Origin of the sequence: Bacillus sp. FSL M8-0256 (genome assembly GCF_038005765.1) — a bacterium.
GTDB classification, from domain to species: domain Bacteria; phylum Bacillota; class Bacilli; order Bacillales; family Bacillaceae; genus Bacillus; species Bacillus safensis.
Window position 1 is genome coordinate 57,672 of record NZ_JBBOTU010000001.1, and the last position, 57,671, is coordinate 115,342.

General features: G+C 43.9%; 45 protein-coding genes, 11 tRNA genes, 6 rRNA genes and 1 pseudogene (2 of these 63 cut by a window edge). All 63 read left to right on the forward strand.

The features are described from left to right. Positions 1–81, forward strand: partial view of a pur operon repressor gene (gene purR / locus NSQ76_RS00305; protein ID WP_024425638.1) — the end only. It extends 753 nt beyond the left edge of the window; the window shows 81 of its 834 coding nt (coding positions 754–834); the start codon falls outside the window, past its left edge; its stop codon occupies positions 79–81. Positions 82–119: 38 nt separating this feature from the next. Then, positions 120–497 (forward strand): 2-iminobutanoate/2-iminopropanoate deaminase, encoded by a 378-nt coding sequence (ridA, locus tag NSQ76_RS00310; RefSeq protein ID WP_135033209.1) that lies wholly within the window; start codon positions 120–122, stop codon positions 495–497. A gap of 224 nt (positions 498–721) precedes the next feature. Then, a complete protein-coding gene (spoVG, locus tag NSQ76_RS00315) occupies positions 722–1,018 on the forward strand; it encodes a septation regulator SpoVG (RefSeq protein WP_008357439.1) in 297 nt (98 codons plus the stop codon). A 198-nt stretch (positions 1,019–1,216) separates the two neighbouring features. Then, a complete protein-coding gene (gene glmU, locus NSQ76_RS00320) occupies positions 1,217–2,587 on the forward strand; it encodes a bifunctional UDP-N-acetylglucosamine diphosphorylase/glucosamine-1-phosphate N-acetyltransferase GlmU (protein WP_024425640.1) in 1,371 nt (456 codons plus the stop codon). 27 nt (positions 2,588–2,614) lie between these two features. After that, positions 2,615–3,568, forward strand: a complete 954-nt coding sequence (locus NSQ76_RS00325) for a ribose-phosphate diphosphokinase (RefSeq protein WP_024425641.1) — start codon at positions 2,615–2,617, stop codon at positions 3,566–3,568. Positions 3,569–3,706: 138 nt separating this feature from the next. After that, entirely contained in the window at positions 3,707–4,333 is a 627-nt protein-coding gene (locus NSQ76_RS00330) for a 50S ribosomal protein L25/general stress protein Ctc (protein WP_024425642.1), read from the forward strand. A 140-nt stretch (positions 4,334–4,473) separates the two neighbouring features. Beyond that, a complete protein-coding gene (pth, locus tag NSQ76_RS00335; protein WP_024425643.1) occupies positions 4,474–5,040 on the forward strand; it encodes an aminoacyl-tRNA hydrolase in 567 nt (188 codons plus the stop codon). A 55-nt stretch (positions 5,041–5,095) separates the two neighbouring features. Further along, positions 5,096–5,326 carry an anti-sigma-F factor Fin family protein gene (locus NSQ76_RS00340; RefSeq protein ID WP_003217967.1) on the forward strand — a complete coding sequence of 77 codons (231 nt, stop codon included), beginning with the start codon at positions 5,096–5,098 and terminating at the stop codon, positions 5,324–5,326. Between the two features lie 68 nt (positions 5,327–5,394). Then, positions 5,395–8,928, forward strand: coding sequence for a transcription-repair coupling factor (mfd, locus tag NSQ76_RS00345; RefSeq protein ID WP_025093518.1), 3,534 nt, complete (start codon positions 5,395–5,397; stop codon positions 8,926–8,928). A gap of 139 nt (positions 8,929–9,067) precedes the next feature. Beyond that, the gene (spoVT, locus tag NSQ76_RS00350; protein ID WP_024427194.1) at positions 9,068–9,604 is read left to right on the forward strand and encodes a stage V sporulation protein T; all 537 of its coding nucleotides are present in this window, start codon (positions 9,068–9,070) and stop codon (positions 9,602–9,604) included. Between the two features lie 190 nt (positions 9,605–9,794). Then, positions 9,795–11,399, forward strand: coding sequence for a putative polysaccharide biosynthesis protein (locus NSQ76_RS00355; protein ID WP_341051700.1), 1,605 nt, complete (start codon positions 9,795–9,797; stop codon positions 11,397–11,399). After that, positions 11,389–12,873, forward strand: a complete 1,485-nt coding sequence (gene mazG / locus NSQ76_RS00360) for a nucleoside triphosphate pyrophosphohydrolase (protein WP_135033212.1) — start codon at positions 11,389–11,391, stop codon at positions 12,871–12,873. The genes NSQ76_RS00355 and mazG overlap by 11 nt, the downstream gene beginning before the upstream one ends. Beyond that, the gene (locus NSQ76_RS00365; protein WP_008341839.1) at positions 12,870–13,130 is read left to right on the forward strand and encodes an RNA-binding S4 domain-containing protein; all 261 of its coding nucleotides are present in this window, start codon (positions 12,870–12,872) and stop codon (positions 13,128–13,130) included. The genes mazG and NSQ76_RS00365 overlap by 4 nt, the downstream gene beginning before the upstream one ends. A 73-nt stretch (positions 13,131–13,203) precedes the next feature. Further along, positions 13,204–13,512, forward strand: a complete 309-nt coding sequence (gene yabP, locus NSQ76_RS00370) for a sporulation protein YabP (RefSeq protein WP_024425646.1) — start codon at positions 13,204–13,206, stop codon at positions 13,510–13,512. Further along, a complete protein-coding gene (gene yabQ, locus NSQ76_RS00375; protein WP_024427191.1) occupies positions 13,509–14,147 on the forward strand; it encodes a spore cortex biosynthesis protein YabQ in 639 nt (212 codons plus the stop codon). The genes yabP and yabQ overlap by 4 nt, the downstream gene beginning before the upstream one ends. Positions 14,148–14,165: 18 nt before the next feature. Continuing rightward, on the forward strand, positions 14,166–14,540 hold the full coding sequence (locus NSQ76_RS00380; RefSeq protein ID WP_024427190.1) for an FtsB family cell division protein: 375 nt from the start codon (positions 14,166–14,168) through the stop codon (positions 14,538–14,540). Positions 14,541–14,622: 82 nt separating this feature from the next. Next, a complete protein-coding gene (locus NSQ76_RS00385) occupies positions 14,623–15,018 on the forward strand; it encodes a S1 domain-containing RNA-binding protein (RefSeq protein ID WP_008357409.1) in 396 nt (131 codons plus the stop codon). A gap of 177 nt (positions 15,019–15,195) precedes the next feature. After that, a tRNA-Met gene (locus NSQ76_RS00390) sits at positions 15,196–15,269 on the forward strand. Between the two features lie 25 nt (positions 15,270–15,294). After that, positions 15,295–15,366, forward strand: a tRNA-Glu gene (locus NSQ76_RS00395). A 203-nt stretch (positions 15,367–15,569) separates the two neighbouring features. Continuing rightward, complete coding sequence (gene spoIIE / locus NSQ76_RS00400; RefSeq protein WP_024425648.1) at positions 15,570–18,053, forward strand: stage II sporulation protein E; 2,484 nt, start codon at positions 15,570–15,572, stop codon at positions 18,051–18,053. A 76-nt stretch (positions 18,054–18,129) separates the two neighbouring features. Further along, positions 18,130–18,867 (forward strand): vWA domain-containing protein, encoded by a 738-nt coding sequence (locus tag NSQ76_RS00405; protein WP_135033213.1) that lies wholly within the window; start codon positions 18,130–18,132, stop codon positions 18,865–18,867. Then, positions 18,851–19,858 (forward strand): protein kinase domain-containing protein, encoded by a 1,008-nt coding sequence (locus NSQ76_RS00410; protein WP_080780839.1) that lies wholly within the window; start codon positions 18,851–18,853, stop codon positions 19,856–19,858. Before NSQ76_RS00405 ends, NSQ76_RS00410 begins: the two co-directional genes overlap by 17 nt. 96 nt (positions 19,859–19,954) lie before the next feature. After that, positions 19,955–21,377: pseudogene (gene tilS, locus NSQ76_RS00415) on the forward strand (tRNA lysidine(34) synthetase TilS). After that, positions 21,374–21,913: a hypoxanthine phosphoribosyltransferase gene (hpt, locus tag NSQ76_RS00420; protein WP_008357399.1), complete on the forward strand. Its 540-nt coding sequence runs from the start codon at positions 21,374–21,376 to the stop codon at positions 21,911–21,913. Before tilS ends, hpt begins: the two are co-directional and overlap by 4 nt. Positions 21,914–22,008: 95 nt before the next feature. Next, positions 22,009–23,910 (forward strand): ATP-dependent zinc metalloprotease FtsH, encoded by a 1,902-nt coding sequence (ftsH, locus tag NSQ76_RS00425; protein ID WP_024427186.1) that lies wholly within the window; start codon positions 22,009–22,011, stop codon positions 23,908–23,910. Positions 23,911–24,072: 162 nt separating this feature from the next. Continuing rightward, positions 24,073–24,849: a type III pantothenate kinase gene (locus tag NSQ76_RS00430; protein WP_197172555.1), complete on the forward strand. Its 777-nt coding sequence runs from the start codon at positions 24,073–24,075 to the stop codon at positions 24,847–24,849. Positions 24,850–24,863: 14 nt separating this feature from the next. Next, the gene (hslO, locus tag NSQ76_RS00435) at positions 24,864–25,739 is read left to right on the forward strand and encodes an Hsp33 family molecular chaperone HslO (RefSeq protein WP_044334307.1); all 876 of its coding nucleotides are present in this window, start codon (positions 24,864–24,866) and stop codon (positions 25,737–25,739) included. Between the two features lie 46 nt (positions 25,740–25,785). Beyond that, entirely contained in the window at positions 25,786–26,694 is a 909-nt protein-coding gene (locus NSQ76_RS00440; protein ID WP_024425654.1) for a peptidyl-prolyl cis-trans isomerase, read from the forward strand. Between the two features lie 77 nt (positions 26,695–26,771). Then, entirely contained in the window at positions 26,772–27,695 is a 924-nt protein-coding gene (cysK, locus tag NSQ76_RS00445; RefSeq protein ID WP_087978461.1) for a cysteine synthase A, read from the forward strand. Positions 27,696–27,819: 124 nt separating this feature from the next. Then, positions 27,820–29,238 carry an anthranilate synthase component I family protein gene (locus NSQ76_RS00450; RefSeq protein WP_341051717.1) on the forward strand — a complete coding sequence of 473 codons (1,419 nt, stop codon included), beginning with the start codon at positions 27,820–27,822 and terminating at the stop codon, positions 29,236–29,238. Between the two features lie 13 nt (positions 29,239–29,251). Beyond that, positions 29,252–29,845, forward strand: coding sequence for an aminodeoxychorismate/anthranilate synthase component II (gene pabA / locus NSQ76_RS00455; protein WP_024425656.1), 594 nt, complete (start codon positions 29,252–29,254; stop codon positions 29,843–29,845). Further along, positions 29,842–30,690, forward strand: a complete 849-nt coding sequence (pabC, locus tag NSQ76_RS00460; RefSeq protein ID WP_268415296.1) for an aminodeoxychorismate lyase — start codon at positions 29,842–29,844, stop codon at positions 30,688–30,690. Before pabA ends, pabC begins: the two co-directional genes overlap by 4 nt. Positions 30,691–30,699: 9 nt before the next feature. Further along, entirely contained in the window at positions 30,700–31,557 is an 858-nt protein-coding gene (gene folP / locus NSQ76_RS00465) for a dihydropteroate synthase (protein ID WP_034622855.1), read from the forward strand. Beyond that, positions 31,550–31,912, forward strand: coding sequence for a dihydroneopterin aldolase (gene folB / locus NSQ76_RS00470; RefSeq protein WP_080780838.1), 363 nt, complete (start codon positions 31,550–31,552; stop codon positions 31,910–31,912). The genes folP and folB overlap by 8 nt, the downstream gene beginning before the upstream one ends. After that, a complete protein-coding gene (gene folK, locus NSQ76_RS00475) occupies positions 31,909–32,412 on the forward strand; it encodes a 2-amino-4-hydroxy-6-hydroxymethyldihydropteridine diphosphokinase (protein ID WP_024425660.1) in 504 nt (167 codons plus the stop codon). Before folB ends, folK begins: the two co-directional genes overlap by 4 nt. Next, the gene (locus tag NSQ76_RS00480) at positions 32,364–32,597 is read left to right on the forward strand and encodes a helix-turn-helix domain-containing protein (protein WP_024425661.1); all 234 of its coding nucleotides are present in this window, start codon (positions 32,364–32,366) and stop codon (positions 32,595–32,597) included. The genes folK and NSQ76_RS00480 overlap by 49 nt, the downstream gene beginning before the upstream one ends. Then, on the forward strand, positions 32,590–33,591 hold the full coding sequence (gene dusB / locus NSQ76_RS00485) for a tRNA dihydrouridine synthase DusB (RefSeq protein ID WP_024425662.1): 1,002 nt from the start codon (positions 32,590–32,592) through the stop codon (positions 33,589–33,591). The genes NSQ76_RS00480 and dusB overlap by 8 nt, the downstream gene beginning before the upstream one ends. 90 nt (positions 33,592–33,681) lie before the next feature. Further along, on the forward strand, positions 33,682–35,181 hold the full coding sequence (gene lysS / locus NSQ76_RS00490; protein ID WP_024427180.1) for a lysine--tRNA ligase: 1,500 nt from the start codon (positions 33,682–33,684) through the stop codon (positions 35,179–35,181). 342 nt (positions 35,182–35,523) lie between these two features. After that, positions 35,524–37,072: ribosomal RNA gene (locus tag NSQ76_RS00495) — 16S ribosomal RNA — on the forward strand. A gap of 182 nt (positions 37,073–37,254) precedes the next feature. After that, a 23S ribosomal RNA gene (locus NSQ76_RS00500) occupies positions 37,255–40,185 on the forward strand. A 61-nt stretch (positions 40,186–40,246) separates the two neighbouring features. Then, positions 40,247–40,362: ribosomal RNA gene (gene rrf / locus NSQ76_RS00505) — 5S ribosomal RNA — on the forward strand. A gap of 797 nt (positions 40,363–41,159) precedes the next feature. Continuing rightward, positions 41,160–41,235: transfer RNA gene (locus NSQ76_RS00510), tRNA-Val, on the forward strand. Positions 41,236–41,268: 33 nt separating this feature from the next. Beyond that, positions 41,269–41,344, forward strand: a tRNA-Thr gene (locus NSQ76_RS00515). Between the two features lie 37 nt (positions 41,345–41,381). Then, positions 41,382–41,457 (forward strand) — tRNA-Lys (locus tag NSQ76_RS00520). A gap of 8 nt (positions 41,458–41,465) precedes the next feature. After that, positions 41,466–41,548, forward strand: a tRNA-Leu gene (locus NSQ76_RS00525). 30 nt (positions 41,549–41,578) lie between these two features. Beyond that, positions 41,579–41,650, forward strand: a tRNA-Gly gene (locus NSQ76_RS00530). Between the two features lie 12 nt (positions 41,651–41,662). Further along, positions 41,663–41,748: transfer RNA gene (locus NSQ76_RS00535), tRNA-Leu, on the forward strand. Between the two features lie 10 nt (positions 41,749–41,758). Continuing rightward, positions 41,759–41,835: transfer RNA gene (locus tag NSQ76_RS00540), tRNA-Arg, on the forward strand. A gap of 7 nt (positions 41,836–41,842) precedes the next feature. Beyond that, a tRNA-Pro gene (locus tag NSQ76_RS00545) sits at positions 41,843–41,919 on the forward strand. Positions 41,920–41,927: 8 nt separating this feature from the next. After that, positions 41,928–42,003, forward strand: a tRNA-Ala gene (locus NSQ76_RS00550). 124 nt (positions 42,004–42,127) lie between these two features. Next, positions 42,128–43,676, forward strand: a 16S ribosomal RNA gene (locus NSQ76_RS00555). Positions 43,677–43,858: 182 nt separating this feature from the next. Continuing rightward, a 23S ribosomal RNA gene (locus NSQ76_RS00560) occupies positions 43,859–46,789 on the forward strand. A gap of 61 nt (positions 46,790–46,850) precedes the next feature. Beyond that, positions 46,851–46,966: ribosomal RNA gene (gene rrf / locus NSQ76_RS00565) — 5S ribosomal RNA — on the forward strand. The 16S, 23S and 5S rRNA genes sit together here with 9 tRNA genes alongside, the layout of an rRNA operon. Before the next feature lie 177 nt (positions 46,967–47,143). Next, on the forward strand, positions 47,144–47,608 hold the full coding sequence (locus tag NSQ76_RS00570) for a CtsR family transcriptional regulator (protein WP_003217184.1): 465 nt from the start codon (positions 47,144–47,146) through the stop codon (positions 47,606–47,608). Positions 47,609–47,622: 14 nt separating this feature from the next. Then, the gene (locus tag NSQ76_RS00575) at positions 47,623–48,180 is read left to right on the forward strand and encodes a UvrB/UvrC motif-containing protein (RefSeq protein ID WP_024425862.1); all 558 of its coding nucleotides are present in this window, start codon (positions 47,623–47,625) and stop codon (positions 48,178–48,180) included. Positions 48,181–48,184: 4 nt separating this feature from the next. Then, positions 48,185–49,276, forward strand: coding sequence for a protein arginine kinase (locus NSQ76_RS00580; RefSeq protein WP_024425579.1), 1,092 nt, complete (start codon positions 48,185–48,187; stop codon positions 49,274–49,276). Next, entirely contained in the window at positions 49,273–51,708 is a 2,436-nt protein-coding gene (gene clpC, locus NSQ76_RS00585; RefSeq protein WP_007496263.1) for an ATP-dependent protease ATP-binding subunit ClpC, read from the forward strand. The genes NSQ76_RS00580 and clpC overlap by 4 nt, the downstream gene beginning before the upstream one ends. Before the next feature lie 93 nt (positions 51,709–51,801). Continuing rightward, positions 51,802–53,181 (forward strand): DNA repair protein RadA, encoded by a 1,380-nt coding sequence (gene radA, locus NSQ76_RS00590; RefSeq protein WP_034621518.1) that lies wholly within the window; start codon positions 51,802–51,804, stop codon positions 53,179–53,181. Positions 53,182–53,183: 2 nt separating this feature from the next. After that, positions 53,184–54,263, forward strand: coding sequence for a DNA integrity scanning diadenylate cyclase DisA (gene disA / locus NSQ76_RS00595; protein ID WP_024425581.1), 1,080 nt, complete (start codon positions 53,184–53,186; stop codon positions 54,261–54,263). A gap of 153 nt (positions 54,264–54,416) precedes the next feature. Next, positions 54,417–55,517, forward strand: coding sequence for a PIN/TRAM domain-containing protein (locus NSQ76_RS00600; RefSeq protein WP_024425582.1), 1,101 nt, complete (start codon positions 54,417–54,419; stop codon positions 55,515–55,517). A gap of 13 nt (positions 55,518–55,530) precedes the next feature. Continuing rightward, positions 55,531–56,220 (forward strand): 2-C-methyl-D-erythritol 4-phosphate cytidylyltransferase, encoded by a 690-nt coding sequence (gene ispD, locus NSQ76_RS00605; protein WP_024425583.1) that lies wholly within the window; start codon positions 55,531–55,533, stop codon positions 56,218–56,220. Positions 56,221–56,223: 3 nt separating this feature from the next. Continuing rightward, positions 56,224–56,700, forward strand: a complete 477-nt coding sequence (gene ispF / locus NSQ76_RS00610) for a 2-C-methyl-D-erythritol 2,4-cyclodiphosphate synthase (protein ID WP_003216928.1) — start codon at positions 56,224–56,226, stop codon at positions 56,698–56,700. Between the two features lie 94 nt (positions 56,701–56,794). Further along, positions 56,795–57,671 carry the 5' portion of a glutamate--tRNA ligase gene (gltX, locus tag NSQ76_RS00615; RefSeq protein WP_267542902.1) on the forward strand. It continues 575 nt past the right edge of the window, so 877 of the gene's 1,452 nt are visible here — the first part of the coding sequence; it begins with the start codon at positions 56,795–56,797; its stop codon lies beyond the right edge, outside the window.

Sequence of the window (57,671 nt, forward strand, 5' to 3'; positions counted from 1 at the left end):
CTTTCTACCATTGATATGAAGCAAAAAATCATTGAGATCAATGAAGGCAATTTCCACGAGTTTTTTCATTCGAAAGCGTAAGCTTTGATTAAACATGTATTTGAATGGGAGAGATTGATATGACAAAAGTTGTTCAAACCAAACATGCACCAGCAGCCATTGGACCTTACTCTCAAGGAATTATTGTCAATAACATGTTTTACAGCTCAGGGCAAATTCCATTAAGCCCAGCTGGAGATTTTGTAAATGGAGATATTAAAGAACAAACACATCAAGTATTCCGTAATCTTGAGGCTGTACTTGAAGCAGCAGGTGCTTCCTTTGAAACAGTCGTGAAAGCAACTGTTTTCATTAAAGATATGGAACAATTCGCTGAAGTGAATGAAGTGTACGGTGAGTATTTCCATACACATAAGCCAGCTCGTTCATGTGTGGAAGTGGCAAGACTTCCAAAGGATGCGCTTGTAGAAATAGAAGTAGTTGCATTAGTTAAATAAACAGGCACTCTCAATGAAAGCCGTTTGGTTTCATCATATGCAGGGAAAGACATCATCATGATGTCTTTTTTTATGCTGAGAATGTAAGCGTCGTCACGAATATGACAAATAATGTATAAATATCCCGATATTTCAAAAAAAGTTTAAAAAAAGAGCAGGAGAATCACCACGATCGTTGAATACCTAAGTAATGCTTTTATATTGGGAAAAGGTGGTGAACTACTGTGGAAGTTACTGACGTAAGATTACGCCGCGTGAATACCGATGGTCGCATGAGGGCGATTGCATCCATCACGCTGGACCACGAATTTGTTGTTCATGATATTCGTGTGATTGATGGAAACAATGGGTTGTTTGTAGCAATGCCTAGCAAACGCACGCCTGATGGAGAGTTTCGCGATATTGCACATCCAATTAATTCAAGCACTCGGGGTAAAATCCAAGATGCTGTATTAAATGAATATCATCGCTTAGGCGAAGAGGAAGAAACAATTGAATATGAAGAAGCTGGAGCTTCTTAATCATATGTGAACTTAAAAAGACGGCTTTAAGAGAAAATGAATGTTTTCTTTTAAATGCTGTCTTTTTTTCGTTCTTTCTCTTGTTTCTTAAGTCTTTCATCTGTTAGAAAATTATTGTACTTCCTTATGTATCCTTGAAATCAGTCTTTATTTAGGATATATTTTTCTATGGATAATAGGGATATTGGAGGCCAATCAATGGATAAGCGGTTCGCAGTGATTTTAGCAGCGGGAAAAGGAACGAGAATGAAGTCAAAGCTATATAAAGTACTTCATCCAGTTTGCGGAAAGCCAATGGTCGAGCATGTGGCAGATGAAGCGTTAAAGCTTTCTTTAGCCAAGCTGGTGACGATTGTCGGTCATGGTGCAGAGGACGTGAAAGAGCAGCTTGGAGACAGAAGTGAGTATGCACTTCAAGAAGAACAGCTGGGAACAGCCCATGCCGTCAAACAAGCAAAGTCGTTCCTCGCGCAGGAAAAGGGAACAACCATTGTCATTTGTGGTGATACGCCATTATTGACAGCGGAAACAATGGAAGCCATGTTAAGCGAGCATCAAAAACATCAAGCGAAAGTCACTATTTTAACAGCACATGCGGATGATCCGACAGGCTATGGCCGTATTATTCGTGACGAAACAGGTGCTGTCGTGAAAATTGTTGAGCATAAAGATGCGAACGATGCAGAGCGTCAAGTGAATGAAATTAATACAGGGACTTATTGCTTTTCAAATGAAGATCTCTTCCGTGTGATTGAGCAAGTGTCGAATGAAAATGCACAGGGTGAATACTACTTGCCAGACGTTATTGAAATTCTAAAAAATGAAGGGCAAACAGTTGCAGCTTATCAAACACCGCATTTTGAAGAAACACTTGGAGTTAACGATCGTATCGCTCTATCACAAGCAGAGCAATTCATGAAGCGACGTATTAATCATCAGCATATGAAGAATGGTGTGACCTTGATTGATCCTGAGAACACGTATATTTCGCCAGATGCTGTCATCGGTGAAGATACAGTTATTTATCCTGGGACGGTCATCAAAGGGAATGTGAAAATCGGTGCAGACGCCACTATTGGGCCAAACACTGAAATTGTTGACAGCATCATCGGAGATCGAACAGTCATTAAGCAATCTGTCGTCTGCGATAGTGAGGTTGGAGTTGATGTGACAATTGGACCGTTTGCTCATATTCGCCCGTTGTCGAAAATTGGCGATGAAGTAAAAATCGGAAATTTTGTCGAAATCAAGAAAACAGTTTTCGGAGACCGCAGCAAGGCATCTCATCTAAGCTACATTGGAGACGCAGAGGTCGGAACTGATGTAAATCTTGGCTGTGGTTCCATTACAGTCAACTATGATGGGAAAAACAAATTCTTAACGAAGATTGAAGACGGCGCATTTATTGGCTGTAATTCAAATCTAGTTGCACCAGTCACTGTCGGAAAAGGGGCATATGTTGCAGCCGGTTCAACGGTTACAGAAGATGTACCGCAGGATGCATTGTCTATTGCTAGAGCAAGACAAGTCAATAAAGAAGATTATGTGAAAAATATTCATAAAAAATAATCCAAATACCCGGAGGTTTACCATACCATGTCTAATCGTTATGCTGATGCGAATTTAAAGATATTCTCTTTGAATTCAAACCCTGAACTTGCCAAAGAAATTGCCGATCGTATCGGAGTTGATGTAGGAAAGAGCTCTGTTAAACGCTTTAGTGACGGTGAAGTCCAAATCAATATTGAAGAAAGTATCCGCGGCTGTGATTGTTATGTCATTCAATCAACAAGTGCGCCAGTCAATGAGCATATTATGGAACTGCTCATTATGGTGGATGCGCTAAAACGCGCTTCTGCGAAAACTGTCAATATTGTGATCCCTTATTACGGATATGCACGTCAAGATCGTAAGGCAAAACCTCGTGAGCCAATCACTGCGAAGCTTTTTGCAAACTTACTTGAAACAGCAGGTGCTACACGTGTGATTGCACTTGATCTTCATGCACCGCAAATCCAAGGTTTCTTCGATATTCCAATCGATAACTTAATGGCTGTGCCAATCTTAACAAACTATTTCGAACAGAAGAACTTGAATGATATCGTTGTTGTGTCTCCTGACCACGGTGGTGTGACACGTGCGCGTAAAATGGCAGACCGCCTGAAAGCGCCGATCGCAATTATCGACAAACGCCGTCCAAAGCCAAACGTTGCTGAAGTCATGAACATTATTGGTAACATTGAAGGCAAAACGGCGATTCTGATCGATGATATCATTGATACAGCTGGTACTATTACACTTGCAGCAAATGCGCTAGTCGAAAATGGAGCAGCTGAAGTATATGCTTGCTGTACGCACCCAGTATTGTCTGGACCAGCAGTAGAACGTATCACAAACTCTAAAATTAAAGAATTGGTTGTGACAAACAGTATTCAATTAACTGATGACAAGAAAGTTGGAAAATTCATTCCGCTTTCGGTTGGGCCTTTGCTTGCAGAAGCCATTATCCGTGTACATGAAGAAGAATCTGTGAGCTACCTTTTCAGCTAATTTTCTGATTAAAAAAGGCCCTAGGCATCAAGCTTGGGGTCTTTTTGCTATCATCATTCACGGCAAATAGGTTTAAAATGATTCGGTTATGGGTAATTATGAGAGTAGTGACAAAAAAGAAATAGGATGGTGCTGAATATGGCAACTTTAAAAGCAAATAAAAGAACTGATTTCAAACGTTCCACACTGCAAAAAATCCGTCATTCAGGACACGTTCCTGGTGTCATATACGGAAAAAATACAGACAGCCTGGCTGTTTCATTAGACAGCATCGATTTATTAAAGACCTTACGTGATGAAGGGAAGAATACAATCATCACCTTAGACGTGGGTGGTGAAACGAAATCTGTGATGGTGACAGAATTACAAACAGATCCGTTGAAAAACGAGCTTGTCCATGCTGATTTCCAAGTCGTTGACTTACAGCGTGAAATTGAAGCAGATGTACCAATACAGCTGATTGGTGAGTCTAAAGGGGTAAAAGATGGCGGTGTGCTTCAGCAGCCACTATTTGAACTATCTGTGACAGCGAAACCAAAAGATATCCCGCAGAATATTGAAGCTGATATTACAAACTTAGAAGTCAATGATGTCTTAACAGTTGCTGATCTGCCTGTTCAGTCATCTTATCAAATCAATAACGATCCAGAAGAAGTCGTTGCCTCCATTCTGCCGCCTCAGCAATCAGAGGTTCCTGAGCCGGATAGCGAAGAAGAGCCGCAAGAGCCTGAGGCCATTAAAGAAAAGGATGACGATGGAGAATAACTGGTCATTTAAAGACGTAACCCTCCCGCGGTTGCGTCTTTTGTGCTAGAATGAAAAGAATTCATACGTTTTTACATGAGGCAATCTGATTGGCTCATTTTTTAGGCGTGTGCTGTGTGACAAAGGAGGTTATTGGTTTCATGATTGCATTCGTTGGATTAGGCAATCCAGGAAAAGAATATGAAAAAACAAGACATAATGTCGGGTTTATGACAATAGATGAATTATCGAAAAAATGGGACATACCTTTAAATCAATCAAAATTCCATGGACAATTTGGAACTGGGTTTGTTTCGGGGCAAAAGGTTCTACTTGTAAAGCCGCTTACATATATGAACTTATCAGGAGAATGTGTGCGTCCGCTGATGGACTATTACGATATTCCCCTCGAGCATTTGAAAGTGATCTATGATGATCTTGATTTGCCAACTGGCCGGATTCGCCTACGTACAAAAGGAAGTGCAGGCGGGCATAATGGAATCAAATCATTGATTCAGCATTTAGGTTCACCTGAATTTGACCGATTCCGTATCGGCATTGGACGTCCTCAAAACGGCATGAAGGTCGTTGATTACGTACTAGGACGTTTCTCAGAAGAAGAACAGCCTGACATCGCATCAGCCATTCAATCGTCTGTCGAGGCTTGTGAAGCGGCTTTAAAAAAGCCATTTTTAGAAGTGATGAATGATTTTAACAAGAAGGTATAAGAATGATAAGCGAAGCACATACTGATCATAAAATCTCAGCATGGGAGGATCACGTATGGCTTTGCATTATTACTGCCGCCACTGTGGTGTAAAGGTTGGCAGTCTAGATGAATCCGCTGTCCAAAGTGAAGCACTTGGATTTCATCACTTAACAAATGAGGAAAGAAACGATATGATTTCTTATAGGGAAAATGGTGATTTACATGTACAAACCATTTGTGAGGATTGCCAAGAGGCGCTCGAAAGAAATCCTGATTACCATCAGTATCATACTTTTATTCAATAAAAAAGCTTTGGTGTAGATATTAGACCAAAGCGTTTTTCTGTTTTAAACAAACAGGGAGGAGGAGCCAAATGAAAAACATACAATCATTTATCAAACAAAGTGATGATTTTCAGTCCATTTTTAATGGGCTAAAGGAAGGGTTAAAAGAACAGCTGCTTGCCGGACTATCAGGCTCCGTCAGATCTTTATTTACAGCCGCGATATCAGACGAACTGAAGCGGCCGATGTTTATTGTGACTCACAATTTATATCAGGCGCAGAAGGTTACAGATGATCTAGCAAGTGTGATGCCAGATCGCTCGGTTCTTCTTTATCCTGTCAATGAACTCATCGCTTCAGAAATTGCAGTGGCCAGTCCTGAGCTGAGAGCACAGCGTTTGGATGTCTTGAATCGACTTGCGAATGGAGAAAACCCCATTATCGTCACTCCCGCTGCTGCGGTTCGCAGGATGCTTCCGCCAGTTGAGCTCTGGAAGGAGAGTCAGATCCATTTAAAGATCGGTGAAGAAATTGATTTGGAGGCGTTTTCAAAACAGCTCGTACAAATTGGTTATGACCGGACGTCGATGGTTGCAGCGCCCGGAGATTTTAGTGTGCGCGGAGGAATTATCGACATCTATGCGTTAACGGAAGATCATCCAATCCGTATTGAACTGTTTGATACAGAAATAGACTCAATTCGAACGTTTCATTCAGATACACAGCGTTCATTAGAAACCCTTCAAGAAATCAAAATAGGTCCTGCAAAAGAGTTAATTGTGAGAGGTCCGGAACGAGTGAGAGCCATTGAACAGCTTGATCAAGGGCTGGCGAAGAGCTTAAAGAAATTCAACTCAGATCAGCAAAAAGAACTGCTTCATCAAAATATATCTGCTGATCGCGAGAAGCTGCTAGAAGGCATCGTGACACAGGAAATGACGAAGTACCTGTCCTATTTCTATGAAAAGCCTGCTAGTTTGCTAGATTACACATCGCAGGATACGATTATTATTTTAGATGAAATCAGCAGAATTCAGGAGATGGAAGAACAGCTTGAACAGGAAGAAGCCGATTGGACAATTAGTCTGCTTGAAGAAGGCAATATTCTTCATGATTTATCTCTATCTTTCCCGTTCCAAGAACTGATCAATCAGCAATCGAGATCCATTCTGTACTACTCTTTGTTCCTGAGACATGTCCAGCAGACAAATCCGCAAAATATCGTCAATGTATCTAGTAAGCAAATGCAGAATTTCCACGGACAGATGAATGTGCTGGCGAGTGAAATTGAACGCTATAAAAAACAGCAATACACGGTTGTCTTCTTAGGTGCTGATGAAGAGCGGACAGAAAAGCTGTCGTCTGTTCTGCATGATTATGACATTGAAGCCGCTCTTGCTAAACCGGACGCTGAGCTTGTGAGCGGACAGGTGTATATTTTACAAGGTGAGCTGCAAACAGGCTTTGAACTGCCGTTATCAAAAATTGCTGTAATCACAGAAGGTGAACTCTTCAAGAAACGTGTGAAAAAACAGGCGCGTAAGCAAAAGCTGACCAATGCAGAGCGGATCAAGAGCTATTCAGAGCTTCAAGTCGGTGATTATGTGGTGCACATTAACCACGGGATCGGTAAATATTTAGGAATAGAAACGCTTGAAATCGGCGGCATTCATAAAGATTATTTAAATATTCATTATCAAGGAAGCGACAAGCTTTATGTACCGGTTGAACAAATTGATCAGGTGCAGAAATATGTAGGATCAGAAGGTAAAGAACCAAAGCTGTACAAACTAGGCGGCAGCGATTGGAAACGCGTGAAGAAAAAAGTTGAAACATCTGTACAGGACATCGCAGATGATCTGATTAAACTGTACGCAGAACGCGAGGCAAGCAAAGGATATGCCTTCTCGCCTGATCATGAGATGCAGCGCCAGTTTGAATCTGCGTTCCCTTATCAGGAAACAGATGATCAAATCCGTTCGATTCACGAAATTAAACAGGATATGGAGCGGGAACGTCCAATGGACCGTCTGCTTTGTGGAGATGTGGGTTACGGAAAAACGGAGGTGGCTATTCGTGCGGCCTTCAAAGCGATTGCTGACGGGAAGCAGGTAGCCCTGCTTGTTCCGACAACCATCTTAGCACAGCAGCATTTTGACACAATCATGGACCGATTCCAAGACTACCCTGTCAAAATTGCGCAGCTGAGCCGTTTCCGTACAAGAAAAGAAACAACTGAAACGTTAAAAGGGCTGAAAAACGGAACGATCGATATGGTTATCGGCACACACCGCCTTCTTTCAAAAGACATCGTCTACAAGGATTTAGGACTGTTGATCATTGATGAGGAACAGCGTTTTGGTGTGACGCATAAAGAGAAAATTAAGCAGATGAAAGCCAATATCGACGTACTGACATTAACAGCTACCCCAATTCCGCGTACGCTTCATATGTCCATGCTTGGCGTACGGGATTTATCAGTGATTGAAACACCGCCTGAAAACCGTTTCCCTGTTCAAACCTATGTGGTTGAGTATAATGGCGCTCTAGTCAGAGAAGCGATAGAGCGAGAATTAGCACGCGGCGGCCAAGTGTACTTCCTTTACAACCGTGTTGAGGATATTGAACGAAAAGCAGACGAAATCTCCATGCTAGTCCCAGACGCAAAAGTCAGTTATGCGCACGGGAAAATGAGTGAGAACGAGCTTGAATCAGTGATGATCAATTTCCTTGAAGGTGAATCAGATGTATTGGTCAGTACCACCATCATTGAAACGGGAGTCGATATTCCAAATGTGAACACGCTCATCGTCCACGATGCCGATAAAATGGGGCTCTCTCAGCTGTACCAGCTAAGAGGACGAGTCGGGCGTTCGAACCGTGTCGCTTATGCTTATTTCACGTATCGAAAAGATAAAGTTCTTTCTGAAGTTGCGGAGAAAAGACTTCAAGCCATTAAAGAATTCACAGAGCTCGGATCTGGGTTTAAAATTGCGATGCGTGATTTAACAATTCGAGGAGCAGGGAACTTACTTGGTGCTCAGCAGCATGGTTTCATTGATTCGGTTGGATTCGACCTCTATTCTCAAATGCTGAAAGAAGCCATTGAGGAAAGAAGAGGCGATACAACGGCTCAAGATAAGTTCGAGCCAGAAATTGATCTGCAAATTGATGCTTACATCCCAGACACTTATATTTCGGATGGCAAGCAAAAGATTGAAATGTATAAACAGTTCAGAGCAATTGGATCGATTGAAGAGAGAAAAGAGCTTCAGGATGAAATGATCGACCGATTTGGTGAATATCCGCAAGAAGTGGCTGACTTGTTTACGATTGCGACAATGAAGGTATACGCTGTCCAGGAACGTGTCGAGCTGATCAAGATGGAGAAAGGCATTGTCAGAATGACTCTTGATGAGAAAGCAAGCAGTGAAATCGACGGTCAAAAATTATTTGAGCTCGGCAGTAAATATGGACGTGAAATCGGGTTAGGAATGGAAGGCAGCAAGCTGATTATTTCTGTCCAAACGAAAGGCAAGAAGACTGAGGAATGGCTTGAGGTTGTCCTTAACATGCTTCGAGGCCTTCAAGATGTGAAAAAAGAAACCATTCCATCTTCCTAAAATTTTGTTTGTCTCTCGTGTATATTACGTTTGATGTGACGGATACTAAACTCAGGGTCAAGTGGTGAATGTTGCATAAAGTGGACGCTTTTGTTTCATTCACCCAACACATCATCAAACGAAAGAGAGGCAGCAGTGAATGAAAGCAACTGGAATTGTACGCCGCATCGATGATTTAGGTAGAGTGGTTATTCCGAAGGAGATTCGCAGAACATTGCGCATCCGGGAAGGAGATCCGCTTGAGATTTTCGTCGACCGCGATGGAGAAGTGATTTTGAAGAAGTATTCGCCGATTAGTGAGCTAGGAGACTTCGCGAAGGAATATGCTGATGCATTATTCGACAGTCTGGGTCATTCCATCCTGATCTGTGATCGAGATACGTATATTGCTGTATCCGGCAGTTCGAAAAAAGAGTACTTGAACAAATCCATCAGTGATTTACTTGAACGAACAATGGATCAGCGTAATTCTGTGTTAGAAGAAAATAAAAAAGAAATTCAACTTGTCGATGGTATTGATGATGACGTATCTGCTTATACCATTGCACCTATTGTTGCGAACGGAGATCCAATTGGCGCCGTCGTCTTATTTTCTAAAGAGCGTTCAATGGGAGAAGTGGAGCATAAAGCGGCAGAAACGGCAGCTGGCTTCTTAGCCCGTCAAATGGAACATTAGGTCTAATAACTCTATATCATCTTGATAAAATGAAAGAATGCCGATGAAATCATTTGATTTTGTCGGTTTTTTATATGGGATGAAACAAAACGAGACATGTGCCGTCTACTCCTTAGAAAGAAACGTCTTTTCATTCACGTATGTTATAATGAGTGCGTTTAACTGTAGATTTATTTTAAAGGAGTCATCCATGAAAAATGCTGTGAATCAGCCGCATTGGCTTTTCCAGGGTGCGGTGATTTTGACCATCGCAGGCTTGTTATCAAAGATATTAAGTGCTGTTTACCGTGTCCCGTTTCAAAACATCGTAGGGGATACAGGGTTTTATATTTATCAGCAGGTATATCCTTTCCTTGGCATTGCCATCATGCTTGGTACAACAGGTTTTCCTGTCATGGTGTCCAAGCTTTTGAGTGAGCATGGGGAAGAGAATCGACGGATCATTACAAGGGTATCCTTGGTCTATATCACTTTACTGAGCCTAGCCTTATTTCTTTGTCTTTACATAGGAGCAGGCACAATTGCGAGTCTTATGGCAGACAGTCAATTAATTCTGCTCATCCAGATGAGTGCTTTTGTGTTTCTATTTCTGCCGCTCACCGTGATGCTGAGGGGAGTTTTTCAGAGTGACGGTCTGATGCTTCCAACAGCTGTTTCACAATTGGTTGAGCAGCTCATCAGGGTAGGTGTCCTGCTTGTTTTATCCTTCTATTTCGTGAGGCACGGCTATTCGCTTTATGAAACAGGGGCGGGTGCGGTGTTCTCTTCTATCGCAGGAAGTGCGGCCTCGCTCATTTTGCTTCTTTTCCTTTGGCTGACCTATCGAAAGCAGTCTGCTGCAAGTATGTCAGGCAAACAGGCGACACTTCGAAAAAAAGATGTTATGAAGAGTTTGGTGCTGTATACATTGACGATTTGTGTCAGCGGTTTGCTCATTTTATGGATGCAAATGATTGATGCTTTTCATCTGTATGCGCTGCTGCGCAGCGAGGGTCTCAGTGAAGCGGCGGCAAAGGCGGCGAAAGGTGTATATGACCGAGGCCAGCCTTTCTTACAGCTCGGAACGGTGTTTGCCATCAGCATCGGAACCTCTCTTGTGCCATTTTTATCTGCAGCCATGAGGAATGGAGAGCATGAAACGATACGGCAAAAAGTTCGCTCATCGGTTAAGACCACGTCGGTATTAGGGATAGGGTCAGCGGTTGGACTGATTTGTATTTTAGCACCAGTCAATACAATGCTTTTTCGTAATGACTTAGGCACCGATGCCTTGCAAATATTCTGTATATCGATCGTCTTTACGTCGATTGCCATTACGCAGGCGGCTTTACTGCAAGGGCTCGGGCATACTGTATATCCTGCTGTTGTGGTGGTCCTCAGCGTGCTGGTGAAATGGATTTTAACAATTGAGTTTGTACCGTTATTTGGCATCCATGGTGCCGCATGGTCAACTGTATGTGGTTTTCTCACAGCAGCCGTGCTCAATGCCGTTTATTTGAAGCAAAAAGGATGGATTTCGTTGAGAGAGCTGTTCCCGGTGAAAATTCTTTTATCAGCCGCCTTCATGGCTGTGGTCTTAATAGGATATCAGGCTCTGTTTTCATGGGTCATCCCCTTTGAAAAACGCCCGTTTTCCGTTTTAGAGAGCCTGACATCAGTTTTTATTGGTGGTTTCGCCTTTTTATATAGTATTCTTAAGCTAGAAGTATTTACGGACGAGGAATGGAGACTCATTCCATTAGGAGAAAAGATTTTATATTTTAAACAGATGAGAGGGAATCAAAATGGCAGGTAAGATTACCGTCGTCGGTCTCGGGGCAGGCGACATGGATCAGCTGACGCTCGGTGTATATAAGCAGCTGAAGCAGGCGAAAGAAGTATTTATGAGAACGCAGGATCATCCGCTTACCGCAGAGTTAATGCAGGAGGTCCCATCTCTCACCTTTTTTGATGAAATTTATGAAAAGCATGATCAGTTTGATCAGGTGTATCAGGAAATTACCGAAATATTATTTGCAGAGGCAGCGGAAAAAGACATTGTGTACGCTGTACCTGGTCATCCATTTGTGGCAGAAAAGACCGTACAGCTGCTCGTCGCCGGGCAGAAAGAGCGCGGGATTGAGGTGTCTGTCGCTGGTGGACAAAGCTTTCTAGATGCGACATTCAACTCCTTGCAGATTGACCCCATCGAGGGATTACAATTCGTTGATGCAGGGGATATGAGAGCGGATGATCTGAAATTAACCCAGCACGTCCTGATTTGTCAGGTATATGATCAGATGACAGCTTCGAATGTGAAACTCACGCTGATGGAAAAGCTCCCTGACGATTATGAAATTTATATTGTGACAGCAGCTGGAAGCAGTCAGGAACAGATTACTGCCGTTCCTTTATTTGAACTTGATCGAGATGTGTCGATAAATAACTTAACGAGTGTTTATGTTCCTCCGATTCAAGATGAACAGCTGCTTTATCAACAATTTGACACCTTCCGTGACGTCATACGTACATTAAGAGGTCCGGGCGGCTGTCCATGGGATCAAAAACAAACCAATGAATCACTGAAACCATATTTAATTGAAGAATGCTATGAACTGCTTGAAGCGATAGATGAAGATGACCCAGATCATATGGTGGAAGAGCTTGGCGATGTGCTGCTGCAGGTGTTGCTTCACGCTCAAATTGGCGAAGATGACGGTTATTTCTCAATCGATGACGTCATTCAGCATGTCACAGAAAAAATGATTCGGCGCCACCCCCATGTGTTTGGTGACACGAATGTTTCTGAGGCAGCAGATGTGGTGGCCAACTGGGAAAAAATCAAACAGCAGGAGAAGCCAGAGCGGACCGGTTCTATTTTGCAATCGATTCCGGCGACACTTCCGGCACTAACAAAGGCATATAAGCTCCAAAAGAAAGCTGCCAAAGTAGGCTTTGATTGGACAAATGTTCAAGATATTTGGAACAAATACGAAGAAGAAAAGCAGGAATTTCTCGTTGAAGTGGCAGAGAAGACGGACGAAGGTGCAACGAAGCAGATGAAAGATGAATTTGGAGATCTTTTGTTTGTTCTCGTCAATATTGGCAGGTTCTATCACCTAGAGCCTGAAACGGCACTCGCTTCTGCCAACACAAAATTCATACGGCGCTTTCAGCATATCGAACAAAAAGCAAAGGACATGGGCCGTTCGTTAGATGACTTAACGCTAGAGGAAATGGACGATCTATGGAACGATGCGAAACGCATAGAAAGAGGTGAACACACATGAGACTAGATAAATTTTTAAAAGTATCCCGTTTAATTAAAAGAAGAACATTGGCAAAAGAAGTAGCTGATCAAGGCAGGATATCTATTAACGGAACACAGGCGAAGGCAAGCTCTGACGTGAAAGAAGGAGATGAGCTGCAAATCCGCTTTGGTCAAAAACTAGTGACTGTTCAAGTCAACGAGTTAAAGGACACGACGAAAAAAGAAGAAGCGGCTGGCATGTATACTGTGCTAAAAGAAGAAAAAACAGCAGAATAGGGCTTGTTCTAAATGACCCTCTTATCACATACAATGCAGTAACATGCAAGTATGAGATATGGGGGATGTATAGATGAATCAATATTATAATCAACCTCAAGGCACGAAGCTGTCGTCAGACGCGGAGCACAATGTCACAATGCGAAACAGAAAGCATTTAGATATTACTGGTGTCAAACAAGTGGAAAGCTTTGATAGTGAGGAATTTCTGCTGGAGACGGTCATGGGGATTCTCGCCATCCGCGGAGAAAATCTGCAAATGAAAAACCTAGACGTCGAAAAGGGCGTTGTGTCGATCAAAGGGCGTGTCTTTGATTTAATCTATGTGGATGAGCAGCACGGGGAGAAAGCTAAAGGATTTTTTAGCAAGCTGTTTAAATGACGCTGACAGTCCAGTTTTATACGATGCTTTCCATGGCGGCGATGGGCATCTGGCTGGGCGCATCGCTTGATACGTACAAGCTGTTTGTGAACCGGGAAAAAACAGCAAAATGGCTTTTGGCTATCCACGATCTCCTTTTTTGGATGGTACAGGGTCTCTTATTCTTTTACGTCCTGCTGCTGACAAATGAGGGAGAATTCAGGCTTTATATTTTTCTAGCCGTTGCTCTAGGTTTCTCGATGTATCAGGCATTGATGAAACATTTGTATCTCAAGATTCTCAAGTTTATCATGATGTGTGTATATCAGACCGTTCTCTTTCTAAAAAGGCTGGTCATGTCGGTTGTCTTCCAGCCGATACGCTGGATGATCACATTGGTCATAAGTGCTTTTCTGTTCTTGCTCCACTCGCTCTTACGTCTAGTTCGTTTTACGTTTCGGCTCGTGTGGAAGGTGCTGTCGATTGTTTGTTATCCGCTCATCTGGTTACTCAATGTGACCATTATTCATCGGATTCCCGAAAAATGGCGAACATCAATGAGATTGTTTTTCTCAAAAGGAGCAGGAATTTTACAAGGGGCCAAGAAATTATCTGGTACCATCAAAACGAAATGGAAACAATTCTGGACAAAGTAAGAGAGGAGGCCTTCAATCTTGAACAAGAGAAAACGAAATATCGCACAAATTCAAAATGATTACCAAAAACAAATGGAACAGCAAGCGCAGCGCTTAAAACGCAAACGTCGAGGACTCCTTAGAAGGCTTACCGTGTTTGGTGTAATCGTGCTCATGTTTGCTGTCTTGGTGACAAGTGCCCTCTGGTCGCAATCGTCTTCACTAAAGGAAAAAGAAGAGAAGAAGGTTGCGCTCGAAAAAGAGTTGAAGCAATTAAAAACAAAGCAGGAAGATATTTCTGATGAAATTAAGAAGCTGAAAAGCAAGGAATACGTACTCGAACTGGCACGACGGGACTATTATATGTCCAAAAAAGGCGAAAAAATCTTTGATGTGGGCAATAAGAGCGATTAGCCTTGTTGACACTTAAAATTCAGTTTATGTATAATTGAACAAATGAGATTTTTTTATAAGTCTAAGGAGGAGCACTTTTTTTATGTCGATTGAAGTTGGCAGCAAGTTACAAGGGAAAGTTACGGGCATTACAAATTTTGGAGCTTTTGTGGAGTTGCCAGGCGGTTCAACTGGTCTCGTTCATATCAGTGAGGTAGCCGATAACTATGTAAAAGATATTAATGAGCATTTAAAAGTCGGTGAACAAGTTGAAGTGAAAGTGATTAACGTTGAAAAAGACGGTAAAATCGGCTTGTCCATTAAAAAAGCAAAAGATCGTCCTCAACAACAATCAAGACCAAGCAGAAATGATTTCCGTCCGAAGGAATCGTTTGAACAAAAAATGAACAAATTCTTAAAAGATAGCGAAGATCGCTTAACATCTTTAAAACGTAACACGGAATCAAAACGTGGGGGGCGCGGAGCAAGAAGAGGTTAACTTGTTGCTGCTTTCTATATATTTTCACAACAAAGCATCTGCTGTTCAGCAGGTGCTTTTTTTCATGATCCATCCGACATTTTTGGAGATTTCGTCATTTAATTTAAAACTTTCTATTGACGGACAAGCGAATCCTTTGTATTATAGTTCTTGTGCTTCTTAGCGCATTTTCATTATGGCGGTGTAGCTCAGCTGGCTAGAGCGTACGGTTCATACCCGTGAGGTCGGGGGTTCGATCCCCTCCGCCGCTATCCTTTTAACTAGAACATAAAGCAAGGCCCGTTGGTCAAGCGGTTAAGACACCGCCCTTTCACGGCGGTAACACGGGTTCGAATCCCGTACGGGTCATATTCGAAACAGCTTTCTATAGGAAAGCTGTTTTTTTGTGCCTTCGTAAAATTCTGATGAAAGACATCGACTTTCATGAAAGTATGCCTCTTTGACGAATAAAGCGTCGAACGTTTTATGGAAACGACAACTTCTTTTGACAAAATTTCTTTTTCACCTTCGCTATAATGACAACCAACGAATATCAGGTGGGGGATGAGAAGATGGAAAAACTAGAAAGAAGAACTGATTTAACAGGAGCGGGGTTTGAAAGAATCAGTGCGGGGTTAAAAAAGATGAAAAACCTGTTTCTTCATCACACGCATTCTCTTTTTTTCTATAAAGGGTTTATTTATGTTGTTCTAGGCTTTTTATTAGGACGAGCCTTTATATTATCTGAAATTATGCCGTTTGCTCTGCCTTTCTTTGGCTCCATGCTGCTTATTAAAAGAGATAAGGCGATGCTTGCTTGTCTAGCATTACTCGCTGGGGCGATGACGATATCACCTCAAAATGCATTGTTTGTGTTTGCGTCGCTGCTCATGTTTCTCCTTATGTCAAAGGTGGTTTCTTTCATCATCAAAGACCCAGTGAAAACATTGCCGGTTGTCATTGTTCTCTCAATGCTGATCACCCGGGGAGCGTTTGTTTACTTAGAGCAAGGTGCTGTGCAAAGTTATGATTACGTCATGGCGGGTGTCGAAGCAGGACTTGCCTTCATTTTGACTCTGATTTTCCTTCAAAGCCTGCCGATTTTTACAGTCAGGAAAATTAAACACTCTTTAAAGGTCGAAGAAATTATTTGTTTTATGATTTTAATTGCCTCAGTTTTAACTGGTCTTGCTGGGATCACTTTTCAAGGAATGCAGGCAGAGCATATTTTGTCACGTTATGTAGTGCTGACGTTTGCCTTTATTGGCGGAGCCAGTATTGGTTGTACGGTCGGTGTTGTGACAGGATTAATTCTCGGTCTCGCTAACATCGGAAACCTTTATCAGATGAGTCTTCTTGCCTTTTCAGGCTTATTAGGCGGATTGCTGAAAGAAGGGAAGAAAGCAGGGGCAGCCATCGGCTTAATTGTGGGTTCCTTACTCATTTCACTGTACGGGGAAGGGTCAGCAGGTCTCATGACCACACTGTATGAATCACTTATAGCGGTTGCGCTCTTTTTACTCACGCCGCAATCAGTTACTTCCAAGGTAGCGAAATACATTCCTGGTACGGTAGAGCATGTACAAGAGCAGCAGCAATATGCTCGGAAGGTACGAGACGTGACAGCAAAAAAGGTAGATCAATTCTCTCATGTATTTCATGCGCTGTCTGAGAGTTTTGCGACATTTTACGAATCCATTCCTGAAGAGAAGAAGCAGGAAGAGGATGTAGATCTTTTTTTAAGTACGATCACAGAACGATCCTGTCAAACGTGCTATAAGAAAAATAAATGCTGGGTGCAGAACTTTGATACAACCTATGAACTAATGAAACAAGTTATGCATGAATCTGATGAAAAAACGTATGAGCATAACCGAAAATTGAAAAAGAAATTTAGTCAGCACTGCTCAAAATCAAAACATGTTGAGGAATTGATCGAAGAGGAGATCGCATACTATAAAGCCAACCAGACACTGAAGAAAAAAGTCCAAGACAGCAGGCGTCTTGTGGCTGAACAGCTGATGGGGGTCTCACAAGTGATGGAGGATTTTTCCCGGGAAATAAAACGAGAAAGAGAGCAGCATTTTATTCAGGAAGAGCAGATGATAGAAGCACTTCAGCACTTTGGCATTGAAATTCAGCAAGTAGAAATCTATAGCTTGGAGCAGGGAAATGTGGATATTGAAATGAGAATCCCATATTGCCAAGGGCATGGGGAATGTGAAAAAATCATTGCGCCAATGCTTTCGGATATTTTAGAAGAACAGATTTTAGTCAAAGCAGAACAGTGTGCAGAGCATCCAACAGGCTATTGCCACGTTGTATTTGGCTCTGCTAAATCATACCGAGTGGCTACAGGCGTGGCACATGCAGCAAAAGGCGGAGGACTGGTATCTGGAGACAGCTACAGCATGATGGAGCTTGGAGCAGGCAAGTATGCCGCAGCTATTAGTGATGGAATGGGCAACGGAGCACGTGCTCATTTTGAAAGCAATGAAACGATTAAGCTGTTAGAAAAAATATTGGCATCAGGTATCAATGAAAAAGTGGCGATTAAAACCATTAATAGTATTTTATCTTTACGAACGACGGACGAGATCTATTCAACATTGGATTTATCGATCATTGATTTACAGGATGCAAGCTGTAAGTTCCTCAAGATTGGTTCAACTCCCAGCTTTATTAAACGGGGTGATCAGGTGATGAAGGTACAAGCAAGCAACTTGCCGATTGGCATTATTGATGAATTTGAAGTCGAGGTTGTGAGCGAACAGATGAAGGCAGGAGACTTATTGATTATGATGAGTGACGGTATTTTTGAGGGGCCGAAGCATATTGAAAATCATGATCTGTGGGTGAAACGGAAAATGAAAAGCTTTAAAACAGAAGATCCCCAAGAAATTGCTGATTTATTAATGGAAGAGGTCATTCGAACAAGAGCAGGCCAAATTGACGATGATATGACAGTTGTTGTCATCAGGCTCGACCACAACACACCAAAATGGGCTTCCATTCCGACCGGTACATTCTATCTTGAGAAACAAGAGATTTCTTAAAATATCGTATAATATGAATTTCTTCTGGCGATGATGGGGATATAAGCATTCAGTTACAATCCCAGGAGGAATGAAGATGCGAAAAGGTCACGTCAACCAAATCTTATTGATTACAGATGGCTGCTCAAATCACGGGGAAGATCCGCTTGCGATTGCCTCATTGGCAAAGGAACAAGGGATTACAGTCAATGTCATTGGCATTATGGAAGAAAACAGACACGATCATGAAGCAATGAAGGAAGTAGAGGGGATTGCTCTCGCAGGCGGAGGCATCCATCAAGTTGTCTACGTCCAGCAGTTATCTCAAACAGTACAAATGGTCACGAAAAAAGCAATGACACAAACCCTGCAAGGTGTTGTGAATAAAGAATTGCAGCAAATACTTGGCAAAGACACTGAAATTGAAGAGCTTCCACCTGATAAGCGCGGGGAAGTAATGGAGGTTGTCGATGAGTTAGGAGAAACGGTTCACCTTCAAGTACTCGTGCTTGTTGATACAAGTGCAAGTATGAAACCGAAGCTGCCAACCGTCAAAGAGGCACTTATCGACCTTTCCATCAGTTTAAATTCAAGAATTGGAGAAAATCAGTTTGGGATGTGTGTATTTCCCGGGAAAAACTCGGATGCTGAAATTGTGTTGAATTGGACGCCTCGATTCGATTCATTATCATCTATTTTCCCAAAACTGACCACTGGAGGCATCACCCCAACGGGACCAGCGCTTCGGGAAGCACTTCAGCATTTCAAATCAGTTCGTTCACGCAAAGGGCTGCTTGAAGCAGAGGAAGAGCATAATGATGAATTCGGCTTCTAACATCCCCTTAGGCACGGTGATTCAAGGGAAATGGCACCACCATCATTACCGTATTGTAAAAGAGCTTGGAAAAGGGGCGAACGGTGTTGTCTATCTGGCCGAATCGCCACATGGGCAAGCGGCCCTTAAAGTGAGTGATGACAGTATGCTCATTGCATCTGAAGTCAATGTATTAAAATCCTTTTCAAAGGCTCCTGTGAAAACCATGGGGCCTTCTTTTTATGATATGGATGATGCAATTTATCCCGGTATGCCTCAAAAACGCTCCTTTTATGTGATGGAATATGTCAGAGGCCCATTACTGCTTGAATTTGTGAAACAAAAGGGTGATGAGTGGATTGTGGTTTTAATGATTCAGCTTTTATCCAGTCTGGCTCATTTACATCAGGAAGGTTGGATTTTTGGTGATTTAAAGCCGGATAATCTTATTGTTTCTGGTCCCCCTGCCACAATCCGGTGCATTGATGTGGGAGGAACGACGAAAGCGGGCAGGGCAATTAAGGAGTATACCGAGTTTTTTGATCGAGGCTATTGGGGGTTTGGCACAAGAAAAGCTGAACCAACCTATGACTTATTTGCCCTGACCATGGTGATGGTCAACTGTGCGTATAAGAAAGAATTCAAAAAAGGAGCAGAACCAGATAAACAGCTTTATCGAGCCATTGAAGGACATCCTTTATTAAAGCGATATGAAAGGGTGTTAAAGGCTGCTCTACAAGGTAAATATCAATCAGCAGCAGACATGAAAAGTGCGATGCTGAAAGAAGGACAGCTGATTGCATCAAGAAAATCGCGCCAAAAGAAGCAGCAGCAAAAACCTGCGCCAAAACCCGCTGTTAATCAAAATCAACAAGTGACTTCACGATCGCGGGCTGCAGCAGCAAAAAGAACGTCAGCACGCAAAAAATCAGGCGGGCTTTTTGAAACCATTCTTATCGTATGCAGTGTACTCGCCCTTTACTGTGCATATGTGGTTTTGTTCCTGTTGTAGAGCTGTAAAAAAGCAGGCTTCTTCTTTGCTTGGAGCTACTGAAAGTGATAGGATATGTATATCTTTAAATTACCTGCTCTTTGTGAGGAGGAAGTTGTGAATAGAATTGAATCTTTTTTGAAAAAACATGATGTTTACCTTGAAAATACGACAGTCATTGTCGGGGTTTCCGGCGGACCGGATTCTATGCTCTTACTGCATGAACTTAACAAGCACCGCAAAGGTTCCTATCAGCTGATTGCAGCCCATGTAGATCACATGTTCAGAGGAGAAGAGTCCTTTGCTGATTTGGCATTTGTTGAGGCTTACTGTAAGGAGCACGAGATCCCTTTTGAATCGTCCCGCATACAGGTCACCCAATATGCAAAAGAAAACCGCTTAAACAAACAGGCAGCTGCAAGGGAGTGCAGATATGCTTTCTTTCGTCAATTGATGGAGCAATACAACGCTCAATTTATAGCGCTTGCACATCATGGAGACGACCAAGTAGAAACAATGTTGATGAGACTTGCGAGAGGGACTGTTGGTATAGGACTCGCAGGTATCCAAGCAAAACGCCCTTTTCAAAATGGGTGGCTGATTCGTCCGCTCATTGGATACTCTAAGGACGACGTACTAAAAGCTTGTGAAAAAGAACATGTCCCCTATGTCATTGATCAAAGCAATCATACAGATGACTACTTGAGAAACCGGGTAAGAAGACACATTCTTCCCGTGTTAAAAGAAGAGGCACCTCATGTACATGAAAGCTTTCAGTTTGTAAGTGACATGCTGACTGAGGATGAGCAATACTTGCAGGCTTTAACAAAGGAACAAATGAACCAAGTGATAACGAGTCAATCGCCTAAGCAAATTGAGATTAAAACGAAGCCTTTGCTTGACCTGCCTTTGCCTTTACAAAGAAGAGGCATTCAACTAATATTAAACTATCTTTATGAAAACACTCAATCAGCGTTTTCAAACCAGCATATTCTAGGGACTTTAGACTGGTTATCTCATACCGATCAACCGTCTGGATCATTAGATTTGCCAAAAGGTTTACAAGCTGTCAAGTCTTATGATCACTGTATGTTTACCTTTGAGCGATCGCATGTATTAGACCAGTCTTATGCTCTTCACTTAAAGGTTGAGCTCGGAGAAGAGCTTTTTCTCCCAAATGGACAGTCTATCGCCGTATCAAATCATGTTCCGAAGGATGCACGGAACGGAAACCATTTTTTCTTGCTTCAAAAAGATCATGTTCGTCTCCCTTTGATCATTCGCTCACGAAAAAATGGTGATCGAATCAAACTTAAAGGGATGAATGGGTCAAAAAAGGTGAAGGATATATTTATTGATAAAAAAGTGCCTCTTGCAGAAAGAGACAGCTGGCCGATCGTCACTGACTCGGATCATCAAATCATCTGGATCCCAGGTCTGAAAAAATCCGTTTTTGAAGAAATTGATATGACAAACAGCGATCTCATTGTATTACAATATAGACAGCATGAAAATTTGTAGGGGGCAAGCAAAAGCATGAAACAAGATATTGAAAAGATTTTGATCTCAGAAGAAGAGATCCAGCAAAAAGTGAAGGAACTGGGTGCAACATTAACCAGTGATTATGATGGTAAATTTCCCCTGGCTATTGGTGTTTTGAAAGGGGCTCTTCCATTCATGGCAGACCTGATCAAACACATTGATACATATTTAGAACTTGATTTTATGGATGTATCTAGCTACGGAAAGTCTACCGTATCTTCTGGAGAAGTAAAGATCATTAAGGATCTAGATACTTCTGTTGAAGGAAGAGATATTTTGATTATGGAAGATATCATCGACAGTGGGTTAACTTTGAGCTATCTGGTAGAGCTTTTCCGATACCGTAAAGCAAATTCCATTAAAATTGTGACATTGCTTGATAAACCAAGCGGCCGCAAAGCAGACATCAAAGCAGATTATGTTGGATTTGAAGTACCAGATGCATTTGTTGTCGGCTATGGATTGGATTTCGCTGAACGTTACCGAAACCTCCCGTATATTGGAGTGTTAAAACCATCTGTTTACGAAGGCTAATCAGCATACGTATACATGAGGTTATTGGTTGTGTTGGAATGATTTTCTATGATACTATTGAACATAGTTGTGCTTACTGTGGGAGGAGGTAAGGAATGAATCGGGTTTTTCGTAATACGATTTTTTATATACTTATTTTATTACTTGTGATAGGGGTCGTCAGTTGGTTAGGATCCCCAAATCAAAAGCCTGAGAACATGTCTTACAGCAAATTTTCGCAAAATCTAAGTGCGGGAAAAGTGGAGAGTATCTCCATTCAGCCTGTAAGAGGGGTTTATGAAATTCGTGGTCAATTAGATGGCGCGAAGAAAGATCAATACTTCATTACCCATGTTCCAGATGGTCAAGGTGTTGACCAAATTTACAGTGCACTGAAGAATACAGATGTAAAAGTAGAACCAGCACCTGAAACAAATGGATGGCTGCAAGTTCTGACAACCATCATTCCGTTTATCATCATCTTTATCTTGTTCTTCTTCTTATTGAACCAAGCTCAGGGCGGCGGAAGCCGAGTCATGAACTTCGGTAAGAGTAAGGCGAAGCTTTACACAGAAGAGAAGAAACGTGTGAAATTTAAAGATGTTGCCGGTGCAGATGAAGAAAAGCAAGAGCTTGTAGAAGTGGTTGAATTCCTGAAGGACCCACGTAAATTTGCGGAGCTTGGCGCAAGAATCCCTAAAGGGGTTTTACTAGTAGGACCTCCAGGTACAGGTAAAACATTGCTTGCGAGAGCATCTGCGGGAGAAGCAGGCGTTCCTTTCTTCAGTATCAGTGGTTCTGACTTCGTCGAGATGTTCGTCGGTGTCGGTGCATCACGTGTACGTGATTTATTCGAAAATGCGAAAAAGAATGCACCTTGCTTAATCTTTATTGATGAGATTGATGCAGTGGGTCGTCAGCGTGGAGCCGGTCTTGGCGGTGGTCATGACGAGCGTGAACAAACGCTTAACCAGCTTCTTGTTGAAATGGATGGTTTTAGTGCCAACGAAGGTATTATTATCATTGCTGCGACAAACCGTGCAGATATTCTAGACCCTGCATTGCTGCGTCCGGGACGTTTTGACCGTCAAATTACGGTTGACCGCCCAGATGTTATTGGCCGTGAAGAAGTACTGAAAGTTCATGCGAAAAACAAACCGCTTGACGAGTCAGTTAACTTAAAAGCCATTGCAAGCAGAACACCAGGGTTCTCTGGAGCAGATCTTGAGAACTTACTAAACGAAGCAGCACTTGTTGCTGCCCGTCATAACAAAAAGAAAATCGATATGCGTGATATTGACGAAGCGACTGACCGTGTCATCGCTGGGCCGGCGAAGAAAAGCCGTGTCATTTCGAAGAAAGAACGTAATATCGTGGCTTACCATGAAGCAGGTCATACCGTCATTGGTCTTATCCTAGACGAAGCGGACATGGTGCATAAAGTAACGATCGTTCCTCGTGGTCAGGCAGGCGGATATGCGGTCATGCTTCCAAGAGAAGACCGTTATTTCCAAACGAAGCCAGAGCTTCTTGATAAGATTGTCGGCTTGCTCGGCGGTCGTGTTGCAGAGGAAATTACGTTTGGTGAAGTAAGTACAGGCGCTCACAACGACTTCCAGCGTGCAACAGGCATTGCAAGAAGAATGGTCACAGAGTTCGGTATGTCTGATAAACTTGGTCCGCTTCAATTCGGTCAATCACAAGGAGGTCAAGTCTTCCTTGGACGTGATTTCAACAATGAACCGAATTATAGTGAAGCGATCGCTTACGAAATTGACCAAGAAGTTCAGCGTTTCATTAAGGAGAGCTACGAACGTGCGAAACAAATTCTCACTGAGAATAAAGATAAGCTAGAAATCATCGCACAAGCCCTTCTAGAAGTTGAAACATTAGATGCTGAACAAATTAAATCTCTTTACGAAACTGGAAAGCTTCCAGAGCGTGTATACGCAGATGACGAAGAGAAAAACGATGATGTGAAAGTAAACATCAAGAAAAAAGAAGATGAGGAGATCTAATCTCCTTCTGTGAAAGCTGCCGGGATCACCGGCAGCTTTTTTTATTTCGATTCATGAATGGATCGGTTTCGAATTGTTTACAAATGGAACTCAATTCGTGTATGGTATGATAGAAAGTCGAAAAATGCTCTTTTTGAGAAACTATTCAAAGTGGTGATGAAGTTGTTACTCGTGATAGATGTAGGAAACACAAATACCGTTTTAGGTGTTTATCATAATGGCGATCTAAACTACCATTGGCGTATTGAAACAAGCCGTCATAAAACAGAAGACGAATTTGGTATGTCCATCAGGGCTTTATTCGATTATGTGGGGCTGATGTTTGATCAAATAGAAGGGATTATCATCTCGTCTGTGGTCCCGCCAATGATGTTCGCCCTTGAAAGAATGTGCGAAAAGTATTTTCACATAACACCCCAAATTGTAGGGCCTGGAATGAAGACTGGATTAAACATTATGTGTGACAATCCAAAGGAAGTCGGGGCCGATCGAATTGTCAATGCAGTAGCAGCCATTCACCTATATGGGGCACCTCTTATTGTGGTAGACTTTGGAACAGCAACAACCTACTGTTATATCAATGAACAAAAACAATACATGGGTGGAGCGATTGCGCCGGGTATTACCATCTCAACTGAGGCTTTATATACAAGAGCGGCGAAGCTGCCGAGAATTGAGATTGTCCGTCCAGATCACATTGTTGGAAAAAACACCATCAGTGCGATGCAATCCGGCATCCTTTATGGATATGTTGGCCAAGTCGAGGGAATAGTGAAACGGATGAAGCAGCAAGCCAAACAAACACCGAAAGTCATTGCAACAGGCGGTTTGTCTACATTGATTGGAAATGAATCAGACTGTATTGATATTGTCGATCCGTTCCTTACATTAAAAGGACTGCAGCTCATTTATGAACGTAATCGTGTCGGTGTAATATAGGAGGTTTAAATCAAATGGATTACTTAGTTAAAGCGTTAGCATATGACGGAAAAGTCCGCGCATATGCTGCAAACACAACAGATACAATCAACGAAGCACAAAGAAGACATCATACGTGGCCGACTGCATCAGCAGCCATCGGCAGAACGATGACAGCAACAGTCATGATGGGTGCTATGCTGAAAGGTGAGAATAAGCTAACTGTCAAAATAGAAGGCGGTGGACCAATCGGCGCCATTATTGCTGATGGAAATGCAAAAGGCCAGGTACGAGGATATGTCTCAAACCCACAAGTTCACTTTGACTTAAATGAACATGGCAAGCTGGATGTTAGACGTGCAGTCGGAACATCTGGAACGTTAAGTGTTGTCAAAGATATCGGGCTGAAGGACCACTTTACAGGACAAACAGAAATTGTCTCAGGTGAAATTGGAGATGACTTCACTTATTATCTAGTTTCTTCTGAGCAAGTGCCTTCTTCTGTAGGCGTAGGCGTCCTTGTCAATCCAGATAATTCGATTCTCGCCGCAGGCGGTTTCATCATTCAATTGCTGCCTGGTACAGAAGATGCTGTCATTGAAAGACTAGAAAAGCGCCTGTCAACTATTGAACCAATCTCTAAACTCATTGAAAAAGGGATGACACCAGAACAAATATTAGAAGAAGTACTTGGTGAAAAGCCTCAAATTTTAGAAACTGTACCTGTCGAATTTGCTTGTAACTGCTCAAAAGAACGGTTTGCAAATGGCATTATCAGCCTAGGAAAAACCGAAATTGACGATATGATTGAACAAGACGGACAAGCAGAAGCTCAATGCCATTTTTGTAACGAAACGTATGTATTTACAAAAGAAGAGCTAGAGGAGCTGCGTGAAGAATTAACCCGCTAAGCTCTAAGCAGCGGGTTTTCTTTTTAGAATGGAAAGGAGACGAAAGATGAGACTAAAAGCAAGAGTGGTATGGACATTTATTCTCGTGTTGCTCATGATTAATGCCGTTGTCATTGCATATGTATTAACAAAGTCACAAATGTCACAGGCTTCTTCTAACGGGAAGAGTGGTGAAGAAATTGCGTCGATTGGAAAAGAGAAGGTGACGCGTCAAGAATGGCTAAAGAAAATGGAAGACCGCTACGGAAAGGCGACTCTTGAGCAAATGATCAATCAGAAGGTGGTCAATCAGCTTGCCAAGCAAAACAAGCTGGAAGTGTCTTCAAAAGAGATCAATCGTGAATTGCTCATGCTCAAAGCGGTGTCTAATAATTTCTATGAAGATGGACATACAAGTGAGAAGGAATGGAAAGAACAGATTCGTTATCAAATTTTATTAGAGCAGCTTTTAACAAGAGATGCCGTCGTTTCTGAAAAAGAAGCGAAATCGTTTTATGAAAAAAACAAGGACTTATATCAATATGATGATTCATACCGCATTCGCCATATCGTCGTGAAGACAAAGAGCGAGGCTGAAAATGTATTAAAAGATTTAAAAGGTGGGTCTAGCTTCGAAGCCGTGGCAGCTGAACGTTCAATCGACCGTTACACCTCACCATACGGCGGAGATCTTGGATTTGTGACAGAAGAGCAGGAAAGTATCCCAGCCCTATACATACAAGAAGCTCAAAAGCTTCAGCCAGATGAATGGACGAAAGAGCCGATTCAGACCAAAAACGGGTATGCCATTATTCAGTTAAAAGAAAAATTAAATGGCCGCTCTTTCTCCTATGACGAAGTCAAAGACCAGATTAAAAGGCAGATCGCCATGGAAGATCTAGGTGAAAAGGCGAATGTTAAAACCCTGTGGAAAGAAGCAAAAGTCACATGGTTTTACGATGGAGAGCAGGACTAAAAGCATTGACAAAATTTTTTGAAATTGATAATTTAATATTAATACAATAAAATTACTCGGAGATAGAGGTGTTAGTGATGGCTCGTATTGCAAATTCAGTTTTTGAACTAATAGGAAATACACCAGTCGTTAAATTAAACCGTTTAGTAGATGAAGACAGTGCGGATGTCTACTTGAAACTTGAATATATGAACCCGGGCAGCAGTGTCAAAGATCGTATTGCTTTAGCGATGATCGAAGATGCTGAAGCAAAAGGTACATTAAAAGCCGGCGATACGCTTATTGAACCAACAAGCGGAAATACAGGAATCGGCCTTGCAATGGTAGCGGCTGCTAAAGGAATCAATGCAATTTTGGTTATGCCGGACACAATGAGTCAGGAGCGCCGCAACCTTTTACGCGCTTATGGTGCAGAGCTTGTCTTAACACCAGGTGCAGAAGGAATGAAAGGTGCCATCAAAAAAGCGGAAGAATTAGCAGAAGAGCATGGTTACTTCATGCCTCAGCAATTCAGCAACGAAGCCAATGCAGAGATTCACCGTCGTACAACTGGGAAAGAAATCCTTGAACAGTTTGACGGCGAGCTTGATGCATTTATTGCAGGTGTTGGTACGGGCGGTACGATTACAGGTGCTGGTGAAGTCCTAAAAGAAGCCATCCCATCCATCAAGCTTTATGCAGTAGAGCCAACAGATTCTCCTGTATTGTCAGGCGGTAAGCCGGGTCCGCATAAAATTCAAGGAATTGGAGCAGGTTTTGTTCCTTCCATCTTGAACACAGAAATATATGACGGCATCATCCAAGTGAAAAACGAAGATGCATTTGAGCTTGCAAGAAAAGCAGCGAAAGAAGAAGGAATCCTTGGCGGTATTTCTTCTGGAGCAGCTATTTACGCAGCGCTTCAAACAGCGAAGAAGCTTGGTAAAGGGAAAAAGGTTCTGGCCATCATCCCAAGTAATGGTGAGCGTTACCTCAGTACACCTCTTTATCAATTCGATTAAACCAATCACCCCAGCATTTGCTGGGGTTTTTTTATGAATTCTGAAGATGGAAAGCAAATACTATTTTCTAAATAAAATGGATTGCATTACAATAAGGTTAATGAAAATGAAAAAGGATGATAACATGACACAACGCAGGCCGATGGGCATCAAAATTCCTTTTACGAAAGATGCATTTTTGAAAAGATACGAACAATTAACTGCTCGTGAAACACATCATGTGCTTCTTGAAAGTGCGCGCGGCGGTTCTTATAGCATCGCTGGTATTCACCCGATCGCTAAAGCGAAGGGGAAAGATGGAATGACGACTATCCATTATCAAGATGAGGTGCTGTTCAAAGAAGGTGATCCATTCAGAGCGTTTACGGATTGGTTTCAAACCCTTCGCACCGAAACGAACGACGAATACCCCGACTTTCAAGGCGGAGCAATTGGTTTTTTAAGCTACGATTATGCTAGATACATCGAACATTTTAAGATGCTGTCAATTGATGATCTTCAAACACCAGACCTTTATTTCCTCGTATTTAACGATGTTGCAGTTTTTGATCATAAAGAGCACGCGCTGTGGCTGATTACGCACATAGAGGAAACGGAATCAGTGAGTAAAGCGAACCAAAGGCTTGAAGAATGGAAGCAAAAATGGACAAGCTCTTCAGAAGAATCAGCACAATCACCTGTCAGTGAACCTTCCACAGAATTTGTACCAGCAGCACCATTCACTGAAGAAACCTTTGGGGAAGCAGTAGAGAAAATTAAGCAATATATCGCAAACGGTGATGTGTTCCAAGTGAACTTATCCATCAGACAAGATGAACAGCTTCACACTCATCCGTATGATCTATACAAAACGTTACGTCAAATCAATCCATCTCCTTACATGTCTTACCTGCATACGCCTGACTTCCAGATTGTTTGTGGATCTCCAGAGCTGCTTATTAAGAAAAAAGGAGCTCAGCTAGAAACAAGACCAATTGCCGGAACAAGATCACGAGGCAAAGACGACGCTGAGGATCAAGCTCTGGCAAAGGAGCTCATTGAAAATGAAAAAGAACGCGCAGAGCATGTGATGCTCGTTGATCTTGAGCGGAATGACCTTGGACGCGTATCCACTTATGGATCCGTAAAAGTGAACGAATTTATGGCGATTGAGAAATATTCACACGTGATGCATATTGTATCCAATGTACAAGGAGAGCTACGTGATGAATGTGACGCGGTAGATGTTATGAGAGCTGTATTCCCAGGTGGAACGATTACAGGTGCTCCAAAAGTAAGGACGATGGAAATCATAGAAGAACTTGAGCCAACAAGACGTGGGCTTTATACTGGATCTATAGGCTGGTTTGGATTCAATCACGATATGCACTTTAATATCGTCATTCGTACTGCGTATTGTACAGAAGGAAAAGCCTTTATGCAGTCAGGTGCGGGGATCGTCATAGATTCTGTCCCAAAACACGAATATAAAGAATCGATTAAAAAAGCCTATGCAGTGAAAAAAGCATTACAGCTGAGCAAAGAAGAGACTATTTTGAGTTAGAGGTGAGCAGAGTATGATTTTAATGATTGATAATTATGATTCATTTACGTACAACCTGGTCCAGTATTTAGGTGAGCTTGGGGAAGAATTGATCGTGAAACGGAATGATCAAGTAACCATTCAAGAAATTGAAGAGCTCAAGCCGGATTTCCTCATGATTTCTCCAGGGCCATGCAGTCCTGATGAAGCGGGAATTAGTATGGAGGCGATCAAGCACTTTGCAGGAAGTATTCCGATCTTCGGTGTGTGTCTAGGCCACCAATCCATCGCACAAGTCTTTGGCGGGGATGTCGTTCGAGCAGAGCGCTTAATGCACGGTAAAACGTCAGAGATTAAACATGACGGAAAAGGTGTCTTCACAGGACTTCAAAATCCGCTCGTCGCAACGAGATATCATTCATTAATTGTCAAAAATGAGACATTGCCAGAGTGCTTTGACGCAACAGCCAGCACAAAGGAAGGTGAGCTCATGGCGATTCGCCATAAAGAACTGCCGATTGAAAGTGTGCAATTCCATCCTGAATCGATTATGACGTCCTTCGGAAAAGAAATGCTGAAAAATTTCATTGAAACCTATCGTAAAAAGGGGCATGAAGTAAACGCATGATCATTTATCTGAACGGTCAGTATATAGAGGAGAAAGACGCGACTCTTTCTCCTTTTGATCATGGTTTTCTATATGGCATCGGTGTGTTCGAAACATTTACCAGCCTGGCAGGACAAGTCTTCCTGTTAGATTGGCATCTTGAAAGGCTCAATCAATCATTACGTGACCTTTGCATCGAATCCACAATAGAGAAACCATTTGTACTCGACATCATTTATACTTTACTGAATAAAAACCAAATAGCCGGCGGCCATGCGAGAATTCGCTTGAATGTTTCTGCGGGCAGAGGCAATGGGTTTTCTGCAGATCCTTATGAAGAGCCTGTCGTTTTTGTCATGATCTCTCCATTCCGTCCAGAATCTATTTTAGATGAGAAAAAGGGAGTCATTCTTCAAACAAGAAGAAATTCACCAGAAGGGCCAAGGCGCCTCAAGTCTCATCATTATATGAACAACCTGCTCGCGAAAAGAGAAGTGGGGAACGACCCGGCGTTAGAAGGCATCTTTTTAACGAAAGAATATGATGTGGCAGAAGGAATTACCTCGAATGTTTTTTGGCGGAAAGATGATGTGGTCTATACACCGTCACTTGATACAGGCATTTTAAATGGGGTCACTCGTCGATACTGTATGGAAACGCTCCACGCGATGGGGATCTCGCTAAAGGAAGGACGATACCCAGTCTCACATTTGCTCTCAGCTGATGAGGTATGGATGACTAATTCTGTTCAGGGAGTTGTACCTTTCGGGAGTATAGGAGACATCCACTTGCCCAAAAACAGCCGGACCATCTCAACAAAGTTAAGAATGCAATACACAAAAGAACGTCAAGACCATAAAGAGTAGGTGGACACAATGACACAACAATTGATAAAACAGCCTAAAATCATACAGGCCAAGCATCACACCCTTAGCTATGAAGACAAGACATTGGTCATGGGCATTTTAAATGTCACTCCTGACTCTTTTTCAGATGGAGGAAAGTTTAATCAAGTAGATAAAGCGCTGGCTCATGCAGCGCAGCTAATAGAAGACGGGGCGCATATTATTGATATTGGCGGAGAATCGACTCGCCCGGGAGCGGCACTTGTCTCGGAAGAAGAGGAGCTTTCAAGGGTCATTCCTGTCATTGAGAAGATTACAAAAGAATTAGATGTACCTATCTCTATTGATACGTATAAAGCCCGTGTTGCAGATGAAGCGGTGAAGGCTGGAGCCTCCATCATTAATGATGTATGGGGAGCGAAGGCAGATCCCCAAATGGCACATGTGGCAGCGAAGCACAATGTCCCAATCATTTTAATGCACAATCGGCCAGAACGAAACTACACACATCTGATTTCAGATATGATCGCCGATTTGAAAGAAAGTGTCCAAATTGCCCAGCAAGCGGGTGTCCGTGATGACATGATCATATTAGATCCAGGGGTAGGATTTGCGAAAAATAAAGAGGACAACCTGAAGGTCATGAATGAACTCGAACATTTTTGTCACCTTGGGTATCCACTGCTGCTAGCTACATCACGAAAACGATTCATTGGTGCTGTCTTAGACCTGCCCCCTGAAGAACGTACTGAAGGAACAGGTGCGACAGTTTGCCTTGGGATTCAAAAGGGCAGTGCGATGGTCCGTGTACATGATGTAAAAGAAATAGCAAGAATGGCAAAAATGATGGATGCTATGCTGAATAAGGGAGGCGCTTATCATCGATAAAGTATATGTAAATGGAATGGAATTTTACGGGTACCATGGTGTATTTGCAGAAGAAAATAAATTAGGGCAGCGATTCCGCGTGGACTTAACAGCTTCACTTGATTTAAGTAAAGCCGGACAAACTGATGACCTCAATGAGACCATCAACTATGCAGAGCTTTACCAAATCTGCAAAAGCATTGTAGAAGGTAAGCCGGTCAATCTCGTTGAAACACTGACAGAAAGAATTGCAAACCAAGTGTTAAAGGACTTTCCGACAGTTCAGGAATGTACAGTGAAGGTGATCAAACCAGATCCGCCAATTCCAGGACACTATCAGTCCGTTGCAATTGAAATGACGAGATCGCGCACATGAACAATACAGCATACATCGCATTAGGCTCAAACATAGGTAAAAAAGAAACCTATTTAAAAGAAGCCGTCAAAAAACTGCATGAACATCCAGAGGTTCAAGTGGAATTAATCTCTTCGATATATGAAACAGCACCTGTAGGCTATGAAAACCAAGATGACTTTTTAAATATGGCCGTGAAAATTACCACTTCACTTCGTCCGGAGGAACTGCTGTCTCTTACTCAGAAAATCGAGCAGGAGTTAGGCAGAACAAGAGAAGTGAGATGGGGACCGCGAACGGCTGACCTTGACATTTTACTTTATAATCGTGAAAATATTGAAACAGAACAACTTGTAGTGCCGCATCCTAGAATGTACGAACGTTTATTCGTTCTTGTCCCGATGAGTGAGATTTGCCCAGAAATCGGCGAAGTACAAATAAATGCCGTAACAGACCAAGAAGGTGTAAGCATATGGAAAAAGACATGTGGGGTAGAAGAATTCGTGCATACCGAAAGCTAAAAGGGTATACTCAGGAAGGGTTCGCGAAAAGACTGGGCATCTCTGTCTCTGTCTTAGGAGAAATTGAGCGAGGCAATCGATTACCAACAAACCAATTGGTTGGTCAAATAGCAGATGCTTTAAATATAACGGTGGAAGAACTTTCGCCAATTCTTGAGGAAGAAAGGAGGGGGAAAAATGTTTAAAATCGGAGATATCGAGATTAAAAACAAAGTAGTGCTCGCACCAATGGCGGGTGTGTGCAACTCTGCCTTCAGACTGACGGTGAAAGAGTTTGGAGCGGGCTTAGTCTGCGCTGAAATGGTCAGTGACAAAGCGATCCTGATCAACAACGCGAGAACAATGGGTATGCTATACATTGATGAACGGGAAAAGCCTTTGAGCCTTCAGATATTTGGAGGGGAAAAAGACACACTCGTCGAAGCGGCAAAGTTTGTAGACCAGAATACCACAGCTGATATTATTGATATTAACATGGGCTGTCCTGTACCAAAGATTACGAAATGTGATGCAGGAGCGAAATGGCTCCTTGATCCAAACAAGATTTATGAAATGGTCTCTGCTGTCGTAGAAGCTGTAGACAAACCAGTTACTGTGAAAATGAGAATGGGCTGGGACGAAGACCATATCTTTGCTATCGACAATGCCCGTGCTGTTGAACGAGCAGGTGGACAAGCGGTTGCGCTTCACGGACGGACACGCGTGCAAATGTACGAAGGAACAGCGAATTGGGATATTATTAAAGAGGTTAAACAATCTGTTTCAATTCCTGTCATCGGCAATGGCGATGTCAAAACCCCTCAAGATGCAAAACGTATGCTTGATGAAACGGGTGTGGACGCTGTCATGATCGGAAGAGCCGCACTAGGAAACCCGTGGATGATTTATCGAACGGTTCATTATTTAGAAACGGGTGAACTGAAAGAAGAGCCAAACGTGCGTGAGAAAATGTCAGTGTGCAAGCTTCACTTAGACAGACTCATTGATCTAAAAGGCGAGCATGTGGCTGTTAGAGAAATGAGAAAGCACGCAGCATGGTACTTAAAAGGTGTCCGAGGCAATGCGGACGTAAGAAATCAAATCAATCAAAGTGAAACGAGAGCGGAGCTTGTACAAGTTCTTGATGACTTTACGATCGAAGCCGAGGCAAAAGAGCTTCAAAGTATAAAAGTAGGATAAGATTATCTTTCTTTTTGTAGCTCACTGCTAGTGCATGTACTGGCAGTTTTTCTGCTTTTCTCTGCAAAATACATTATTGGAGTGATATAAATGAGTAATGAAGGGCTTAATAACGAAGAATTAAATGACCAATTCCAGGTCAGACGTGACAAAATGAATAAAATGAGAGAAGAGGGTATCGATCCATTCGGTGAACGATATGACCGTTCTCATCAATCTGCGCAAATTATCGCTGAATATGACGAGTTTTCTAAAGAAGACTTAGAAGGAAAAGCGGCTCAAGTAACAATCGCTGGACGTATGATGACAAAGCGCGGAAAAGGTAAAGCTGGCTTTGCGCATATTCAAGACTTAGAAGGACAAATTCAAATCTACGTTCGTAAAGATAGTGTAGGGGAAGAAGCCTACGAATTATTTAAAAGCTCAGACCTAGGCGATATCATCGGTGTAACAGGAACTGTTTTTAAAACAAATGTAGGAGAACTTTCTATTAAAGCGACTAGCTTTGAGGTTCTGACAAAAGCACTTCGCCCGCTTCCTGATAAATATCATGGATTAAAAGATGTTGAACAACGCTATCGTCAGCGCTACCTTGACCTCATTGTAAATCCAGAAAGTAAGCAGACATTCATTATGCGAAGCAAAATCATTCAATCCATGAGAAGATACTTAGATTCAAAAGGATACTTAGAAGTTGAAACACCAACAATGCACAGCATTCCTGGTGGTGCATCAGCGCGTCCTTTCATTACTCATCACAATGCACTTGATATGCCGCTTTATATGCGTATTGCGATCGAACTGCACTTAAAACGCCTAATTGTCGGTGGTCTAGAGAAAGTATACGAGATTGGCCGCGTATTCCGTAATGAAGGTGTATCGACTCGTCATAACCCAGAATTCACTATGATTGAACTGTATGAAGCATACGCAGATTACAAAGACATCATGAATTTGACTGAAAACTTGATTGCCCATATTGCCCAAGAGGTGCTGGGAACAACAACCATTCAATATGGAGAAGATGAAATTGATCTCAAACCTGAATGGAAGAGACTGCATATGGTTGAAGCGGTCAAAGAAGCAACAGGTGTAGACTTCTGGCAGGAGATGTCTATAGAAGAAGCAAAACAGCATGCTGCTGATCATGGTGTTGAAATCACGAAAAATATGACAGTAGGTCATATTATCAATGAGTTCTTCGAGCAAAAAGTAGAAGAAACATTGGTTCAGCCTACATTCATTTACGGACATCCAGTGGAGATTTCTCCATTAGCTAAGAAAAATCCTGAAGACCCTCGCTTCACAGATCGCTTTGAGCTGTTTATCGTGCGCCGTGAGCATGCAAATGCATTCACAGAGCTAAACGATCCAATTGATCAAAGAGAACGCTTTGAAGCTCAATTAAAAGAACGTGAAGAAGGAAATGACGAAGCACATCTAATGGATGACGATTTTGTTGAAGCATTAGAATACGGCATGCCTCCAACAGGTGGTTTAGGAATCGGGATCGACCGATTAATCATGCTTTTAACAAATTCTCCATCAATCAGAGATGTACTGCTTTTCCCGCAAATGAGAAACCGCTAATATATCAATCAAAGCGCCATTTTATCTATGGCGCTTTTTATTTTTCATAAAATGAAACTTTTTTTAAAAAAACTATTGCAAGGAAAGATTCCAGGTGGTATATTATTATTCGTTGCCGCAAAACAGCAACGAGGTTAAAAAAAGAAATTGAAAAAAGTTCTTGACTTTAACCGATGCAAAATGGTAAGATATTAAAGTCGCTTACGAGCGATAACGAACATGATCTTTGAAAACTAAACAAGACAAAACGTACCTGTTAATTCGAGTTTTTATAAAAAAATCCTATGATACTTCATAGGTAGTCAGTCAAACTGGCGAAAAGCAAAACTTCGGTTTTGTACTTTTTCGGAGAGTTTGATCCTGGCTCAGGACGAACGCTGGCGGCGTGCCTAATACATGCAAGTCGAGCGGACAGAAGGGAGCTTGCTCCCGGATGTTAGCGGCGGACGGGTGAGTAACACGTGGGTAACCTGCCTGTAAGACTGGGATAACTCCGGGAAACCGGAGCTAATACCGGATAGTTCCTTGAACCGCATGGTTCAAGGATGAAAGACGGTTTCGGCTGTCACTTACAGATGGACCCGCGGCGCATTAGCTAGTTGGTGGGGTAATGGCTCACCAAGGCGACGATGCGTAGCCGACCTGAGAGGGTGATCGGCCACACTGGGACTGAGACACGGCCCAGACTCCTACGGGAGGCAGCAGTAGGGAATCTTCCGCAATGGACGAAAGTCTGACGGAGCAACGCCGCGTGAGTGATGAAGGTTTTCGGATCGTAAAGCTCTGTTGTTAGGGAAGAACAAGTGCGAGAGTAACTGCTCGCACCTTGACGGTACCTAACCAGAAAGCCACGGCTAACTACGTGCCAGCAGCCGCGGTAATACGTAGGTGGCAAGCGTTGTCCGGAATTATTGGGCGTAAAGGGCTCGCAGGCGGTTTCTTAAGTCTGATGTGAAAGCCCCCGGCTCAACCGGGGAGGGTCATTGGAAACTGGGAAACTTGAGTGCAGAAGAGGAGAGTGGAATTCCACGTGTAGCGGTGAAATGCGTAGAGATGTGGAGGAACACCAGTGGCGAAGGCGACTCTCTGGTCTGTAACTGACGCTGAGGAGCGAAAGCGTGGGGAGCGAACAGGATTAGATACCCTGGTAGTCCACGCCGTAAACGATGAGTGCTAAGTGTTAGGGGGTTTCCGCCCCTTAGTGCTGCAGCTAACGCATTAAGCACTCCGCCTGGGGAGTACGGTCGCAAGACTGAAACTCAAAGGAATTGACGGGGGCCCGCACAAGCGGTGGAGCATGTGGTTTAATTCGAAGCAACGCGAAGAACCTTACCAGGTCTTGACATCCTCTGACAACCCTAGAGATAGGGCTTTCCCTTCGGGGACAGAGTGACAGGTGGTGCATGGTTGTCGTCAGCTCGTGTCGTGAGATGTTGGGTTAAGTCCCGCAACGAGCGCAACCCTTGATCTTAGTTGCCAGCATTCAGTTGGGCACTCTAAGGTGACTGCCGGTGACAAACCGGAGGAAGGTGGGGATGACGTCAAATCATCATGCCCCTTATGACCTGGGCTACACACGTGCTACAATGGACAGAACAAAGGGCTGCAAGACCGCAAGGTTTAGCCAATCCCATAAATCTGTTCTCAGTTCGGATCGCAGTCTGCAACTCGACTGCGTGAAGCTGGAATCGCTAGTAATCGCGGATCAGCATGCCGCGGTGAATACGTTCCCGGGCCTTGTACACACCGCCCGTCACACCACGAGAGTTTGCAACACCCGAAGTCGGTGAGGTAACCTTTATGGAGCCAGCCGCCGAAGGTGGGGCAGATGATTGGGGTGAAGTCGTAACAAGGTAGCCGTATCGGAAGGTGCGGCTGGATCACCTCCTTTCTAAGGATATATGGAGCAGCGTACGTTTTCGTCTTGTTTAGTTTTGAAGGATCATTCCTTCAAAACATGTCTCTAGCGAGACAGGATTGTTCTTTGAAAACTAGATAACAATAAGTAATACATTCACATTGAATGCAATGCAAAGTTCATCACACATAGTGATTCTTTCTAAAGTAAGAAATGGTTAAGTTAGAAAGGGCGCACGGTGGATGCCTTGGCACTAGGAGCCGATGAAGGACGGGACGAACACCGATATGCTTCGGGGAGCTGTAAGCAAGCTTTGATCCGGAGATTTCCGAATGGGGAAACCCACTGCTCGTAATGGAGTAGTATCCATACTTGAATACATAGAGTATGAGAAGGCATACCCGGGGAACTGAAACATCTAAGTACCCGGAGGAAGAGAAAGCAAATGCGATTCCCTGAGTAGCGGCGAGCGAAACGGGAACAGCCCAAACCAAGAGGCTTGCCTCTTGGGGTTGTAGGACACTCTATACGGAGTTACAAAGGAATGATATAAGCGAAGAGGTCTGGAAAGGCCCGCCAAAGAAGGTAACAGCCCTGTAACTGAAATGTTGTTCTCTCCAGAGTGGATCCTGAGTACGGCGGAACACGTGAAATTCCGTCGGAATCCGGGAGGACCATCTCCCAAGGCTAAATACTCCCTAGTGACCGATAGTGAACCAGTACCGTGAGGGAAAGGTGAAAAGCACCCCGGAAGGGGAGTGAAATAGATCCTGAAACCGTGTGCCTACAAGTAGTCAGAGCCCGTTAACGGGTGATGGCGTGCCTTTTGTAGAATGAACCGGCGAGTTACGATCCCGTGCAAGGTTAAGCAGAAGATGCGGAGCCGCAGCGAAAGCGAGTCTGAATAGGGCGCATGAGTACGTGGTCGTAGACCCGAAACCAGGTGATCTACCCATGTCCAGGGTGAAGTTCAGGTAACACTGAATGGAGGCCCGAACCCACGCACGTTGAAAAGTGCGGGGATGAGGTGTGGGTAGGGGTGAAATGCCAATCGAACCTGGAGATAGCTGGTTCTCTCCGAAATAGCTTTAGGGCTAGCCTCAAGGTAAGAGTCTCGGAGGTAGAGCACTGATTGGACTAGGGGCCCCTACCGGGTTACCGAATTCAGTCAAACTCCGAATGCCGATGACTTATCCTTGGGAGTCAGACTGCGAGTGATAAGATCCGTAGTCGAAAGGGAAACAGCCCAGACCGCCAGCTAAGGTCCCAAAGTATACGTTAAGTGGAAAAGGATGTGGAGTTGCTTAGACAACCAGGATGTTGGCTTAGAAGCAGCCACCATTTAAAGAGTGCGTAATAGCTCACTGGTCGAGTGACTCTGCGCCGAAAATGTACCGGGGCTAAACGTATCACCGAAGCTGCGGACTGTTCTTACGAACAGTGGTAGGAGAGCGTTCTAAGGGCTGTGAAGCCAGACCGGAAGGACTGGTGGAGCGCTTAGAAGTGAGAATGCCGGTATGAGTAGCGAAAGACGGGTGAGAATCCCGTCCACCGAATGCCTAAGGTTTCCTGAGGAAGGCTCGTCCGCTCAGGGTTAGTCGGGACCTAAGCCGAGGCCGAAAGGCGTAGGCGATGGACAACAGGTTGATATTCCTGTACCACCTCCTCACCATTTGAGCAATGGGGGGACGCAGGAGGATAGGGTAAGCGCGGTATTGGATATCCGCGTCCAAGCAGTTAGGCTGGGAAATAGGCAAATCCGTTTCCCGTGAAGGCTGAGCTGTGATGGCGAGCGAAATTTAGTAGCGAAGTTCCTGATTCCACACTGCCAAGAAAAGCCTCTAGCGAGGTGAGAGGTGCCCGTACCGCAAACCGACACAGGTAGGCGAGGAGAGAATCCTAAGGTGATCGAGAGAACTCTCGTTAAGGAACTCGGCAAAATGACCCCGTAACTTCGGGAGAAGGGGTGCTTCTTAGGGTGTTAAAGCCCCGAGAAGCCGCAGTGAATAGGCCCAGGCGACTGTTTAGCAAAAACACAGGTCTCTGCGAAGCCGTAAGGCGAAGTATAGGGGCTGACGCCTGCCCGGTGCTGGAAGGTTAAGAGGAGCGCTTAGCGTAAGCGAAGGTGCGAATTGAAGCCCCAGTAAACGGCGGCCGTAACTATAACGGTCCTAAGGTAGCGAAATTCCTTGTCGGGTAAGTTCCGACCCGCACGAAAGGCGCAACGATCTGGGCACTGTCTCAACGAGAGACTCGGTGAAATTATAGTACCTGTGAAGATGCAGGTTACCCGCGACAGGACGGAAAGACCCCGTGGAGCTTTACTGCAGCCTGATATTGAATGTTGGTACAGCTTGTACAGGATAGGTAGGAGCCTTGGAAACCGGAGCGCTAGCTTCGGTGGAGGCATCGGTGGGATACTACCCTGGCTGTATTGACCTTCTAACCCGCTGCCCTTATCGGGCAGGGAGACAGTGTCAGGTGGGCAGTTTGACTGGGGCGGTCGCCTCCTAAAATGTAACGGAGGCGCCCAAAGGTTCCCTCAGAATGGTTGGAAATCATTCGCAGAGTGTAAAGGCACAAGGGAGCTTGACTGCGAGACCTACAAGTCGAGCAGGGACGAAAGTCGGGCTTAGTGATCCGGTGGTTCCGCATGGAAGGGCCATCGCTCAACGGATAAAAGCTACCCCGGGGATAACAGGCTTATCTCCCCCAAGAGTCCACATCGACGGGGAGGTTTGGCACCTCGATGTCGGCTCATCGCATCCTGGGGCTGTAGTCGGTCCCAAGGGTTGGGCTGTTCGCCCATTAAAGCGGTACGCGAGCTGGGTTCAGAACGTCGTGAGACAGTTCGGTCCCTATCCGTCGCGGGCGCAGGAAATTTGAGAGGAGCTGTCCTTAGTACGAGAGGACCGGGATGGACGCACCGCTGGTGTACCAGTTGTTCTGCCAAGGGCATCGCTGGGTAGCTATGTGCGGACGGGATAAGTGCTGAAAGCATCTAAGCATGAAGCCCCCCTCAAGATGAGATTTCCCATTCCGCAAGGAAGTAAGATCCCTGAAAGATGATCAGGTTGATAGGTCTGAGGTGGAAGCGTGGTGACACGTGGAGCTGACAGATACTAATAGATCGAGGACTTAACCTATATTCTATTGTGAAACATGAACATTGTTATCTAGTTTTGAGAGAACATTCTCTCCATCAGGTTTGGTGGCGATAGCGAAGAGGTCACACCCGTTCCCATACCGAACACGGAAGTTAAGCTCTTCAGCGCCGATGGTAGTTGGGGGTTTCCCCCTGTGAGAGTAGGACGCCGCCAAGCTTCTATAAAGATCAGTTCCAGTCGGAACTGGTCTTTTTTGTGTTTTGCATGACTTGCTTCTATATAATAGGTTCTTAAAGTGAAAATACGTTGTTCCCTCGTTGATTGCTAAATGAATCAAAATTTACGCTCTTTCAATTTAACATGTCGGTCATCATATGAACCAGCAGCTCAAATTATCAAGGGTCTACACTAAAAGCATAGAAAACCTCACCTTCGGCTAAATAGATCTAGAAAGGCCAAGTATAGGGTCACTAAATAGAAAGACCTCATCCCGAAAGGTATGGTCAGCTATTGTTGCATTTCCAATTTAAAAGGATAGAAGAAATGAAAGAAACAATACTCATTTTATTTCTCCTGTTAAAATTATTTGAAGCAGTAGAAAAATGATGTGAAACGATTTTGTTGAAAAATAGTAAAGACCAGCAGTATTTTCACACTTTTTTATGCAAAAAAGATTTCTCAGAAAAATAAAATAATAACAGAATCTCTTTTTGAATGTTTTTATCCAGAGATATATGAAATAAAATTAAGGGTATGAAAGCTTCGAAATCGCTGTTTTCAAAGGAATAAAGCCTTATTAGTACTCTTTTTAACAAAAAAACATAAAAAATGAAAAAAAGGCTTTTAAAATGATGAGACAAGTGGTAAACTTCTTTAGGTGCCTTAACGAAAAGATGAAAAAACAGCTTTAAAATAAATTCAAAAATTATTTTAAAAAAGTCTTTACAAACAATATCTTATCGTTATATAATACTATTTGTCAGATCGAGAGACACTTCGAAACGACACAATATGGAGGATTAGCTCAGCTGGGAGAGCATCTGCCTTACAAGCAGAGGGTCGGCGGTTCGAGCCCGTCATCCTCCACCATATTTATTCTTACATAATGTTAGGATAGATAAAGCCGGTGTAGCTCAACTGGTAGAGCAACTGACTTGTAATCAGTAGGTTGGGGGTTCAAGTCCTCTTGCCGGCACCACTTTCATATGGTAAGATAGACAAGTCGCTTTTAAAGCGAGCCATTAGCTCAGTTGGTAGAGCATCTGACTTTTAATCAGAGGGTCGAAGGTTCGAGTCCTTCATGGCTCACCATGTTTCATGCGGGTGTGGCGGAATTGGCAGACGCGCTAGACTTAGGATCTAGTGTCTTTATGACGTGGGGGTTCAAGTCCCTTCACCCGCATTGCCAAATAAAATAAAGAAATCCTGTAATGCGGAAGTAGTTCAGTGGTAGAACACCACCTTGCCAAGGTGGGGGTCGCGGGTTCGAATCCCGTCTTCCGCTTATACCATCCACGCCGGGGTGGTGGAATTGGCAGACACACAGGACTTAAAATCCTGCGGTAGGTGACTACCGTGCCGGTTCAAGTCCGGCCCTCGGCATTATAAATAAGCGCCCGTAGCTCAATTGGATAGAGCGTTTGACTACGGATCAAAAGGTTAGGGGTTCGACTCCTCTCGGGCGCGCCATTAAGATCGGGAAGTAGCTCAGCTTGGTAGAGCACTTGGTTTGGGACCAAGGGGTCGCAGGTTCGAATCCTGTCTTCCCGACCATCTTTTATGGGGCCTTAGCTCAGCTGGGAGAGCGCCTGCCTTGCACGCAGGAGGTCAGCGGTTCGATCCCGCTAGGCTCCACCAATATGATCTTTGAAAACTAAACAAGACAAAACGTACCTGTTAATTCGAGTTTTTATAAAAAATCCTATGATACTTCATAGGTAGTCAGTTAAACTGGCGAAAAGCAAAACTTCGGTTTTGTACTTTTTCGGAGAGTTTGATCCTGGCTCAGGACGAACGCTGGCGGCGTGCCTAATACATGCAAGTCGAGCGGACAGAAGGGAGCTTGCTCCCGGATGTTAGCGGCGGACGGGTGAGTAACACGTGGGTAACCTGCCTGTAAGACTGGGATAACTCCGGGAAACCGGAGCTAATACCGGATAGTTCCTTGAACCGCATGGTTCAAGGATGAAAGACGGTTTCGGCTGTCACTTACAGATGGACCCGCGGCGCATTAGCTAGTTGGTGGGGTAATGGCTCACCAAGGCGACGATGCGTAGCCGACCTGAGAGGGTGATCGGCCACACTGGGACTGAGACACGGCCCAGACTCCTACGGGAGGCAGCAGTAGGGAATCTTCCGCAATGGACGAAAGTCTGACGGAGCAACGCCGCGTGAGTGATGAAGGTTTTCGGATCGTAAAGCTCTGTTGTTAGGGAAGAACAAGTGCGAGAGTAACTGCTCGCACCTTGACGGTACCTAACCAGAAAGCCACGGCTAACTACGTGCCAGCAGCCGCGGTAATACGTAGGTGGCAAGCGTTGTCCGGAATTATTGGGCGTAAAGGGCTCGCAGGCGGTTTCTTAAGTCTGATGTGAAAGCCCCCGGCTCAACCGGGGAGGGTCATTGGAAACTGGGAAACTTGAGTGCAGAAGAGGAGAGTGGAATTCCACGTGTAGCGGTGAAATGCGTAGAGATGTGGAGGAACACCAGTGGCGAAGGCGACTCTCTGGTCTGTAACTGACGCTGAGGAGCGAAAGCGTGGGGAGCGAACAGGATTAGATACCCTGGTAGTCCACGCCGTAAACGATGAGTGCTAAGTGTTAGGGGGTTTCCGCCCCTTAGTGCTGCAGCTAACGCATTAAGCACTCCGCCTGGGGAGTACGGTCGCAAGACTGAAACTCAAAGGAATTGACGGGGGCCCGCACAAGCGGTGGAGCATGTGGTTTAATTCGAAGCAACGCGAAGAACCTTACCAGGTCTTGACATCCTCTGACAACCCTAGAGATAGGGCTTTCCCTTCGGGGACAGAGTGACAGGTGGTGCATGGTTGTCGTCAGCTCGTGTCGTGAGATGTTGGGTTAAGTCCCGCAACGAGCGCAACCCTTGATCTTAGTTGCCAGCATTCAGTTGGGCACTCTAAGGTGACTGCCGGTGACAAACCGGAGGAAGGTGGGGATGACGTCAAATCATCATGCCCCTTATGACCTGGGCTACACACGTGCTACAATGGACAGAACAAAGGGCTGCAAGACCGCAAGGTTTAGCCAATCCCATAAATCTGTTCTCAGTTCGGATCGCAGTCTGCAACTCGACTGCGTGAAGCTGGAATCGCTAGTAATCGCGGATCAGCATGCCGCGGTGAATACGTTCCCGGGCCTTGTACACACCGCCCGTCACACCACGAGAGTTTGCAACACCCGAAGTCGGTGAGGTAACCTTTATGGAGCCAGCCGCCGAAGGTGGGGCAGATGATTGGGGTGAAGTCGTAACAAGGTAGCCGTATCGGAAGGTGCGGCTGGATCACCTCCTTTCTAAGGATATATGGAGCAGCGTACGTTTTCGTCTTGTTTAGTTTTGAAGGATCATTCCTTCAAAACATGTCTCTAGCGAGACAGGATTGTTCTTTGAAAACTAGATAACAATAAGTAATACATTCACATTGAATGCAATGCAAAGTTCATCACACATAGTGATTCTTTCTAAAGTAAGAAATGGTTAAGTTAGAAAGGGCGCACGGTGGATGCCTTGGCACTAGGAGCCGATGAAGGACGGGACGAACACCGATATGCTTCGGGGAGCTGTAAGCAAGCTTTGATCCGGAGATTTCCGAATGGGGAAACCCACTGCTCGTAATGGAGTAGTATCCATACTTGAATACATAGAGTATGAGAAGGCATACCCGGGGAACTGAAACATCTAAGTACCCGGAGGAAGAGAAAGCAAATGCGATTCCCTGAGTAGCGGCGAGCGAAACGGGAACAGCCCAAACCAAGAGGCTTGCCTCTTGGGGTTGTAGGACACTCTATACGGAGTTACAAAGGAACGATATAAGCGAAGAGGTCTGGAAAGGCCCGCCAAAGAAGGTAACAGCCCTGTAACTGAAATGTTGTTCTCTCCAGAGTGGATCCTGAGTACGGCGGAACACGTGAAATTCCGTCGGAATCCGGGAGGACCATCTCCCAAGGCTAAATACTCCCTAGTGACCGATAGTGAACCAGTACCGTGAGGGAAAGGTGAAAAGCACCCCGGAAGGGGAGTGAAATAGATCCTGAAACCGTGTGCCTACAAGTAGTCAGAGCCCGTTAACGGGTGATGGCGTGCCTTTTGTAGAATGAACCGGCGAGTTACGATCCCGTGCAAGGTTAAGCAGAAGATGCGGAGCCGCAGCGAAAGCGAGTCTGAATAGGGCGCATGAGTACGTGGTCGTAGACCCGAAACCAGGTGATCTACCCATGTCCAGGGTGAAGTTCAGGTAACACTGAATGGAGGCCCGAACCCACGCACGTTGAAAAGTGCGGGGATGAGGTGTGGGTAGGGGTGAAATGCCAATCGAACCTGGAGATAGCTGGTTCTCTCCGAAATAGCTTTAGGGCTAGCCTCAAGGTAAGAGTCTCGGAGGTAGAGCACTGATTGGACTAGGGGCCCCTACCGGGTTACCGAATTCAGTCAAACTCCGAATGCCGATGACTTATCCTTGGGAGTCAGACTGCGAGTGATAAGATCCGTAGTCGAAAGGGAAACAGCCCAGACCGCCAGCTAAGGTCCCAAAGTATACGTTAAGTGGAAAAGGATGTGGAGTTGCTTAGACAACCAGGATGTTGGCTTAGAAGCAGCCACCATTTAAAGAGTGCGTAATAGCTCACTGGTCGAGTGACTCTGCGCCGAAAATGTACCGGGGCTAAACGTATCACCGAAGCTGCGGACTGTTCTTACGAACAGTGGTAGGAGAGCGTTCTAAGGGCTGTGAAGCCAGACCGGAAGGACTGGTGGAGCGCTTAGAAGTGAGAATGCCGGTATGAGTAGCGAAAGACGGGTGAGAATCCCGTCCACCGAATGCCTAAGGTTTCCTGAGGAAGGCTCGTCCGCTCAGGGTTAGTCGGGACCTAAGCCGAGGCCGAAAGGCGTAGGCGATGGACAACAGGTTGATATTCCTGTACCACCTCCTCACCATTTGAGCAATGGGGGGACGCAGGAGGATAGGGTAAGCGCGGTATTGGATATCCGCGTCCAAGCAGTTAGGCTGGGAAATAGGCAAATCCGTTTCCCGTGAAGGCTGAGCTGTGATGGCGAGCGAAATTTAGTAGCGAAGTTCCTGATTCCACACTGCCAAGAAAAGCCTCTAGCGAGGTGAGAGGTGCCCGTACCGCAAACCGACACAGGTAGGCGAGGAGAGAATCCTAAGGTGATCGAGAGAACTCTCGTTAAGGAACTCGGCAAAATGACCCCGTAACTTCGGGAGAAGGGGTGCTTCTTAGGGTGTTAAAGCCCCGAGAAGCCGCAGTGAATAGGCCCAGGCGACTGTTTAGCAAAAACACAGGTCTCTGCGAAGCCGTAAGGCGAAGTATAGGGGCTGACGCCTGCCCGGTGCTGGAAGGTTAAGAGGAGCGCTTAGCGTAAGCGAAGGTGCGAATTGAAGCCCCAGTAAACGGCGGCCGTAACTATAACGGTCCTAAGGTAGCGAAATTCCTTGTCGGGTAAGTTCCGACCCGCACGAAAGGCGCAACGATCTGGGCACTGTCTCAACGAGAGACTCGGTGAAATTATAGTACCTGTGAAGATGCAGGTTACCCGCGACAGGACGGAAAGACCCCGTGGAGCTTTACTGCAGCCTGATATTGAATGTTGGTACAGCTTGTACAGGATAGGTAGGAGCCTTGGAAACCGGAGCGCTAGCTTCGGTGGAGGCATCGGTGGGATACTACCCTGGCTGTATTGACCTTCTAACCCGCTGCCCTTATCGGGCAGGGAGACAGTGTCAGGTGGGCAGTTTGACTGGGGCGGTCGCCTCCTAAAATGTAACGGAGGCGCCCAAAGGTTCCCTCAGAATGGTTGGAAATCATTCGCAGAGTGTAAAGGCACAAGGGAGCTTGACTGCGAGACCTACAAGTCGAGCAGGGACGAAAGTCGGGCTTAGTGATCCGGTGGTTCCGCATGGAAGGGCCATCGCTCAACGGATAAAAGCTACCCCGGGGATAACAGGCTTATCTCCCCCAAGAGTCCACATCGACGGGGAGGTTTGGCACCTCGATGTCGGCTCATCGCATCCTGGGGCTGTAGTCGGTCCCAAGGGTTGGGCTGTTCGCCCATTAAAGCGGTACGCGAGCTGGGTTCAGAACGTCGTGAGACAGTTCGGTCCCTATCCGTCGCGGGCGCAGGAAATTTGAGAGGAGCTGTCCTTAGTACGAGAGGACCGGGATGGACGCACCGCTGGTGTACCAGTTGTTCTGCCAAGGGCATCGCTGGGTAGCTATGTGCGGACGGGATAAGTGCTGAAAGCATCTAAGCATGAAGCCCCCCTCAAGATGAGATTTCCCATTCCGCAAGGAAGTAAGATCCCTGAAAGATGATCAGGTTGATAGGTCTGAGGTGGAAGCGTGGTGACACGTGGAGCTGACAGATACTAATAGATCGAGGACTTAACCTATATTCTATTGTGAAACATGAACATTGTTATCTAGTTTTGAGAGAACATTCTCTCCATCAGGTTTGGTGGCGATAGCGAAGAGGTCACACCCGTTCCCATACCGAACACGGAAGTTAAGCTCTTCAGCGCCGATGGTAGTTGGGGGTTTCCCCCTGTGAGAGTAGGACGCCGCCAAGCTTCTATAAAGATCAGTTCCAGTCGGAACTGGTCTTTTTTGTGTTTTTGAGAGGTTTGATACCATATAAATGTGGAAATAATATTGTTAGTTGAGCGATTATCTTGAAAAATCGATCGAAAAAATTTATAGTAAGATTAAAGTCAAATATAGTCAAAGTCAATGGAGGAGGAGGCGGAGTGGCACAAAATATTTCTGATATCATCGAGCAGTATTTGAAGGAAGTCTTGGATCAGAACGGTCGAGAAATATTAGAAATTAAGCGCAATGAAATTGCAGATAAATTTCAATGCGTACCTTCACAAATTAACTATGTTATCAATACACGCTTTACGAGCGAGAGAGGCTATATCGTTGAAAGTAAGCGTGGCGGCGGTGGCTATATCCGCATCATTAAAGTCAAAATGAATGATGAAGTCGACTTATTGAACAACATTATTTCCCAAATATATCATCGTTTATCACAGGCTGCATCTGATCATATCATCATGCGTCTTGTTGAAAATAACATTTTATCTGAAAGAGAAGCTAAGATGATGATTAGTGTCATGGACCGTTCTGTATTGCATATTGATTTACCTGAACGTGATGAACTGCGTGCTCGGATGATGAAAGCGATGTTAAATGCTTTGAAATTAAAGTAAAGCGGGTGAAAAGATTGATTTGTCAAGAATGTAATGAGAGACCAGCCACTTTTCACTTTACGAAAGTTATAAATGGAGAAAAACAAGAAATGCACATATGTGAACAATGTGCAAAAGAAAACAGTGATTCATATGCTATGAGTGGAAACCAAGGTTTCTCGATTCACAACTTATTATCAGGCTTATTGAATATTGATCCTAGCTTCACCACAAGTGCTAACAAGGGCTCGTCTATTTTTCAAGAAGCGAAAGAAGTGGATCAATGTCCTAAGTGTGGCTTAACCTTTCAGCAGTTCAGAAAAACAGGCCGATTTGGCTGTGCAGAATGCTATCGTACATTTGATCAGTATCTGAACCCTGTTTTACGGAAAGTCCATAGTGGAAATACAGTCCATAATGGAAAAGTCCCAAAACGAATTGCCGGCAGCCTGCATGTTCGCCGGAAACTTGAGTTAATGCAGCAAGAGCTGAAGCAGCTGATTGAACAAGAAGAGTTCGAAAAGGCAGCGGAAGTTCGAGATCAAATTCGTGCATTAGAGCATGAGCAATCTCAGCAGAGGGAGGGAGATTAACGACATGTCGCTCCAGCATTTTATTCAAGACGCTCTAAGTCAGTGGATGAAACAAAAAGGACCAGAAAGTGACATTGTTCTAAGCAGTCGTATCCGGCTAGCTCGCAATCTAGAGCATGTTCGTTTCCCAACTCAGTTTTCTCAAGCTGAAGCTGAAGCTGTTCTCCAGCAATTCGAACAAAAGTTTGCTAGCCAGGAAGTGAAGGACATTGGAAACTTTGTTCTGATTCGAATGAATGAAACGCAGCCTTTAGCAAAGAGGGTACTTGTTGAAAAGCATTTGATTAGCCCCAATTTAGCTGAATCAAGATTTGGCGGCTGTTTGCTTTCTGAAAATGAAGAAATCAGTGTGATGCTGAATGAAGAAGACCATATTCGAATCCAATGCTTATTCCCAGGTTTTCAGCTAGCCAATGCACTAAAAGCGGCTAATCAGGTAGATGACTGGATTGAAGAGCAAGTGGATTATGCGTTTTCTGAAAAGCGAGGATACTTAACAAGCTGTCCGACCAATGTAGGTACAGGTATTAGGGCTTCGGTCATGATGCATTTACCAGCATTAGCGCTCACAAGACAAATGAATCGGATTATTCCGGCCATTAATCAATTAGGTCTTGTGGTCAGAGGAATTTATGGTGAGGGCAGCGAAGCAATAGGAAACATCTTTCAAATATCAAATCAAATGACACTTGGTCAATCAGAAGAAGACATTGTAGATGACTTGAATAGTGTGACCGCTCAGCTCATTGAACAAGAGCGATCTGCACGAAAGGCTTTATATCAAACATCTAAAATTGAACTTGAGGACAGAGTGTACCGTTCCTTAGGGATTTTGGCCAATTGTCGTATGATTGAATCAAAGGAAACTGCAAAGTGTTTGTCAGATGTGCGGCTTGGAATTGATTTAGGTATCATTAAGGGGCTTTCAAGTAATATACTGAATGAACTCATGATTTTGACTCAGCCCGGCTTCCTTCAACAATATTCAGGAGGAGCCTTAGAGCCAAATGAACGAGATATAAAACGAGCAGCGATTATTAGAGAAAGGCTGCGCTTAGAAATGCATAGGAATGGACAGGAGGATGAAACGATATGATGTTTGGAAGATTCACTGAAAGAGCTCAAAAGGTATTAGCACTTGCACAAGAAGAAGCCATTCGCCTAGGCCATAAAAACATAGGTACTGAGCACATTTTACTTGGCCTTGTACGTGAAGGTGAGGGCATCGCTGCCAAAGCGTTAGAAGCACTGGGCCTTGTTTCAGATAAAATCCAAAAAGAAGTCGAAAGCTTGATTGGAAGAGGGCAAGAGGTGTCTCAAGCTATTCCTCATTATACGCCTAGAGCGAAGAAGGTCACTGAGCTTTCAATGGATGAAGCAAGAAAGCTAGGTCATTCCTATGTAGGGACAGAACATATTCTATTAGGTCTTATTCGTGAGGGAGAGGGTGTCGCTGCCCGTGTCTTAAATAACCTCGGAGTGAGCTTAAATAAAGCACGTCAGCAAGTCCTGCAGCTGCTTGGAAGCAATGAAACCGGTGCATCTGCGGCAGGCTCTAATAGCAATGCAAATACACCAACACTAGATAGCTTGGCAAGAGATTTGACAGCTATCGCAAAAGAGGACAGCTTGGACCCTGTCATTGGCCGAAGCAAAGAAATTCAACGTGTCATTGAGGTCCTAAGTAGAAGAACAAAAAATAACCCCGTGCTGATTGGTGAGCCTGGTGTTGGTAAAACAGCCATCGCAGAAGGTCTTGCACAGCAAATTATTCATAACGAAGTGCCTGAAATCCTGCGCGATAAACGAGTGATGACACTGGATATGGGAACTGTTGTAGCTGGGACGAAATATCGTGGTGAATTCGAGGATCGTTTGAAAAAAGTGATGGACGAAATTCGCCAGGCAGGAAATATCATTCTCTTTATCGACGAGCTTCATACACTCATTGGTGCTGGTGGAGCAGAGGGCGCGATTGATGCGTCTAATATCTTGAAGCCATCCTTAGCACGTGGTGAGCTTCAATGTATTGGAGCGACAACGTTAGATGAGTACCGTAAATACATTGAAAAGGACGCTGCGCTTGAACGACGTTTCCAGCCAATTCAAGTAGATCAGCCGTCTGTTGATGAAAGTATTCAAATCTTAAGAGGACTTAGAGACCGGTATGAAGCACATCACCGTGTGTCTATTACAGATGAAGCGATTGAGGCGGCGGTGAAGCTATCTGACCGTTATATTTCTGACCGTTTCCTTCCAGATAAGGCGATTGATTTAATTGATGAGGCAGGTTCGAAAGTCCGTTTACGTTCGTTCACAACACCGCCTAACCTAAAAGAACTAGAGCAAAAGCTGGATGAAGTACGCAAGGAAAAAGATGCGGCTGTTCAAAGTCAAGAATTTGAAAAAGCAGCTTCTCTTCGTGATACAGAGCAGCGTTTGCGTGAAAAAGTAGAAGTGACAAAGAAATCATGGAAAGAAAAGCAGGGACAAGAGAATTCAGAGGTATCTGTAGATGATATCGCAATGGTTGTCTCCAGCTGGACGGGAGTACCTGTTTCGAAAATTGCTCAGACGGAAACAGATAAGCTTCTAAATATGGAACAATTGCTCCACTCTCGTGTGATCGGGCAGGATGAAGCCGTTGTCGCTGTAGCGAAAGCGGTGAGACGTGCACGTGCTGGCCTGAAAGATCCAAAACGTCCAATCGGCTCCTTTATCTTCTTGGGTCCAACAGGGGTTGGTAAAACAGAGCTTGCAAGAGCACTCGCTGAGTCTATTTTCGGTGATGAAGAAGCAATGATCCGTATTGATATGTCTGAATACATGGAGAAACACTCTACATCCAGACTTGTTGGGTCACCTCCAGGCTATGTGGGCTATGATGAAGGTGGACAGCTGACTGAAAAAGTGAGAAGAAAACCTTATTCTGTCGTTCTTTTAGACGAGATTGAAAAGGCGCATCCAGATGTATTTAATATCTTACTGCAAGTGTTAGAAGATGGTCGTCTGACTGATTCTAAAGGGCGTACCGTTGACTTTAGAAATACGATTTTGATCATGACATCAAACGTTGGAGCTAGTGAGCTGAAGCGCAATAAATATGTTGGCTTTAACGTGCAGGATGAAAGTCAAAATTACAAGGATATGAAAGGCAAAGTGATGGGCGAGTTGAAACGTGCGTTTAGACCTGAGTTTATCAACCGTATTGATGAAATCATTGTCTTCCACTCGCTTGAGAAGAAACATCTCAAAGAGATCGTGTCTCTCATGTCTGATCAATTGACAAAACGATTAAAAGAACAAGACCTATCAATTGAATTGACGGAAGCAGCAAAAGCGAAGATAGCTGACGAAGGTGTTGATCTTGAGTACGGTGCGCGTCCGTTAAGAAGAGCGATTCAAAAGCACGTGGAAGATCGACTTTCTGAAGAGCTTCTGAAGGGCAATATTGAAAAAGGTCAACATATCGTATTAGATGTGGAAGATGGAGAAATTGTCGTAAAAGCGACGGCTGCTACGAACTAATATAGTAAGAAAAAAGTGTGAGGCATACCAGTAAGGTGTATGCCTCCCTTTACTTATTTTCTGACCAGTATAAGGAGTTGTATTCTTCAATCTATGGCTAAGACAAAATCAAAATTTATATGCCAATCGTGCGGTTATGAGTCAGCCAAATGGATGGGGAAATGTCCAGGCTGCGGCACGTGGAACAGTATGACAGAAGAGGTCGTTCGCAAAGAGCCGGCAAACCGTCGAAGTGCTTTTAATCATTCTGTTCAAACCATTCAAAAACCTTCACCTATATCTGCAATTGAAACATCCGAAGAACCCCGAATTAAAACAAATTTAGAAGAATTTAACCGAGTATTAGGAAGTGGAATTGTCAAAGGTTCTCTTGTTCTCATCGGCGGAGATCCTGGGATTGGGAAGTCCACATTGTTATTACAAGTATCAGCACAGCTCTCAGACAAAAATCAGAATGTGTTATACATATCTGGTGAGGAGTCCATTAAACAAACGAAGCTAAGAGCGGACCGCCTTGGCATTGAAAGCACCTCTTTACATGTTTTGGCTGAAACCGATATGGAGTATATAACGTCTGCTATACAGGAGATGAAACCTGCGTTTGTTGTGGTGGATTCGATTCAAACCGTTTATCAAAGCGATATTACGTCAGCTCCCGGCTCTGTATCTCAAGTTAGAGAATGTACAGCGCAGCTGATGAAGATTGCCAAAACAAATGGTATTCCTATTTTTATCGTTGGTCACGTGACCAAAGAAGGCTCGATCGCAGGTCCACGCCTTTTAGAGCATATGGTGGACACAGTTCTTTATTTTGAAGGCGAGCGTCATCATACGTTTCGTATTTTACGGGCGGTCAAAAACCGATTTGGTTCAACGAATGAATTGGGAATTTTTGAAATGAGAGAGGAAGGGCTCACGGAAGTATTAAACCCATCAGAAATCTTTTTAGAAGAGCGGTCGGCAGGTGTATCTGGTTCGTGTGTTGTTGCCTCAATGGAAGGAACAAGACCCGTACTTGTCGAGATACAGGCGTTAATTTCCCCGACAAGCTTTGGGAATCCGCGAAGAATGGCCACTGGCCTTGACCATAATCGAGTATCGCTGCTCATGGCAGTTTTAGAAAAACGCGTGGGGCTGCTGCTGCAAAACCAAGATGCCTATTTAAAGGTCGCAGGCGGTGTGAAGCTTGACGAACCGGCGATTGACTTAGCTATTGCCGTCAGTATTGCATCAAGCTTTAAAGATGCAGCGCCGCATCAAGCGGATTGCTTTATAGGAGAGGTCGGTCTGACGGGAGAAGTCAGAAGAGTATCAAGAATTGAACAGCGAGTGCAGGAAGCTGCAAAACTAGGATTTAAGCGAATGTTTATTCCTCAGGCGAATCTAGACGGATGGAAAAAGCCGAGAGGGATTGAGTTAGTTGGTGTAGAAAATGTAGCGGAGGCACTTCGAATTTCACTAGGGGGATCATAGAAATGGAAAAAGAGAAAAAAGGAGCGAGAGAACTCGATCTCTTAGATATTGTACAGTTTGTGGCACCAGGAACACCTCTGCGGGCAGGGATTGAAAACGTCCTGAGAGCCAATACTGGCGGGCTCATTGTAGTTGGTTATAATGACAAAGTAAAGAGTGTGGTAGATGGAGGATTTCACATTAATTCAGCCTTCTCCCCAGCACATTTATATGAATTGGCGAAGATGGATGGGGCCATTATTCTTAGCGATTCTGGTCAAAAAATCTTGTATGCGAATACACAGCTGATGCCAGATGCAACCATTCATTCATCGGAAACAGGCATGAGGCACCGGACGGCTGAACGTGTAGCAAAGCAGACAGGCTGCTTAATTATTGCTATTTCTGAACGGAGGAACGTCATTACCTTATACCAAGGGAATCGTCGTTATACGCTGAAAGATATTGGCTTTATTTTAACAAAGGCTAATCAAGCCATTCAAACACTTGAGAAATATAAAACGATTTTAGATCATGCCATTTCTGCGTTAAGCGCCCTAGAATTCGAAGAGCTTGTGACCTTTGGTGATGTATTATCCGTGCTGCACCGCTACGAAATGGTACTCAGAATCAAAAATGAAATCAATATGTATATCAAAGAGCTTGGAACAGAGGGACACTTGATCCGTCTGCAGGTCAATGAATTGATTACAGATATGGAGCAGGAAGCGGCTTTATTTATTAAAGATTACGTGAAAGAAAAGATTAAAGATCCGTATGTGCTGCTTAAACAACTTCAAGATATGTCGAGCTTTGAGCTTTTAGATGATTCCATTCTGTACAAGTTACTTGGATATCCAGCTTCTACAAATATTGACGAATATGTGTACACAAGAGGATACAGATTGCTCCATAAAATCCCTAGACTGCCAATGCCAATCGTCGAAAATGTGGTTGAAGCATTCGGTGTGCTAGATCGAATTATGGAAGCAGATGTACAAGAATTGGATGAAGTAGAAGGAATTGGAGAAGTAAGAGCGAAAAAGATAAAAAAAGGATTAAAAAGGTTACAAGAAAAACATTATATCGACCGTCAGCTTTAAGAAGAGAAATTTTCCTCTACTACGGTTAAAAATGGATGAATATGGGTATATTAATGATGGTTTTGTTTTCTGTTGCTCATGATAGGAAACTTAAACATATATCAATGTCAGATGAAGGTGGATTGACAGATGAAAAATAAAGGAGGTGAAGGTATGTTAAAAAGAATCGTTCAGGCGTTTTTTATCATTTTGGGTGCAGTTGTGGGGATTTTTATCATTCCAGAGTTATTTCTGCTTTTAAATGTAAAGGACATACCTTTCATAACAAATGCTTACTCTTCAGCACTAATAGGAGCCGTTGTGTTCTTCATCATTGGTAAATGGTGCACAGGTTATGTGGTAAATTGGGTGAAATGGATCGAGGATTCTCTATTGAAGGCGCCTCTTCCTGATCTTATATCTGGAAGTTTCGGATTAGTATTTGGACTTATTCTAGCATATCTTATTGTAAACGTGATCCCGCTAAACAATATCCCATATCATATTTTTGGTACCATTATTCCGATTTTCCTGGCTTTCTTTTTAGGATACCTTGGGTTTCAGGTAGGCTTTAAGAAGAAGGATGAAATGATAGGGCTGTTCTCCCGATCTGCAAAGGTCACAAAGAAAAAAGGAGCAGCTGATGATGAACCTGAAATAGAAGATAAAAAGCTGAAAATTTTAGACACAAGTGTTATCATTGATGGAAGAATCGCAGATATTTGCCAAACTGGATTCTTAGAAGGTGTCATGGTCATTCCTCAATTTGTACTCGAGGAATTACAGCATATTGCAGACTCTTCAGATGTATTAAAGAGAAATAGAGGCCGAAGAGGTCTTGATATTTTAAATCGTATTCAAAAAGAATTGGATATCAAAGTTGAAATTTACGAAGGTGACTTCGAAGACATTCAAGAGGTTGATAGCAAGCTTGTGAAGCTGGCGAAATTAACTTCAGGTGTTGTTGTGACCAATGATTTTAATTTAAATAAAGTATGCGAACTTCAAAAAGTAGCAGTGTTAAACATCAATGATCTAGCCAATGCCGTTAAACCGGTTGTACTGCCTGGGGAAGAAATGAAGGTACAGGTCATCAAAGATGGGAAAGAGCATAACCAAGGTGTTGCTTACTTAGATGACGGGACGATGATTGTGGTCGAGGAAGGACGCAATTACATTGGAAAAGACATTGACGTGCTCGTCACAAGTGTGCTGCAGACTGCTGCTGGAAGAATGATTTTTGCGAAGCCAAAACTTCTGGAGAAGGCGCTCTAAAGGGAGAACGAACATGTATTATGAAGTAGTTATTCCGGCTGCGGGGCAGGGGAAACGAATGAAGGCCGGCCGCAATAAGCTTTTTATTGAGCTGAAAAGAATGCCGGTCATCATTCATACACTAAAGGTGTTTGACGCTCATGCGCAATGCAAACGAATGATCCTAGCGATCAATGAAGAGGAGCGTCAAGACTTTGAAAGGCTACTCAAGGTACACGCTTTTCAAACGCCTGTTTCACTTGTCACTGGCGGTGAAGAACGTCAGCAAAGTGTATACGAAGGATTAAAGGCTGTGAAAGATGCGGACATCGTGCTTGTTCATGATGGGGCAAGGCCTTTTATTAAGCATACACAGATTGACTTGCTCGTTAAAGCGGCGATTGAAAAAGGCTCCGCAGTTGTAGCGGTACCAGTGAAAGACACAATCAAACGCGTTCAAGAAGGCAAAGTGGAACAAACCATTGAACGTCAGAGCTTGTGGGCAGTCCAGACCCCACAAGCTTTTCGTCATTCTATTTTAAAAGAGGCGCATGAATATGCGGAGCGGACAGGCTTCCTTGGAACAGACGACGCCAGTCTTGTTGAACAATTACAAGGTGAGAATGTGTATATTGTCCAAGGAGACTATACCAATATTAAGCTGACAACACCGGATGATTTATTGGTTGCCAAGGCAATTATGGATGCGGAAAGAGGGTACTAGATCATGTTGAGAATAGGACAAGGCTTTGATGTACATCAATTAACAGAGGGAAGACCTCTAATTATCGGCGGGGTCACCATCCCTTATGAAAAGGGACTGCTAGGGCATTCAGATGCTGACGTACTGCTTCACACAGTGGCAGATGCATGCCTGGGTGCGATTGCTGAAGGAGATATCGGCAGACATTTCCCAGACACAGATCCTGAGTTTAAGGATGCAGATTCTTTTAAATTATTGCAGCATGTGTGGGCACTTGTGAAAGAAAAGGGCTACACACTTGTGAATATTGACTGCACCATCATGGCGCAAAAGCCAAAAATGGCACCTTACATTCAACCAATGTGTGAGAAAATTGCAGAAGCGCTTGAGGCAGATGTCACACAGGTGAATGTCAAAGCAACAACGACAGAGAAACTCGGATTTACAGGAAGAGGAGAAGGAATTGCCTCTCAGGCAACAGTGCTTCTTCAGAAAAAGTAAAATCCATTTTGATGAGAATAGGTTTTGATGATAAAATACGTTTATAAAAAATTGGTGTCAGACAACATGATGCAGATGAAAGGAAGTTAAACTCATGGGAAATGAAGTGCGTGTTCGTTATGCACCGAGTCCAACTGGTCATTTACATATTGGGAATGCTAGAACGGCTCTTTTCAACTATTTGTTCGCACGCAGCCAAGGCGGCAAATTTATTATTCGAATCGAGGATACGGACCAAAAGCGTAATGTAGAAGGCGGGGAGGAAAGCCAGCTTCGCCACCTGCAATGGCTCGGTATTGATTGGGATGAGAGCATTGATAAAGATGGCGGTTACGGTCCTTATAGACAATCAGAACGTAATGATATTTACAAAAAATATTATGACGAGCTGTTAGAGAAGGACTTGGCGTACAAGTGCTATTGTACGGCAGAAGAGCTAGAGGCAGAGCGTGAAGCACAAATCGCCCGCAGTGAAATGCCTCGATATTCTGGTAAATGCAGTCATTTATCAAAAGAAGAAGAGGACAAACTGATTGCTGAAGGAAGAGAGCCAAGCATCCGCTTCCGAGTGCCAAAAGGAGAAATCATCAAATTTGACGACATGGTCAAAGGTGAAATTTCATTTGAAACAGACGGCATTGGTGACTTTGTTATTGTGAAAAAAGATGGCACGCCAACTTATAACTTTGCCGTAGCCGTGGATGATCATTTGATGAAAATGACTCACGTTCTTCGCGGAGAAGATCATATTTCAAATACCCCTAAACAAATCATGATTTTTCATGCATTTGGCTGGGAGGTTCCGCTATTCGGACATATGACGTTGATTGTGAACGAGAACCGCAAGAAATTAAGTAAACGTGATGAATCAATTATTCAATTCATCGAGCAATATAAGAATTTAGGCTATTTACCTGAAGCCCTGTTTAACTTCATTGCATTACTTGGATGGTCTCCAGTAGGCGAAGAAG

Excerpts from the sequence above, each read along its gene's own strand:
- ridA (WP_135033209.1), top strand. The coding sequence starts at position 120 with ATGACAAAAGTTGTTCAAACCAAACATGCACCAGCAGCCATTGGACCT.
- glmU (WP_024425640.1), top strand. The coding sequence starts at position 1,217 with ATGGATAAGCGGTTCGCAGTGATTTTAGCAGCGGGAAAAGGAACGAGA.
- NSQ76_RS00325 (WP_024425641.1), top strand. The coding sequence starts at position 2,615 with ATGTCTAATCGTTATGCTGATGCGAATTTAAAGATATTCTCTTTGAAT.
- NSQ76_RS00330 (WP_024425642.1), top strand. The coding sequence starts at position 3,707 with ATGGCAACTTTAAAAGCAAATAAAAGAACTGATTTCAAACGTTCCACA.
- pth (WP_024425643.1), top strand. The coding sequence starts at position 4,474 with ATGATTGCATTCGTTGGATTAGGCAATCCAGGAAAAGAATATGAAAAA.
- NSQ76_RS00340 (WP_003217967.1), top strand. The coding sequence starts at position 5,096 with ATGGCTTTGCATTATTACTGCCGCCACTGTGGTGTAAAGGTTGGCAGT.
- mfd (WP_025093518.1), top strand. The coding sequence starts at position 5,395 with ATGAAAAACATACAATCATTTATCAAACAAAGTGATGATTTTCAGTCC.
- spoVT (WP_024427194.1), top strand. The coding sequence starts at position 9,068 with ATGAAAGCAACTGGAATTGTACGCCGCATCGATGATTTAGGTAGAGTG.
- NSQ76_RS00355 (WP_341051700.1), top strand. The coding sequence starts at position 9,795 with ATGAAAAATGCTGTGAATCAGCCGCATTGGCTTTTCCAGGGTGCGGTG.
- mazG (WP_135033212.1), top strand. The coding sequence starts at position 11,389 with ATGGCAGGTAAGATTACCGTCGTCGGTCTCGGGGCAGGCGACATGGAT.
- NSQ76_RS00365 (WP_008341839.1), top strand. The coding sequence starts at position 12,870 with ATGAGACTAGATAAATTTTTAAAAGTATCCCGTTTAATTAAAAGAAGA.
- yabP (WP_024425646.1), top strand. The coding sequence starts at position 13,204 with ATGAATCAATATTATAATCAACCTCAAGGCACGAAGCTGTCGTCAGAC.
- yabQ (WP_024427191.1), top strand. The coding sequence starts at position 13,509 with ATGACGCTGACAGTCCAGTTTTATACGATGCTTTCCATGGCGGCGATG.
- NSQ76_RS00385 (WP_008357409.1), top strand. The coding sequence starts at position 14,623 with ATGTCGATTGAAGTTGGCAGCAAGTTACAAGGGAAAGTTACGGGCATT.
- spoIIE (WP_024425648.1), top strand. The coding sequence starts at position 15,570 with ATGGAAAAACTAGAAAGAAGAACTGATTTAACAGGAGCGGGGTTTGAA.
- NSQ76_RS00405 (WP_135033213.1), top strand. The coding sequence starts at position 18,130 with ATGCGAAAAGGTCACGTCAACCAAATCTTATTGATTACAGATGGCTGC.
- NSQ76_RS00410 (WP_080780839.1), top strand. The coding sequence starts at position 18,851 with ATGAATTCGGCTTCTAACATCCCCTTAGGCACGGTGATTCAAGGGAAA.
- hpt (WP_008357399.1), top strand. The coding sequence starts at position 21,374 with ATGAAACAAGATATTGAAAAGATTTTGATCTCAGAAGAAGAGATCCAG.
- ftsH (WP_024427186.1), top strand. The coding sequence starts at position 22,009 with ATGAATCGGGTTTTTCGTAATACGATTTTTTATATACTTATTTTATTA.
- hslO (WP_044334307.1), top strand. The coding sequence starts at position 24,864 with ATGGATTACTTAGTTAAAGCGTTAGCATATGACGGAAAAGTCCGCGCA.
- NSQ76_RS00440 (WP_024425654.1), top strand. The coding sequence starts at position 25,786 with ATGAGACTAAAAGCAAGAGTGGTATGGACATTTATTCTCGTGTTGCTC.
- cysK (WP_087978461.1), top strand. The coding sequence starts at position 26,772 with ATGGCTCGTATTGCAAATTCAGTTTTTGAACTAATAGGAAATACACCA.
- NSQ76_RS00450 (WP_341051717.1), top strand. The coding sequence starts at position 27,820 with ATGACACAACGCAGGCCGATGGGCATCAAAATTCCTTTTACGAAAGAT.
- pabA (WP_024425656.1), top strand. The coding sequence starts at position 29,252 with ATGATTTTAATGATTGATAATTATGATTCATTTACGTACAACCTGGTC.
- pabC (WP_268415296.1), top strand. The coding sequence starts at position 29,842 with ATGATCATTTATCTGAACGGTCAGTATATAGAGGAGAAAGACGCGACT.
- folP (WP_034622855.1), top strand. The coding sequence starts at position 30,700 with ATGACACAACAATTGATAAAACAGCCTAAAATCATACAGGCCAAGCAT.
- folK (WP_024425660.1), top strand. The coding sequence starts at position 31,909 with ATGAACAATACAGCATACATCGCATTAGGCTCAAACATAGGTAAAAAA.
- NSQ76_RS00480 (WP_024425661.1), top strand. The coding sequence starts at position 32,364 with ATGGAAAAAGACATGTGGGGTAGAAGAATTCGTGCATACCGAAAGCTA.
- dusB (WP_024425662.1), top strand. The coding sequence starts at position 32,590 with ATGTTTAAAATCGGAGATATCGAGATTAAAAACAAAGTAGTGCTCGCA.
- lysS (WP_024427180.1), top strand. The coding sequence starts at position 33,682 with ATGAGTAATGAAGGGCTTAATAACGAAGAATTAAATGACCAATTCCAG.
- NSQ76_RS00580 (WP_024425579.1), top strand. The coding sequence starts at position 48,185 with ATGTCGCTCCAGCATTTTATTCAAGACGCTCTAAGTCAGTGGATGAAA.
- clpC (WP_007496263.1), top strand. The coding sequence starts at position 49,273 with ATGATGTTTGGAAGATTCACTGAAAGAGCTCAAAAGGTATTAGCACTT.
- radA (WP_034621518.1), top strand. The coding sequence starts at position 51,802 with ATGGCTAAGACAAAATCAAAATTTATATGCCAATCGTGCGGTTATGAG.
- disA (WP_024425581.1), top strand. The coding sequence starts at position 53,184 with ATGGAAAAAGAGAAAAAAGGAGCGAGAGAACTCGATCTCTTAGATATT.
- NSQ76_RS00600 (WP_024425582.1), top strand. The coding sequence starts at position 54,417 with ATGTTAAAAAGAATCGTTCAGGCGTTTTTTATCATTTTGGGTGCAGTT.
- ispD (WP_024425583.1), top strand. The coding sequence starts at position 55,531 with ATGTATTATGAAGTAGTTATTCCGGCTGCGGGGCAGGGGAAACGAATG.
- ispF (WP_003216928.1), top strand. The coding sequence starts at position 56,224 with ATGTTGAGAATAGGACAAGGCTTTGATGTACATCAATTAACAGAGGGA.